The sequence below is a fragment of the Streptomyces sp. NPDC014882 genome, from assembly GCF_043081325.1.
Taxonomy (GTDB): Bacteria; Actinomycetota; Actinomycetes; order Streptomycetales; family Streptomycetaceae; genus Streptomyces.
The window spans coordinates 344,484-398,833 of record NZ_JBIBWL010000001.1; the positions used below are offsets into that span (position 1 = coordinate 344,484).

63 protein-coding genes (1 of these 63 only partly in view) are annotated in these 54,350 nt (G+C 71.8%); 47 read left to right on the forward strand and 16 right to left on the reverse strand.

Annotated elements, in window-relative coordinates:
* From rpsC to truA, 24 genes are all read left to right on the forward strand, one after another.
* On the forward strand, nt 1-333 hold the end of the coding sequence (gene rpsC, locus ACF09K_RS01495; RefSeq protein WP_366059592.1) for a 30S ribosomal protein S3. It extends 501 nt beyond the left edge of the window; only the last 333 of its 834 coding nucleotides appear in the window; its start codon lies off the left edge, out of view; the stop codon is at nt 331-333.
* A gap of 5 nt (nt 334-338) precedes the next feature.
* Nucleotides 339-758, forward strand: coding sequence for a 50S ribosomal protein L16 (gene rplP / locus ACF09K_RS01500; RefSeq protein WP_004927269.1), 420 nt, complete (start codon nt 339-341; stop codon nt 756-758).
* The gene (gene rpmC / locus ACF09K_RS01505; protein WP_003998824.1) at nt 758-982 is read left to right on the forward strand and encodes a 50S ribosomal protein L29; all 225 of its coding nucleotides are present in this window, start codon (nt 758-760) and stop codon (nt 980-982) included. The genes rplP and rpmC overlap by 1 nt, the downstream gene beginning before the upstream one ends.
* Nucleotides 982-1,269 (forward strand): 30S ribosomal protein S17, encoded by a 288-nt coding sequence (gene rpsQ, locus ACF09K_RS01510; RefSeq protein ID WP_009327090.1) that lies wholly within the window; start codon nt 982-984, stop codon nt 1,267-1,269. The genes rpmC and rpsQ overlap by 1 nt, the downstream gene beginning before the upstream one ends.
* A gap of 135 nt (nt 1,270-1,404) precedes the next feature.
* Entirely contained in the window at nt 1,405-1,773 is a 369-nt protein-coding gene (gene rplN, locus ACF09K_RS01515) for a 50S ribosomal protein L14 (protein WP_003998823.1), read from the forward strand.
* A 2-nt stretch (nt 1,774-1,775) separates the two neighbouring features.
* Nucleotides 1,776-2,099: a 50S ribosomal protein L24 gene (gene rplX / locus ACF09K_RS01520; protein WP_033272457.1), complete on the forward strand. Its 324-nt coding sequence runs from the start codon at nt 1,776-1,778 to the stop codon at nt 2,097-2,099.
* Nucleotides 2,099-2,656, forward strand: a complete 558-nt coding sequence (gene rplE / locus ACF09K_RS01525; RefSeq protein WP_030788262.1) for a 50S ribosomal protein L5 — start codon at nt 2,099-2,101, stop codon at nt 2,654-2,656. The genes rplX and rplE overlap by 1 nt, the downstream gene beginning before the upstream one ends.
* A gap of 5 nt (nt 2,657-2,661) precedes the next feature.
* A complete protein-coding gene (locus tag ACF09K_RS01530; RefSeq protein ID WP_003948630.1) occupies nt 2,662-2,847 on the forward strand; it encodes a type Z 30S ribosomal protein S14 in 186 nt (61 codons plus the stop codon).
* Between the two features lie 210 nt (nt 2,848-3,057).
* Nucleotides 3,058-3,456: a 30S ribosomal protein S8 gene (gene rpsH, locus ACF09K_RS01535; RefSeq protein WP_073491923.1), complete on the forward strand. Its 399-nt coding sequence runs from the start codon at nt 3,058-3,060 to the stop codon at nt 3,454-3,456.
* Between the two features lie 24 nt (nt 3,457-3,480).
* Nucleotides 3,481-4,020 (forward strand): 50S ribosomal protein L6, encoded by a 540-nt coding sequence (rplF, locus tag ACF09K_RS01540; protein WP_099969705.1) that lies wholly within the window; start codon nt 3,481-3,483, stop codon nt 4,018-4,020.
* Nucleotides 4,021-4,023: 3 nt separating this feature from the next.
* Nucleotides 4,024-4,407 carry a 50S ribosomal protein L18 gene (gene rplR / locus ACF09K_RS01545; protein WP_073491925.1) on the forward strand — a complete coding sequence of 128 codons (384 nt, stop codon included), beginning with the start codon at nt 4,024-4,026 and terminating at the stop codon, nt 4,405-4,407.
* 43 nt (nt 4,408-4,450) lie between these two features.
* Nucleotides 4,451-5,059, forward strand: coding sequence for a 30S ribosomal protein S5 (gene rpsE / locus ACF09K_RS01550; RefSeq protein ID WP_013001409.1), 609 nt, complete (start codon nt 4,451-4,453; stop codon nt 5,057-5,059).
* Nucleotides 5,059-5,241 carry a 50S ribosomal protein L30 gene (gene rpmD / locus ACF09K_RS01555; RefSeq protein WP_030788246.1) on the forward strand — a complete coding sequence of 61 codons (183 nt, stop codon included), beginning with the start codon at nt 5,059-5,061 and terminating at the stop codon, nt 5,239-5,241. Before rpsE ends, rpmD begins: the two co-directional genes overlap by 1 nt.
* Before the next feature lie 2 nt (nt 5,242-5,243).
* On the forward strand, nt 5,244-5,699 hold the full coding sequence (rplO, locus tag ACF09K_RS01560) for a 50S ribosomal protein L15 (RefSeq protein WP_003974249.1): 456 nt from the start codon (nt 5,244-5,246) through the stop codon (nt 5,697-5,699).
* 245 nt (nt 5,700-5,944) lie between these two features.
* On the forward strand, nt 5,945-7,258 hold the full coding sequence (secY, locus tag ACF09K_RS01565; RefSeq protein WP_392240443.1) for a preprotein translocase subunit SecY: 1,314 nt from the start codon (nt 5,945-5,947) through the stop codon (nt 7,256-7,258).
* A complete protein-coding gene (locus ACF09K_RS01570; protein ID WP_392240444.1) occupies nt 7,258-7,920 on the forward strand; it encodes an adenylate kinase in 663 nt (220 codons plus the stop codon). The genes secY and ACF09K_RS01570 overlap by 1 nt, the downstream gene beginning before the upstream one ends.
* A 103-nt stretch (nt 7,921-8,023) precedes the next feature.
* Nucleotides 8,024-8,860 (forward strand): type I methionyl aminopeptidase, encoded by an 837-nt coding sequence (gene map, locus ACF09K_RS01575; protein WP_392240445.1) that lies wholly within the window; start codon nt 8,024-8,026, stop codon nt 8,858-8,860.
* A gap of 281 nt (nt 8,861-9,141) precedes the next feature.
* On the forward strand, nt 9,142-9,363 hold the full coding sequence (infA, locus tag ACF09K_RS01580; RefSeq protein WP_004927214.1) for a translation initiation factor IF-1: 222 nt from the start codon (nt 9,142-9,144) through the stop codon (nt 9,361-9,363).
* Nucleotides 9,364-9,431: 68 nt separating this feature from the next.
* Nucleotides 9,432-9,545 (forward strand): 50S ribosomal protein L36, encoded by a 114-nt coding sequence (gene rpmJ / locus ACF09K_RS01585; RefSeq protein WP_003998809.1) that lies wholly within the window; start codon nt 9,432-9,434, stop codon nt 9,543-9,545.
* A gap of 214 nt (nt 9,546-9,759) precedes the next feature.
* Nucleotides 9,760-10,140 (forward strand): 30S ribosomal protein S13, encoded by a 381-nt coding sequence (rpsM, locus tag ACF09K_RS01590; RefSeq protein WP_020132619.1) that lies wholly within the window; start codon nt 9,760-9,762, stop codon nt 10,138-10,140.
* A gap of 64 nt (nt 10,141-10,204) precedes the next feature.
* Nucleotides 10,205-10,609: a 30S ribosomal protein S11 gene (gene rpsK, locus ACF09K_RS01595; RefSeq protein WP_010354218.1), complete on the forward strand. Its 405-nt coding sequence runs from the start codon at nt 10,205-10,207 to the stop codon at nt 10,607-10,609.
* Between the two features lie 122 nt (nt 10,610-10,731).
* Complete coding sequence (locus ACF09K_RS01600; RefSeq protein WP_003966937.1) at nt 10,732-11,754, forward strand: DNA-directed RNA polymerase subunit alpha; 1,023 nt, start codon at nt 10,732-10,734, stop codon at nt 11,752-11,754.
* A gap of 196 nt (nt 11,755-11,950) precedes the next feature.
* Nucleotides 11,951-12,475 (forward strand): 50S ribosomal protein L17, encoded by a 525-nt coding sequence (gene rplQ, locus ACF09K_RS01605; protein WP_392240446.1) that lies wholly within the window; start codon nt 11,951-11,953, stop codon nt 12,473-12,475.
* Between the two features lie 72 nt (nt 12,476-12,547).
* Nucleotides 12,548-13,402, forward strand: a complete 855-nt coding sequence (truA, locus tag ACF09K_RS01610) for a tRNA pseudouridine(38-40) synthase TruA (RefSeq protein WP_392240447.1) — start codon at nt 12,548-12,550, stop codon at nt 13,400-13,402.
* A gap of 19 nt (nt 13,403-13,421) precedes the next feature.
* On the opposite strand, the gene ACF09K_RS01615 is transcribed toward truA, so the two are convergent.
* The gene (locus tag ACF09K_RS01615) at nt 13,422-14,300 is read right to left on the reverse strand and encodes a hypothetical protein (protein ID WP_392240448.1); all 879 of its coding nucleotides are present in this window, start codon (nt 14,298-14,300) and stop codon (nt 13,422-13,424) included.
* Between the two features lie 74 nt (nt 14,301-14,374).
* Between ACF09K_RS01615 and ACF09K_RS01620 the strand changes: the two genes are divergently transcribed.
* The 4 genes from ACF09K_RS01620 to glmM all read left to right on the forward strand — a co-directional run bounded on the left by ACF09K_RS01620 (nt 14,375) and on the right by glmM (nt 18,439).
* Nucleotides 14,375-15,586 carry a glycosyltransferase 87 family protein gene (locus tag ACF09K_RS01620; protein ID WP_392240449.1) on the forward strand — a complete coding sequence of 404 codons (1,212 nt, stop codon included), beginning with the start codon at nt 14,375-14,377 and terminating at the stop codon, nt 15,584-15,586.
* A gap of 243 nt (nt 15,587-15,829) precedes the next feature.
* The gene (rplM, locus tag ACF09K_RS01625; protein ID WP_363089041.1) at nt 15,830-16,273 is read left to right on the forward strand and encodes a 50S ribosomal protein L13; all 444 of its coding nucleotides are present in this window, start codon (nt 15,830-15,832) and stop codon (nt 16,271-16,273) included.
* 44 nt (nt 16,274-16,317) lie between these two features.
* Nucleotides 16,318-16,830, forward strand: coding sequence for a 30S ribosomal protein S9 (rpsI, locus tag ACF09K_RS01630; RefSeq protein ID WP_392240450.1), 513 nt, complete (start codon nt 16,318-16,320; stop codon nt 16,828-16,830).
* Nucleotides 16,831-17,080: 250 nt separating this feature from the next.
* The gene (glmM, locus tag ACF09K_RS01635; RefSeq protein ID WP_392240451.1) at nt 17,081-18,439 is read left to right on the forward strand and encodes a phosphoglucosamine mutase; all 1,359 of its coding nucleotides are present in this window, start codon (nt 17,081-17,083) and stop codon (nt 18,437-18,439) included.
* A 209-nt stretch (nt 18,440-18,648) separates the two neighbouring features.
* Here glmM and ACF09K_RS01640 read toward each other — a convergent pair whose 3' ends face one another.
* Nucleotides 18,649-19,608 (reverse strand): DUF389 domain-containing protein, encoded by a 960-nt coding sequence (locus tag ACF09K_RS01640; protein WP_392240452.1) that lies wholly within the window; start codon nt 19,606-19,608, stop codon nt 18,649-18,651.
* A gap of 49 nt (nt 19,609-19,657) precedes the next feature.
* Nucleotides 19,658-20,647 carry a type I pantothenate kinase gene (gene coaA, locus ACF09K_RS01645; RefSeq protein ID WP_392240453.1) on the reverse strand — a complete coding sequence of 330 codons (990 nt, stop codon included), beginning with the start codon at nt 20,645-20,647 and terminating at the stop codon, nt 19,658-19,660.
* 231 nt (nt 20,648-20,878) lie between these two features.
* Here coaA and glmS point away from each other — a divergent pair, with 231 nt between their 5' ends.
* Nucleotides 20,879-22,726, forward strand: a complete 1,848-nt coding sequence (gene glmS / locus ACF09K_RS01650) for a glutamine--fructose-6-phosphate transaminase (isomerizing) (protein WP_392240454.1) — start codon at nt 20,879-20,881, stop codon at nt 22,724-22,726.
* A 117-nt stretch (nt 22,727-22,843) separates the two neighbouring features.
* Here the strand turns inward: glmS and ACF09K_RS01655 are convergent, their stop codons facing one another.
* Complete coding sequence (locus ACF09K_RS01655; protein WP_392240455.1) at nt 22,844-24,619, reverse strand: M16 family metallopeptidase; 1,776 nt, start codon at nt 24,617-24,619, stop codon at nt 22,844-22,846.
* 14 nt (nt 24,620-24,633) lie between these two features.
* On the reverse strand, nt 24,634-25,593 hold the full coding sequence (locus ACF09K_RS01660) for a hypothetical protein (protein WP_392240456.1): 960 nt from the start codon (nt 25,591-25,593) through the stop codon (nt 24,634-24,636).
* A 223-nt stretch (nt 25,594-25,816) separates the two neighbouring features.
* Between ACF09K_RS01660 and ACF09K_RS01665 the strand changes: the two genes are divergently transcribed.
* From ACF09K_RS01665 to ACF09K_RS01690, 6 genes are all read left to right on the forward strand, one after another.
* Nucleotides 25,817-26,188 carry a holo-ACP synthase gene (locus ACF09K_RS01665; protein ID WP_392240457.1) on the forward strand — a complete coding sequence of 124 codons (372 nt, stop codon included), beginning with the start codon at nt 25,817-25,819 and terminating at the stop codon, nt 26,186-26,188.
* Between the two features lie 148 nt (nt 26,189-26,336).
* Entirely contained in the window at nt 26,337-27,773 is a 1,437-nt protein-coding gene (locus ACF09K_RS01670) for an NAD(P)H-hydrate dehydratase (protein ID WP_392240458.1), read from the forward strand.
* 258 nt (nt 27,774-28,031) lie between these two features.
* On the forward strand, nt 28,032-29,210 hold the full coding sequence (gene alr, locus ACF09K_RS01675) for an alanine racemase (protein ID WP_392240459.1): 1,179 nt from the start codon (nt 28,032-28,034) through the stop codon (nt 29,208-29,210).
* Between the two features lie 183 nt (nt 29,211-29,393).
* Nucleotides 29,394-30,647, forward strand: coding sequence for an alpha/beta fold hydrolase (locus ACF09K_RS01680; RefSeq protein ID WP_392240460.1), 1,254 nt, complete (start codon nt 29,394-29,396; stop codon nt 30,645-30,647).
* Complete coding sequence (gene tsaE, locus ACF09K_RS01685; RefSeq protein WP_392240461.1) at nt 30,613-31,125, forward strand: tRNA (adenosine(37)-N6)-threonylcarbamoyltransferase complex ATPase subunit type 1 TsaE; 513 nt, start codon at nt 30,613-30,615, stop codon at nt 31,123-31,125. Before ACF09K_RS01680 ends, tsaE begins: the two co-directional genes overlap by 35 nt.
* 388 nt (nt 31,126-31,513) lie before the next feature.
* On the forward strand, nt 31,514-31,696 hold the full coding sequence (locus ACF09K_RS01690; protein WP_392240462.1) for a hypothetical protein: 183 nt from the start codon (nt 31,514-31,516) through the stop codon (nt 31,694-31,696).
* A gap of 253 nt (nt 31,697-31,949) precedes the next feature.
* Here the strand turns inward: ACF09K_RS01690 and ACF09K_RS01695 are convergent, their stop codons facing one another.
* Nucleotides 31,950-32,495 carry a hypothetical protein gene (locus ACF09K_RS01695; protein ID WP_392240463.1) on the reverse strand — a complete coding sequence of 182 codons (546 nt, stop codon included), beginning with the start codon at nt 32,493-32,495 and terminating at the stop codon, nt 31,950-31,952.
* 118 nt (nt 32,496-32,613) lie between these two features.
* Between ACF09K_RS01695 and tsaB the strand changes: the two genes are divergently transcribed.
* From tsaB to ACF09K_RS01715, 4 genes are read left to right on the forward strand one after another with little or no spacing between them, the layout of a single operon-like run.
* Complete coding sequence (tsaB, locus tag ACF09K_RS01700; protein WP_363089055.1) at nt 32,614-33,267, forward strand: tRNA (adenosine(37)-N6)-threonylcarbamoyltransferase complex dimerization subunit type 1 TsaB; 654 nt, start codon at nt 32,614-32,616, stop codon at nt 33,265-33,267.
* The gene (rimI, locus tag ACF09K_RS01705; RefSeq protein WP_392240464.1) at nt 33,264-33,794 is read left to right on the forward strand and encodes a ribosomal protein S18-alanine N-acetyltransferase; all 531 of its coding nucleotides are present in this window, start codon (nt 33,264-33,266) and stop codon (nt 33,792-33,794) included. The genes tsaB and rimI overlap by 4 nt, the downstream gene beginning before the upstream one ends.
* The gene (gene tsaD / locus ACF09K_RS01710) at nt 33,787-34,884 is read left to right on the forward strand and encodes a tRNA (adenosine(37)-N6)-threonylcarbamoyltransferase complex transferase subunit TsaD (protein ID WP_392240465.1); all 1,098 of its coding nucleotides are present in this window, start codon (nt 33,787-33,789) and stop codon (nt 34,882-34,884) included. The genes rimI and tsaD overlap by 8 nt, the downstream gene beginning before the upstream one ends.
* Nucleotides 34,881-35,138, forward strand: a complete 258-nt coding sequence (locus ACF09K_RS01715) for a hypothetical protein (RefSeq protein ID WP_392240466.1) — start codon at nt 34,881-34,883, stop codon at nt 35,136-35,138. The genes tsaD and ACF09K_RS01715 overlap by 4 nt, the downstream gene beginning before the upstream one ends.
* Nucleotides 35,139-35,159: 21 nt before the next feature.
* Here the strand turns inward: ACF09K_RS01715 and ACF09K_RS01720 are convergent, their stop codons facing one another.
* Nucleotides 35,160-37,484, reverse strand: a complete 2,325-nt coding sequence (locus ACF09K_RS01720) for a glycoside hydrolase family 3 N-terminal domain-containing protein (RefSeq protein WP_392240467.1) — start codon at nt 37,482-37,484, stop codon at nt 35,160-35,162.
* Between the two features lie 140 nt (nt 37,485-37,624).
* Between ACF09K_RS01720 and ACF09K_RS01725 the strand changes: the two genes are divergently transcribed.
* The 3 genes from ACF09K_RS01725 to ACF09K_RS01735 all read left to right on the forward strand — a co-directional run bounded on the left by ACF09K_RS01725 (nt 37,625) and on the right by ACF09K_RS01735 (nt 40,747).
* Nucleotides 37,625-38,698: a LacI family DNA-binding transcriptional regulator gene (locus ACF09K_RS01725; protein ID WP_392240468.1), complete on the forward strand. Its 1,074-nt coding sequence runs from the start codon at nt 37,625-37,627 to the stop codon at nt 38,696-38,698.
* 263 nt (nt 38,699-38,961) lie between these two features.
* On the forward strand, nt 38,962-39,318 hold the full coding sequence (locus ACF09K_RS01730) for a YciI family protein (protein ID WP_392240469.1): 357 nt from the start codon (nt 38,962-38,964) through the stop codon (nt 39,316-39,318).
* Between the two features lie 160 nt (nt 39,319-39,478).
* Complete coding sequence (locus ACF09K_RS01735; protein WP_392240470.1) at nt 39,479-40,747, forward strand: RNA polymerase sigma factor; 1,269 nt, start codon at nt 39,479-39,481, stop codon at nt 40,745-40,747.
* Here the strand turns inward: ACF09K_RS01735 and ACF09K_RS01740 are convergent.
* A complete protein-coding gene (locus ACF09K_RS01740; protein WP_392240471.1) occupies nt 40,735-41,913 on the reverse strand; it encodes a methyltransferase domain-containing protein in 1,179 nt (392 codons plus the stop codon). The genes ACF09K_RS01735 and ACF09K_RS01740 overlap by 13 nt on opposite strands.
* Before the next feature lie 129 nt (nt 41,914-42,042).
* Here ACF09K_RS01740 and ACF09K_RS01745 point away from each other — a divergent pair, with 129 nt between their 5' ends.
* From ACF09K_RS01745 to groL, 4 genes are all read left to right on the forward strand, one after another.
* A complete protein-coding gene (locus ACF09K_RS01745) occupies nt 42,043-42,948 on the forward strand; it encodes a polysaccharide deacetylase family protein (RefSeq protein ID WP_392240472.1) in 906 nt (301 codons plus the stop codon).
* A complete protein-coding gene (locus ACF09K_RS01750; protein WP_392240473.1) occupies nt 42,945-43,889 on the forward strand; it encodes a polysaccharide deacetylase family protein in 945 nt (314 codons plus the stop codon). Before ACF09K_RS01745 ends, ACF09K_RS01750 begins: the two co-directional genes overlap by 4 nt.
* Nucleotides 43,890-44,189: 300 nt before the next feature.
* Complete coding sequence (gene groES / locus ACF09K_RS01755) at nt 44,190-44,498, forward strand: co-chaperone GroES (protein WP_020132158.1); 309 nt, start codon at nt 44,190-44,192, stop codon at nt 44,496-44,498.
* Between the two features lie 112 nt (nt 44,499-44,610).
* Nucleotides 44,611-46,236, forward strand: coding sequence for a chaperonin GroEL (groL, locus tag ACF09K_RS01760; protein ID WP_363089067.1), 1,626 nt, complete (start codon nt 44,611-44,613; stop codon nt 46,234-46,236).
* 215 nt (nt 46,237-46,451) lie between these two features.
* Here the strand turns inward: groL and ACF09K_RS01765 are convergent, their stop codons facing one another.
* The 4 genes from ACF09K_RS01765 to ACF09K_RS01780 all read right to left on the reverse strand — a co-directional run bounded on the left by ACF09K_RS01765 (nt 46,452) and on the right by ACF09K_RS01780 (nt 50,680).
* Nucleotides 46,452-47,072 carry a hypothetical protein gene (locus tag ACF09K_RS01765; RefSeq protein WP_392240474.1) on the reverse strand — a complete coding sequence of 207 codons (621 nt, stop codon included), beginning with the start codon at nt 47,070-47,072 and terminating at the stop codon, nt 46,452-46,454.
* A gap of 487 nt (nt 47,073-47,559) precedes the next feature.
* Nucleotides 47,560-48,552 carry a hypothetical protein gene (locus ACF09K_RS01770; RefSeq protein WP_392240475.1) on the reverse strand — a complete coding sequence of 331 codons (993 nt, stop codon included), beginning with the start codon at nt 48,550-48,552 and terminating at the stop codon, nt 47,560-47,562.
* Between the two features lie 220 nt (nt 48,553-48,772).
* Nucleotides 48,773-49,201, reverse strand: a complete 429-nt coding sequence (locus ACF09K_RS01775; protein ID WP_392240476.1) for a hypothetical protein — start codon at nt 49,199-49,201, stop codon at nt 48,773-48,775.
* Nucleotides 49,202-49,516: 315 nt separating this feature from the next.
* Nucleotides 49,517-50,680: a hypothetical protein gene (locus ACF09K_RS01780; RefSeq protein WP_392240477.1), complete on the reverse strand. Its 1,164-nt coding sequence runs from the start codon at nt 50,678-50,680 to the stop codon at nt 49,517-49,519.
* A 680-nt stretch (nt 50,681-51,360) separates the two neighbouring features.
* Here ACF09K_RS01780 and ACF09K_RS01785 point away from each other — a divergent pair.
* Nucleotides 51,361-51,561: a DUF397 domain-containing protein gene (locus ACF09K_RS01785; protein ID WP_392240478.1), complete on the forward strand. Its 201-nt coding sequence runs from the start codon at nt 51,361-51,363 to the stop codon at nt 51,559-51,561.
* 267 nt (nt 51,562-51,828) lie between these two features.
* Here the strand turns inward: ACF09K_RS01785 and ACF09K_RS01790 are convergent, their stop codons facing one another.
* The 4 genes from ACF09K_RS01790 to ACF09K_RS01805 all read right to left on the reverse strand — a co-directional run bounded on the left by ACF09K_RS01790 (nt 51,829) and on the right by ACF09K_RS01805 (nt 54,208).
* The gene (locus ACF09K_RS01790) at nt 51,829-52,272 is read right to left on the reverse strand and encodes a hypothetical protein (protein ID WP_392240479.1); all 444 of its coding nucleotides are present in this window, start codon (nt 52,270-52,272) and stop codon (nt 51,829-51,831) included.
* Between the two features lie 44 nt (nt 52,273-52,316).
* On the reverse strand, nt 52,317-53,177 hold the full coding sequence (locus ACF09K_RS01795) for a helix-turn-helix domain-containing protein (protein ID WP_392240480.1): 861 nt from the start codon (nt 53,175-53,177) through the stop codon (nt 52,317-52,319).
* A 254-nt stretch (nt 53,178-53,431) separates the two neighbouring features.
* On the reverse strand, nt 53,432-53,854 hold the full coding sequence (locus ACF09K_RS01800; RefSeq protein ID WP_392240481.1) for a hypothetical protein: 423 nt from the start codon (nt 53,852-53,854) through the stop codon (nt 53,432-53,434).
* Between the two features lie 15 nt (nt 53,855-53,869).
* The gene (locus ACF09K_RS01805) at nt 53,870-54,208 is read right to left on the reverse strand and encodes a PadR family transcriptional regulator (RefSeq protein ID WP_392240482.1); all 339 of its coding nucleotides are present in this window, start codon (nt 54,206-54,208) and stop codon (nt 53,870-53,872) included.
* Nucleotides 54,209-54,350 lie beyond the last annotated feature (142 nt).

Consider the following 54,350-nt stretch of genomic DNA (forward strand, 5'->3'; position numbering starts at 1 on the left):
CGCGAGGGCCGTGTGCCCCTGCACACGCTCCGCGCGAACGTGGACTACGGCTTCTTCGAGGCCAAGACGACCTTCGGCCGCATCGGCGTGAAGGTCTGGATCTACAAGGGCGACGTCAAGAACATCGCCGAGGTCCGTGCCGAGAACGCCGCTGCCCGCGCCGGCAACCGCCCGGCCCGTGGCGGCGGCGGCGCCGACCGCCCGGCCCGTGGTGGCCGCGGTGGCGGTGGCGAGCGGCGCGGTCGCAAGCCGCAGCAGGCTGCCGGTGCCGAGGCCCCCAAGGCCGAGGCCCCCGCCGCCGCTCCGGCTGAGAGCACCGGAACGGAGGCCTGACCGACATGCTGATCCCCCGTAGGGTCAAGCACCGCAAGCAGCACCACCCGAAGCGCCGCGGTCAGGCCAAGGGTGGTACGACGGTCGCGTTCGGCGAGTACGGCATCCAGGCCCTCACGCCGGCGTACGTGACCAACCGCCAGATCGAGGCGGCTCGTATCGCGATGACCCGCCACATCAAGCGTGGCGGCAAGGTCTGGATCAACATCTACCCGGACCGCCCGCTCACGAAGAAGCCCGCCGAGACCCGCATGGGTTCCGGTAAGGGTTCGCCCGAGTGGTGGATCGCGAACGTGCACCCGGGTCGGGTCATGTTCGAGCTGTCCTACCCCAACGAGAAGATCGCCCGTGAGGCCCTCACTCGCGCAGCCCACAAGCTGCCGATGAAGTGCCGGATCGTCAAGCGCGAGGCAGGTGAAGCGTGATGTCGGCCGGTACCAAGGCGTCCGAGCTGCGCGAACTGGGTGACGAGGAGCTTCTCGCGAAGCTCCGCGAAGCCAAGGAAGAGCTGTTCAACCTCCGCTTCCAGGCGGCGACCGGTCAGCTCGAGAACCACGGTCGGCTGAAGGCCGTCCGCAAGGACATCGCGCGGATCTACACCCTGATGCGTGAGCGCGAGCTGGGCATCGAGACGGTGGAGAGCGCCTGATGAGTGAGAACAACGTGACTGAGCAGACTGCAGAGGCCCGCGGCTTCCGCAAGACCCGTGAGGGTCTCGTCGTCAGCGACAAGATGGACAAGACCGTCGTCGTCGCCGTCGAGGACCGCGTCAAGCACGCGCTGTACGGCAAGGTCATCCGCCGTACCAACAAGCTCAAGGCCCACGACGAGCAGAACGCCGCGGGCGTCGGCGACCGCGTCCTCCTCATGGAGACGCGTCCGCTGTCCGCGACGAAGCGCTGGCGCGTCGTCGAGATCCTCGAGAAGGCCAAGTAGGCAGTTCCCGCAAGGGAACTCCCACCAGTACGCCTGCGGGCAACCCCGCAGGACGGTTCCGCCAGGCTCGGCAGGGGCCCCACCTCGTGACGAGGCGGCCCCTGTCGGGAACCGGCAGACAAACAGGAGATAGACGTGATCCAGCAGGAGTCGCGACTGCGTGTCGCCGACAACACTGGTGCGAAGGAGATCCTTTGCATCCGTGTGCTCGGTGGCTCCGGTCGCCGCTACGCGGGCATCGGTGACGTCATCGTCGCCACCGTCAAGGACGCGATCCCCGGTGGCAACGTGAAGAAGGGTGACGTCGTCAAGGCGGTCATCGTTCGCACCGTCAAGGAGCGCCGCCGTCCGGACGGCTCGTACATCCGCTTCGACGAGAACGCCGCCGTCATTCTGAAGAACGACGGCGACCCTCGCGGCACCCGTATCTTCGGCCCGGTCGGCCGTGAGCTGCGCGAGAAGAAGTTCATGAAGATCATCTCGCTCGCGCCGGAGGTGCTGTAAGCATGAAGATCAAGAAGGGCGACCTGGTCCAGGTCATCACCGGTAAGGACAAGGGCAAGCAGGGCAAGGTCATCGCGGCCTTCCCCCGCGAGGACCGCGTCCTGGTCGAGGGTGTCAACCGGGTCAAGAAGCACACCAAGGCCGGCCCGACCGCCAGCGGTTCCCAGGCCGGCGGCATCGTGACCACCGAGGCCCCGATCCACGTGTCCAACGTTCAGCTGGTCGTGGAGAAGGACGGCAACAAGGTCGTCACGCGTGTCGGTTACCGCTTCGACGACGAGGGCAACAAGATCCGCGTTGCCAAGCGGACGGGTGAGGACATCTGATGGCTACCACCACCACTCCGCGTCTGAAGACGAAGTACCGCGAGGAGATCGCGGGCAAGCTGCGTGAGGAGTTCTCCTACGAGAACGTCATGCAGATCCCCGGCCTCGTCAAGATCGTGGTCAACATGGGTGTGGGCGACGCCGCCCGCGACTCCAAGCTGATCGAGGGCGCCATCCGCGACCTCACCACGATCACCGGTCAGAAGCCGGCCGTCACCAAGGCCCGCAAGTCCATCGCGCAGTTCAAGCTGCGCGAGGGTCAGCCGATCGGTGCCCACGTCACGCTCCGTGGCGACCGCATGTGGGAGTTCCTGGACCGCACCCTGTCGCTGGCGCTCCCGCGCATCCGCGACTTCCGCGGCCTGTCCCCCAAGCAGTTCGACGGCCGTGGCAACTACACCTTCGGTCTCACGGAGCAGGTCATGTTCCACGAGATCGACCAGGACAAGATCGACCGCGTCCGGGGTATGGACATCACCGTGGTCACCACGGCGACCAACGACGCTGAGGGCCGCGCGCTCCTTCGTCACCTCGGCTTCCCCTTCAAGGAGGCGTGAGCGAGATGGCGAAGAAGGCTCTGATTGCCAAGGCTGCTCGTAAGCCCAAGTTCGGAGTACGCGGCTACACGCGCTGCCAGCGCTGCGGCCGTCCGCACTCCGTGTACCGCAAGTTCGGCCTCTGCCGCGTGTGCCTTCGTGAGATGGCTCACCGTGGCGAGCTGCCGGGCGTGACCAAGAGCTCCTGGTAATCCCGGTACTTCGGGATTCCTGAGCTCTCGGTAAGTAAAGGGCAGTGTCAGGTGCCCACCCCTCCATGCCGTAGGCTGGGAGGGTTGGGCGCCTGACGCCCGTACGACTTACTACGCCGTAGGTCCACCGCGCCGCACCCGTCCCGTCTCGGATCGGGGAGAGGGATGGCGCACCAGGAAACCCCGGCGAGAGAGGCCACAGGCCAACTCATGACCATGACTGATCCGATCGCAGACATGCTGACGCGTCTGCGGAACGCGAACTCGGCGTACCACGACTCCGTGACGATGCCGGCATCGAAGATCAAGTCTCACATCGCGGAGATCCTCCAGCAGGAGGGCTTCATCACGGGCTGGAAGATCGAGGACGCCGAGGTGGGCAAGAACCTCACCCTCGAGCTGAAGTTCGGTCCCAACCGTGAGCGCTCCATCGCGGGCATCAAGCGGATCTCCAAGCCCGGTCTCCGGGTGTACGCGAAGTCCACCTCCCTGCCCAAGGTGCTGGGCGGCCTCGGCGTGGCGATCATCTCCACGTCGCACGGTCTCCTCACCGACAAGCAGGCCGGCAAGAAGGGCGTAGGCGGGGAAGTCCTCGCCTACGTCTGGTAGCGGAAGGGAACGGAGGAAACAGCTATGTCGCGCATTGGCAAGCTCCCCATCACGGTTCCCGCCGGCGTGGACGTCACCATCGACGGCCAGACGGTTTCGGTCAAGGGTCCCAAGGGCTCGCTGACCCACACCGTCGTCGCGCCGATCGAGATCGCCAAGGGTGAGGACGGCGTTCTGAACGTCACCCGCCCCAACGATGAGCGTCAGAGCAAGGCCCTGCACGGCCTGTCCCGCACGCTGGTGGCGAACATGATCACCGGCGTGACCCAGGGTTACGTGAAGAAGCTCGAGATCAGTGGTGTCGGTTACCGCGTGACCGCGAAGGGTTCGAACCTCGAGTTCGCGCTCGGTTACAGCCACCCGATCACCGTCGAGGCGCCCGAGGGAATCACCTTCAAGGTGGAGACCCCGACCCGCTTCCAGGTCGAGGGCATCGACAAGCAGAAGGTCGGCGAGGTTGCGGCCAACATCCGCAAGCTGCGCAAGCCCGACCCGTACAAGGCCAAGGGTGTCAAGTACGAGGGCGAAGTCATCCGCCGCAAGGTCGGAAAGGCGGGTAAGTAAGCCATGGCATACGGGCAGAAGATCCTGAAGGGCGACGCCTACAAGCGCGCCGCGATCAAGCGCCGTCACATCCGGATCCGCAAGCGGATCGCCGGTACGTCGGAGCGCCCCCGTCTGGTCGTAACCCGCTCGAACCGCCACATCGTGGCCCAGGTGATCGACGACCTCAAGGGTCACACCCTTGCGTCGGCGTCCACCCTGGACACCTCGATCCGCGGTGCCGAGGGCGACAAGTCGGCGCAGGCCAAGCAGGTCGGCGCCCTGGTCGCCGAGCGTGCCAAGGCCGCCGGTGTCGAGGCCGTCGTTTTCGACCGTGGTGGTAACCAGTACGCCGGGCGCATTGCCGCTCTGGCGGACGCAGCCCGCGAGGCCGGACTCAAGTTCTGAGTCCTGGTTCCGTAGCTAGCGGAGACAGAGAGAGGTAATTCCAATGGCTGGACCCCAGCGCCGCGGTGGCGGTGCCGGTGGCGGCGAGCGGCGGGACCGGAAGGGCCGTGACGGCGGCGCAGCTGCCGCCGAGAAGACCGCGTACGTTGAGCGCGTCGTCGCGATCAACCGCGTCGCCAAGGTAGTGAAGGGTGGTCGTCGCTTCAGCTTCACCGCGCTGGTCGTGGTGGGCGACGGTGACGGCACCGTGGGTGTCGGTTACGGCAAGGCCAAGGAGGTGCCGGCCGCCATCGCCAAGGGTGTGGAGGAGGCCAAGAAGCACTTCTTCAAGGTCCCCCGTATCCAGGGCACCATCCCGCACCCCATCACGGGTGAGAAGGCGGCGGGCGTCGTCCTGCTCAAGCCGGCGTCCCCCGGTACCGGCGTCATCGCCGGTGGCCCGGTGCGTGCCGTGCTCGAGTGCGCCGGCGTTCACGACATCCTGTCGAAGTCGCTCGGTTCGTCGAACGCGATCAACATCGTGCACGCGACCGTGGAGGCCCTGAAGGGCCTGCAGCGTCCCGAGGAGATCGCGGCCCGCCGTGGTCTGCCCCTCGAGGACGTCGCTCCCGCGGCCCTGCTGCGTGCGCGTGCCGGGGCTGGTGCTGCGTAATGGCTCAGCTCAAGATCACGCAGACGAAGTCGTACATCGGCAGCAAGCAGAACCACCGTGACACCCTGCGTTCGCTCGGGCTCAAGCGCCTGAACGACGTGGTCGTCAAGGAGGACCGCCCCGAGTTCCGCGGAATGGTGCACACCGTCCGCCACCTCGTGACGGTCGAGGAGGTCGACTGATCATGGCGGAGAACAACCCGCTCAAGATCCACAACCTCCGTCCCGCCCCGGGCGCCAAGACCGCCAAGACCCGTGTGGGTCGTGGTGAGGCGTCGAAGGGTAAGACGGCCGGTCGTGGTACCAAGGGCACGAAGGCCCGTTACCAGGTTCCGGAGCGCTTCGAGGGTGGGCAGATGCCCCTCCACATGCGTCTCCCGAAGCTCAAGGGCTTCAAGAACCCGTTCAAGACCGAGTTCCAGGTCGTGAACCTCGACAAGCTGGCGGCGCTGTACCCGGAGGGTGGCGAGGTCACCGTCGAGGGGCTCGTCGCCAAGGGTGCCGTTCGCAAGAACAGCCTCGTCAAGGTGCTCGGCCAGGGCGAGATCTCCGTGGCGCTGCAGGTGACGGTCGACGCCGTCTCCGGCTCCGCCAAGGAGAAGATCACCGCCGCCGGCGGTACCGTCACCGAGCTCGTCTGATTCCATCAGGCGTCTCGATGACCTGAGCGATCCCGACCGGGGATACCCCACAAATGGGGTATCCCCGGTTGGTCGTTCCTAGGGTGGCAGTGTCGCCGGTAAGGTGGCCTGCACTGCCCTCTTTCACAAGGTGCCTCCGATAGGGCACCTTGGGCGGCAGTCGACCGTTACACATGTCGTCGTTCTTATTGGAACCTCAACACCGTCACCCTTGACGCAGACGCGCGGGGGTCGCAGGAGGCACCGTGCTCACCGCGTTCGCCCGGGCGTTCAAGACGCCCGACCTGCGCAAGAAGCTGCTCTTCACGCTCGGCATCATCGTGGTCTACCGGGTCGGCACCCATGTCCCGATCCCGGGTGTCGACTACAAGAGCGTCCAGACCTGTGTGGACGAGGCATCCGGCAACCAGGGCCTCTTCGGTCTGGTCAACATGTTCAGCGGCGGCGCGCTGCTGCAGATCACGATCTTCGCCCTGGGCATCATGCCGTACATCACGGCGAGCATCATCCTTCAGCTGCTGACCGTGGTGATCCCCCGCCTGGAAGCGCTCAAGAAGGAGGGCCAGGCCGGTACGGCGAAGATCACGCAGTACACCCGGTACCTCACCGTCGCGCTCGCCATCCTCCAGGGCACCGGCCTGGTGGCCACCGCCCGCAGCGGCGCGCTCTTCTCGGGCTGCTCGGTGGCCGGCCAGATCGTGCCGGACCGCGCGATCTTCACCACCATCACGATGGTCATCTGCATGACCGCCGGTACGGCCATGGTCATGTGGCTCGGTGAGCTGATCACCGACCGCGGCATCGGCAACGGCATGTCGATCCTGATGTTCATCTCGATCGCCGCCACCTTCCCCTCCGCGCTGTGGGCCATCAAGAAGCAGGGCACGCTGGCCGACGGCTGGATCGAGTTCGGCACGGTCATCCTCGTCGGCCTGGTCATGGTCGGCCTGGTGGTCTTCGTCGAGCAGGCCCAGCGCCGCATCCCCGTGCAGTACGCGAAGCGCATGATCGGCCGCCGCTCCTACGGCGGCACGTCGACGTACATCCCGCTGAAGGTGAACCAGGCCGGTGTGATCCCGGTCATCTTCGCCTCGTCGCTGCTCTACATCCCGGCGCTGATCGTGCAGTTCTCCAACTCGCAGGCGGGCTGGGCGACCTGGATCACGCAGAACCTGGCGGACACGGCGGCGCCCGCGCACATCACCCTCTACTTCTTCCTGATCGTCTTCTTCGCCTTCTTCTACGTGGCCATCTCCTTCAACCCCGAGGAAGTCGCCGACAACATGAAGAAGTATGGTGGCTTCATCCCGGGCATCCGGGCTGGCCGACCGACCGCTGAGTACCTGAGCTACGTACTCAACCGGATCACCTGGCCGGGTTCGCTGTATCTGGGGCTGATCGCTCTCGTGCCGACGATGGCGTTGGCTGGTTTCGGGGCAAACCAGAACTTCCCGTTCGGTGGCACCAGCATCCTGATCATCGTGGGTGTGGGCCTCGAGACGGTGAAGCAGATCGAGAGCCAGCTTCAGCAGCGCAATTACGAAGGGTTCCTCCGCTGATGCGTATCGTCCTCGTCGGGCCGCCGGGCGCCGGTAAGGGAACGCAGGCCACTCGTCTAGCCGAGAAGCTGCGCGTACCTCACATCTCCACGGGCGACCTGTTCCGCGCCAACATCAGCCAGCAGACGGAGCTCGGGAAGCTCGCGAAGTCCTACATGGACGCCGGCAACCTCGTCCCCGACGAGGTCACCATCGCCATGGCGAAGGACCGCATGGAGCAGCCGGACGCCGAGCGCGGCTTCCTGCTCGACGGCTTCCCGCGCAACGTCTCGCAGGCCGAGGCGCTGGACGAGCTCCTCACCACCGAGGCCATCAAGCTGGACGCGGTACTGGACCTGGAGGCCCCCGAGGAGGAGGTCGTCAAGCGGATCGCCGGCCGGCGCATCTGCCGCAACGACTCCTCGCACGTCTTCCACGTGACGTACAAGAAGCCCTCGAAGGACGGCGTCTGCGACGTCTGCGGCGGCGAGCTGTACCAGCGCGACGACGACTCCGAGGACACCGTCCGCACGCGGCTCGAGGTCTACCACACGCAGACCGAGCCGATCATCGACTACTACAAGGCACAGGGCCTGGTGGTGACGATCGAGGCCATGGGCCCGGTCGACGAGGTCACCGGCCGTGCGCTGGCGGCGCTGAAGCGCGAGGACGACGGCCGGTAGGTTCCGTCCGGGTACGGCCGTGGAGTCCTCCGGGACGCCACGGCCGTACTGTTGTGTACGTATGTCATCGACCGACCTGAGTGACGGAGAGCGCAGGCCCCCCATGGTGCAGATCAAGAGCCCCGAGCAGATCGCCACGATGCGCGCGGCGGGCCTGGTCGTCGCCGCCGTCCACGCGGCGACGCGGGAAGCGGCGGTGCCGGGGGCGACCACGAAGGACCTCGACGAGGTCGCCCGCAAGGTCCTCGCCGAGCACGGCGCGAAGTCGAACTTCCTCGGCTACGGCGGTTTCCCCGCGACCATCTGCACCTCGGTGAACGACGTCGTCGTCCACGGCATCCCCTCCGACGAGGTCGTCCTCAAGGACGGGGACATCATCTCCATCGACTGCGGGGCCATCGTCGACGGCTGGCACGGCGACGCCGCCTACACCGCCTTCGTCGGCTCCGGCCACGCCCCGGAGCTGATCGAGCTCTCGCGGGTCACCGAGGAGTCGATGTGGGCCGGCATCGCGGCGATGAAGCAGGGCAACCGGCTGGTGGACGTGTCGCGGGCCATCGAGACCTACATCCGCCGCCAGCCGAAGCCGGGCGGCGGACGCTACGGGATCATCGAGGACTACGGCGGCCACGGCATCGGCACCGAGATGCACATGGACCCGCACCTGCTGAACTACGTCGACCGCAAGCGGGGCAAGGGGCCCAAGCTGGTTCCCGGTTTCTGCCTGGCCATCGAGCCGATGGTGTCGCTCGGGACGCCGCGGACCGAGGTCCTCGCGGACGACTGGACCGTCATCACCACGGACGGGACCTGGTCGTCGCACTGGGAGCACTCGGTGGCGCTGACCGAGCAGGGGCCGCTGGTGCTGACCGCCGTGGACGGCGGCAAGGCGAAGCTCGCCGAGCACGGGGTCGTGGCCGCGCCCGACCCGCTGGGCTGAGGGTGCCGGGCGGGGGCTCGAGGTGTCTCGCCCCCGCCGCCCCTTCTCCTCCCGCCCCTTCCCGTCCCCTCCCGTCCTGCTCTCCCCGGCGGCCCGGCCGTCCCGGTCCCGGTGCCGGAGAGCGCTTAAGGACCTCCTCGGATGGGCAGACTTCCCCGATTCGTGTTTCCGGGTGCGCTGACGTAGACTGACTCGTCGGCTCTTGTGCACCCGCATGTCTGTATGCGCCCGTAAGGGAAAGCCCGGGAGTCGATCAAGGTAGTCGATTCGAAGGGCGAAGCGTGGCCAAGAAGCAAGGTGCCATCGAGATCGAGGGCACTGTCGTCGAGTCTCTTCCGAACGCCATGTTCAGGGTCGAGCTCCAGAACGGCCACCAGGTCCTGGCGCACATCAGCGGCAAGATGCGCATGCACTACATCCGCATCCTCCCTGACGACCGGGTCGTGGTGGAGCTGTCTCCGTACGACCTGACGCGCGGCCGGATCGTCTACCGGTACAAGTAGATCTTGCCCAGGCCCCGTGCGTTCCCGCGCGGGGTGGCCGGCAACTGACCCGGAGAACCTCACATCCCATGAAGGTCAAGCCGAGCGTCAAGAAGATCTGCGACAAGTGCAGGGTGATCCGCCGTCACGGTCGGGTCATGGTCATCTGCGAGAACCCGCGCCACAAGCAGCGCCAGGGCTGATCGCACACAGATCGCACCCTCTGCATCACGCAGAATCTTCGCGCGACGCGAGCTGAATTGTTCATACGCAGAACCCAGACCTGTGGTCTGACACCCCCGGTTCGGAGGCCGGGGACCCAGTCCGTACCAAATCTTCCCGGGACTCCCGGAGAAGAGGACGGCGGCTGGGAGACGGTTCTGCGGAAGACCTCCGAAGATCACCAGGAGCCATTGAATGGCACGCGTTTCCGGTGTTGACATCCCGCGCGAAAAGCGCGTGGAGGTCGCCCTCACCTACGTGTTCGGCATCGGCCGGACCCTGTCCCAGGAGACGCTGGCTGCGACCGGCGTCGACCCCAACACCCGCGTTCGCGACCTCTCCGAGGAGCAGCTCGTCGCGATCCGCGAGTACGTGGACGCCAACATCAAGACCGAGGGTGACCTCCGTCGCGAGATCCAGGCCGACATCCGCCGCAAGGTCGAGATCGGTTGCTACCAGGGTCTCCGTCACCGTCGTGGTCTGCCCGTCCGCGGTCAGCGCACCAGCACGAACGCCCGTACCCGCAAGGGCCCGCGTCGCGCCATCGCCGGCAAGAAGAAGCCGGGCAAGAAGTAGTCCTCAGCGGACGCTCACCAGCGGTCTTCGCTGTAGGACCGACCACCTCCCGTAGGAGTAATAGATGCCCCCCAAGGGTCGTCAGGGCGCTGCCAAGAAGGTGCGCCGCAAGGAAAAGAAGAACGTCGCGCACGGCCAGGCGCACATCAAGAGCACGTTCAACAACACGATCGTGTCCATCACGGACCCGGCCGGAAACGTGATCTCGTGGGCCTCCGCCGGCCACGTCGGCTTCAAGGGCTCGCGCAAGTCCACGCCGTTCGCCGCGCAGATGGCCGCCGAGTCGGCCGCCCGTCGCGCGCAGGAGCACGGCATGCGCAAGGTCGACGTCTTCGTCAAGGGCCCGGGCGCCGGTCGTGAGACCGCCATCCGTTCCCTGCAGGCCACGGGCCTCGAGGTCGGCTCCATCCAGGACGTCACCCCGACCCCGCACAACGGCTGCCGTCCGCCCAAGCGCCGCCGCGTCTGACGCACGGGCGTTTGCCGGACTGAGGTTCTCGGGCGGTACGGCTCCTTCGAGCCGTGTCGCCCGTACCCTTGTCTCACATCAGGGCGTCAAATAGCGGGCGCCCCTGACAGAAGGAACGCATCATGCTGATTGCTCAGCGTCCCTCGTTGACCGAAGAGGTCGTCGACGAGTTCCGCTCCCGGTTCGTGATCGAGCCGCTGGAGCCGGGCTTCGGCTACACCCTCGGCAACTCCCTCCGCCGGACCCTCCTGTCCTCGATCCCGGGTGCGGCGGTCACGTCCATCCGCATCGACGGCGTGCTGCACGAGTTCACCACCGTGCCGGGCGTCAAGGAGGACGTCACCGACCTGATCCTCAACATCAAGCAGCTGGTCGTCTCCTCGGAGCACGACGAGCCGGTCGTGATGTACCTGCGCAAGCAGGGCCCGGGTCTGGTCACCGCCGCCGACATCGCGCCCCCGGCCGGTGTCGAGGTGCACAACCCCGACCTCGTCCTCGCCACGCTCAACGGCAAGGGCAAGCTGGAGATGGAGCTGACCGTCGAGCGCGGTCGCGGCTACGTCTCCGCCGTGCAGAACAAGCAGGTGGGCCAGGAGATCGGCCGTATCCCGGTCGACTCGATCTACAGCCCCGTGCTCAAGGTCACCTACAAGGTCGAGGCGACGCGTGTCGAGCAGCGCACCGACTTCGACAAGCTGATCGTCGACGTCGAGACCAAGCAGGCGATGCGTCCGCGTGACGCCATGGCCTCCGCGGGCAAGACGCTGGTCGAGCTGTTCGGTCTCGCCCGCGAGCTGAACATCGACGCCGAGGGCATCGACATGGGCCCGTCCCCCACGGACGCCGCCCTCGCCGCCGATCTCGCCCTGCCGATCGAGGAGCTGGAGCTCACCGTTCGGTCGTACAACTGCCTCAAGCGTGAGGGCATCCACTCCGTGGGTGAACTCGTCGCCCGCTCCGAGGCCGACCTGCTCGACATCCGCAACTTCGGTGCGAAGTCGATCGACGAGGTCAAGGCGAAGCTGGCCGGCATGGGCCTGGCCCTCAAGGACAGCCCGCCCGGATTCGACCCGACCGCCGCGGCGGACGCCTTCGGCGCCGATGACGACGCGGACGCCGGGTTCGTGGAGACCGAGCAGTACTGAGCGCTCCGCGGGGAGGCCGTGGTGCGACTGCGGCCGGCTGTGGCTGGTCGCGCCCGCGCGACGGAGTCGCATGTCGACAACGCCCCGCGCCCCTTCCAGGCCCCTTCGGGGACCTGGATCTCCGACGGGCGACCGCCCGCTCGGATACTGACCCCGGTACCTGATACGGCCGGGGCAGACACTGAGGAGAAAGACCATGCCGAAGCCCACCAAGGGTGCCCGTCTGGGCGGCAGCGCCGCGCACGAGAAGATGCTCCTCGCGAACCTCGCGAAGCAGCTCTTCGAGCACGGCCGCATCACCACCACCGAGGCGAAGGCCCGCCGTCTGCGGCCGTACGCCGAGCGTCTGGTCACCAAGGCGAAGAAGGGCGACCTTCACAACCGCCGCCAGGTGCTCCAGGTCATCTCGGACAAGGGCATCGTGCACACGCTCTTCACCGAGATCGGTCCGCGCTACGAGAACCGCCCGGGTGGCTACACCCGTATCACCAAGATCGGTAACCGCCGTGGCGACAACGCGCCCATGGCCGTCATCGAGCTGGTCGAGGCGCTGACCGTGGCGCAGCAGGCGACCGGTGAGGCCGAGGCCGCGACGAAGCGCGCGGTCAAGGAAGACGCCCTGAAGAAGGACGAGGCCGCCGAGGCCAAGTCCGACGAGGTCGTCGAGGACGCCGCCGAGGCCAAGGCCGAGGACGCGTCCGAGGAGTCCAAGGACGCCTGAGGCTCTGCCTTGCGTCGAGCGGGTCCGCCCTTCGGGGCGGGCCCGCTCTCGCGTTGTTGAGAGGATCCAGGAGTGAGTGACGAAGTACAGCCCGGGTTCGTACGGGTGCGGCTGGACCTGTCCTACGACGGGACGCAGTTCTCCGGCTGGGCCAAGCAGGCCGGCGGGCGGCGGACCGTGCAGGGCGAGATCGAGGACGCCCTGCGGACCGTCACGCGGTCCGGGGAGACGTACGAGCTGACCGTGGCCGGACGCACGGACGCCGGTGTGCACGCGCGGGGGCAGGTCGCGCACGTCGACCTGCCGCGCGAGGTCTGGGCGGAGCACCACGCCAAGCTGCTCAAGCGGCTCGCCGGACGGCTCCCCAGGGACGTCCGGGTGTGGGCGCTGCGGGAGGCGCCCGCCGGTTTCAACGCCCGGTTCTCGGCCGTCTGGCGGCGGTACGCCTACCGGGTCACCGACAACCCCGGCGGGGTGGACCCGCTGCTGCGCGGTCACGTCCTGTGGCACGACTGGCCGCTCGACGTCGACGCCATGAACGAGGCCGCCGGGCGGCTGCTCGGGGAGCACGACTTCGCCGCCTACTGCAAGCGTCGGGAGGGGGCCACCACGATCCGCACGCTCCAGGAGCTGAGCCTGGTGCGCGACGGGGACGGGATCGTCACGGCGACCGTGCGGGCCGACGCCTTCTGCCACAACATGGTGCGCTCGCTGATCGGGGCGCTGCTGTTCGTGGGGGACGGGCACCGGGGCCCGGAGTGGCCGGGGAAGGTGCTGGCCGCGGGCGTACGGGACTCGGCGGTGCACGTCGTGCGGCCGCACGGGCTGACGCTGGAGGAGGTCGGCTATCCGGCCGACGAGCTGCTGGCCGCCCGCAGCAGGGAGGCGCGCAACCGGCGGACGCTGCCCGGGGCCGGGTGCTGCTGACCCGCCCCCGGGGAGGGGGTCACCGGTCCGCCGCCGCCGACGCCTGGGTCTCGCCGCGGCGGCGGATCTGCTGGAACGCGAACTCCGCGAGGTTGTCCCCGGCGGCGAAGACCTGGGTGTCCTTCGTCGTCACGTCCTTGCCGTCGGTGAAGCCCGCGATCGTGAAGTAGGCGTACCGGCCGTAGGAGTTGGTCGTCGAGCGGCAGACGGCGCCGGCGCAGAAGGACGTGGCGCCGGTGCCGGGCAGCGCCTTGACGATGCTGCTCTTGTCCGCCTGGCCCTTGGCCTTGAGGGCCTGGGCCTCGGTGTCGAAGACGGCCACGCCGACCGTGACCGCGACGCCGTCCTTGACGTAGGTCACGCGCATCAGGCGGGTGCAGCCGTTGGCGGTCAGCACCTTGGGCAGGGTGCCCGCGGCGGCGGTGACGCAGTTGGTGGTGTCGGCCTTGCCGGCCTTCTGGTAGACGGTCGAACCCATCGTCAGCTGCCTGCCCGGGAACATGATGTCCGGGCCGTTGGGGGCGCCGTCCTTGGCCTTGCTGGAGACGAACTCCTTCGGGTCCAGCGGCGGCGGGGCGCTGGTCGGTGCGAAGGACGGCGTCGCGGACGCGCTCGGCAGGTCGGCGGTGGCGGGCAGCGAGGAGGCCGGCTTCCCGGACGCCTCGTCACCGCCGTTCGCCGACACCACGGCCATGGCCACGGCGGTGCCGACGCCGAGCGTCGCGAGCACGCCCCCGCCTATCAGCAGCAGCCGGCGGCGCTTGTTGCGCGACTCCGACGCCTCGGCGAGCGCGGCCCAGTCCGGCGAAGGGTCCGTGGCACCGCTGGTCCACGGCTGCTGGGAGTTCGGTTTCCAGGGATCCCACTGGGACGGAGGTCCCCCCTGCCCATAGCTCATGCGCCGCATCTTAGACGGGGCGAGAGGTGTGCTGTTCCGCCCCAACGGGCTCCACTGCCCCTAGCGTTCGGGGAATGAGCGACGACAAAGGCGACATCTCGGGGTGGTTGGTGCGACGTTCCCCCTGGCCGCCGTGGCTGGGGCTGGTGGCGGTGCTCGGCGCGCTGGTGGGGCATGTGGCGCGGGCCACCCCGGACGGCGGCATGGACAACGCGATCGTCGTCCGGGCGGCGCGCGCCTGGCTGGAGGGGCGGTCCCCGTACGACGACCCGCACTTCCTGTACCTGCCGGGGGCGGTGCTGGCCGCCGTGCCGCAGGCGGTGCTGCCGCCGGAGGTGCTGCGGGTGCTGGTGCCGCTGGTGGTCACGGCCTGCCTGGTGGGCGGCTGGGGGTGCGCGCTGCGGCTGCACCGGGTGCCGCTGGACAGCCGGCTCGCGGTGTTCGGGCTGACCGTGCTCGCGGCCGGCTTCGCGCCCTTCGGGCACCTGGTGCGGCTGGGCAACTGGACGGCGACGGCGGTCCTGGCCCTGCCGCTGGGGCTGCTGCTGGCGAGCCGGGGCCGGTGGACGGCGGCGGGCGCGGTGCTCGGTACGGCCCTGGTGCTGAAGCCGCTGCTGGCCCCGCTGGCGCTGCTGCTGCTGTTCGCGGGCCGCCGGCGGGCGCTCGCCGTCATGGTGGCGGTCCCGGTGCTGGCCTCCGGCGCGAGCGCCCTGCTGCTGCCCGACCCGGCCGGGTTCCTCACCCGGACCCTGCCCTTCCTGCTGCACGGCCAGGACGCGTTCGTGCGGCTCTACGAGGCCTCCCCGGGGGCTGTGCTGCCGCGGCTGGGGGTGCCCGGGCCCGCCGCCCGGGCGCTCGCGCTGGCCGCCTGCGCGGCGGGACTGGTCGCGGCCCACCGGCGCTGGAGGCGTGCCGATCCCGGTCCGCTGCGCCTCTCCGAGACCGCGGCGGGGCTGATGCTCTCGGTGTTCCTGGTCTCACGGCCGTCGTACGACCACTACCTGCTCGTCGTCGTGCCGCTGCTGCTGGCCGGGCTGCCGTACGCGGGTTCGGTGGCGCGCGGGCCGTGGTTCTGGCTGGCGATGGTCCCGCAGCTACCGGGTCTGACCTGGCCTTATCTGGAGACGGTGCAGCGCCGGGCCTTCCGGGACGCGGTGACGCTGGGTGTCCTGGCCGTGACGGTGGCCCACCGGTGCGGCCGGCCTCCGCGGGCGAGGCCGTCCGGGCGGACGGGCGCGGGCCCGCGGGCGACGGTCCCCGGCGGCGATCACCTTTACACTGGATGAGGAGAAGCAGCGATCCCGGCGGCCAAAGGCCTCGTTTTGACCCGGCCGAGCCACCGCGGGTATCCTGCATCTTCGTTGTGTATTGGCTTGCTCATTCTCACGGGACGGGCCCTTACACCGGTCCACCGGGCCGATGACCAGCGACCTGCACGCGGTATGCGTCACCGCAGTGCGGTCAGGGCTGTCGTGATCGTCTTCGGTGACCTTGTCAGGACCACTCACTCGAAGCGAAGGCTACGAACCGTGCGTACGTACAGCCCCAAGCCCGGCGATGTGACGCGCCAGTGGCACGTCATCGACGCTCAGGACATCGTCCTGGGTCGTCTCGCCAGCACCGCCGCCTCCATCCTGCGCGGCAAGCACAAGCCGATCTACGCCCCTCACGTCGACACCGGTGACTTCGTCATCATCATCAACGCCGACAAGGTGCACCTGTCCGGCAACAAGCGGACCCAGAAGATGGCGTACCGCCACTCCGGCTACCCGGGTGGTCTGCGCTCCGTCCGTTACGACGAGCTGCTGGACAAGAACCCCGAGAAGGCCATCGAGAAGGCCGTCAAGGGCATGCTCCCGAAGAACACGCTGGGCCGTCAGATGCTCTCGAAGCTGAAGGTCTACAGGGGTGACCAGCACCCGCACGGCGCGCAGCAGCCGCAGCCGTTCGAGATCACCCAGGTCGCGCAGTAACACCGGCCAGACCAAACCGAGCCAAGAGAATCTGAGGAATCACCGTGGCCGAGACCACTGCCGAGCAGCCGCTCGAAGAGCTTGACATCGACAGCTACACCACCGAGTCCGAGGTGCCCGTCGAGGGCGAGTACACCTCCGAGTCGATGGCCTCCCGCTTCGGCGACCCGCAGCCGGCCGCCGGCCTGGGCCGTCGCAAGAACGCCATCGCCCGCGTCCGGATCGTCCCGGGCTCCGGCAAGTGGAAGATCAACGGTCGCACCCTCGAGGACTACCTCCCGAACAAGGTGCACCAGCAGGAAGTCAACGAGCCGTTCAAGGTCCTCGAGCTCGAGGGTCGCTACGACGTCATCGCCCGCATCTCCGGTGGCGGTGTCTCCGGTCAGGCCGGTGCGCTCCGTCTCGGTGTCGCCCGCGCGCTGAACGAGGCCGACGTCGACAACAACCGCGGCCCGCTGAAGAAGGCCGGCTTCCTCACGCGTGACGACCGCGCGGTCGAGCGCAAGAAGGCCGGTCTCAAGAAGGCCCGCAAGGCCCCGCAGTACAGCAAGCGCTAAGCTTCGCTGCCTGCTCGTACGGGCTGTGGGCCGATCGGCCCGCCCCTCCGTACTCCGAACGCCCCGGCGGCACGCCACAGTGCCGTCGGGGCGTTCGTTTTCCCGTAGCTGTGGGCGTATAACGGCACAAGGTGCTCAAAGGCTTGTGTGATCGGATGTTCATGGCATTTCATGCCTGGACGCGGGAGCCGCCGCTGACCCCTCGACGCGCCGCACGGCTTTCGAAACTGACGCTTCCTCAGGAGGACAAGTGGGACGACTCTTCGGCACGGACGGCGTGCGCGGTGTCGCCAACGTGGATCTCACGGCCGAGATGGCGCTGGGCCTCTCCGTCGCGGCGGCGCACGTGCTGGCCGAGGCGGGCACCTTCGCGGGCCACCGGCCGGTGGCGGTCGTCGGACGGGATCCGCGTGCCTCCGGGGAGTTCCTCGAAGCGGCCGTCGTGGCCGGTCTGGCCAGCGCGGGCGTCGACGTCCTGCGGGTCGGCGTGCTGCCGACGCCCGCGGTCGCCTACCTGACCGGCTCGCTCGGCGCCGACCTCGGCGTGATGCTCTCCGCCAGCCACAACGCCATGCCCGACAACGGCATCAAGTTCTTCGCCCGCGGCGGCCACAAGCTCGCCGACGAGCTGGAGGACAGGATCGAGACGGTCTACGACGAGCACCGCACCGGCGCTCCCTGGGAGCGTCCGACCGGCGCCGGCGTCGGCCGGGTGCGCTCGTACGACGAGGGGTTCGACCGGTACGTCGCCCACCTGATCGCCGTACTGCCGAACCGGCTCGACGGGCTGAGGATCGTCCTGGACGAGGCGCACGGAGCCGCCGCCCGGGTCTCGCCCGAGGCCTTCACGCGGGCCGGGGCCGAGGTCGTGACGATCGGCGCCGAGCCGGACGGCCTCAACATCAACGACGGCTGCGGCTCCACCCACCTGGACAAGCTGAAGGCCGCCGTCGTCGAGCACGGCGCCGCCCTCGGCATCGCGCACGACGGTGACGCCGACCGCTGCCTGGCCGTGGACCACACCGGCGAGGAGATCGACGGGGACCAGATCCTCGCCGTGCTCGCGCTCGCGATGCGGGAACGGGGTGCCCTGCGCTCGGACACCGTCGTCGCGACCGTGATGTCCAACCTGGGCTTCAAGATGGCGATGGAACGCGAGGGCATCTCGCTCGTGCAGGCCGCCGTGGGCGACCGGTACGTGCTGGAGGAGATGAAGCAGCACGGGTACGCGCTCGGCGGCGAGCAGTCCGGGCACGTGATCATCCTCGACCACGCGACCACCGGCGACGGCACGCTGACCGGGCTGATGCTGGCGGCGCGCGTCGCCGAGAGCGGACGGACGCTCCGGGAGCTGGCGTCCGTCATGGAGCGGCTGCCGCAGGTGCTGGTCAACGTGCCCGACGTGGACCGGTCCCGGGTCGGCAGCTCGGCCGACCTCGCGGCCGCGGTCGGCGAGGCGGAGCGGGAGCTGGGCGCCACCGGGCGGGTGCTGCTGCGGCCCTCCGGCACCGAGCCGCTGGTGCGGGTCATGGTGGAGGCGGCGGACATCGACCAGGCACGGTCCGTCGCGGGCCGGCTGGCCGACGCGGTGAAGTCGGCGCTCGGCTAGGGCGTGTTTCGAAAGTCCCTCCCCCAGAGGGGGTGCCCCCAGCCCGGCGACGCCTGGCACGCACTCCCCCGGAGGGGGCACCCCCAGCCGCGTTGTCGGGATCACCCCGATACAACCAGTATCGGGGCGACCCTCCGCCTTGCGATTGCACGCACCAGACGCCGCCGGGCCTGCCCTTCGGGCAGACGACGCCACTTTCGAAACACGCCCTAGGCCTTCTCCCGTCGCGGGCGGGGCGTCGTCCGGCGCCTCCTCGCGAGTGACCAGAGCCACTTCTGCAGCAGCAGGGTCAGGGTTCCCGCCAGGACGATGGCCAGCAGGTTCAGCAGGAGTTGTTCCGAGGAGCGCAGGGTCTGGACGGTGTCGCCGTAGGTCAGGGCCACGGCCGCGTTGGCGGCGGCCGGGACGGTGGTGACCGAGATGGCGACGCCGACCAGGGCGCCCGACTTCGCCGAGGTGAGGGAGAGGGTGCCGGCGGCGCCGGCGAGGACCGCCACCACGAAGGAGAACCAGTCCGGGGCGTAGACGAACCCGGTGTTCGGACGGTCGCCCTCCAACTGGTCCTTGGTGAACAGGCCCACGGCGTCCATGAAGAGGCTGAAGCCCGCCGTCACCGCCATCGCCGCGGCGAAGCCCACCAGCAGGGCGACCAGGGAACGCACGGCCAGGCGCGGCGCGCGCTGCACGACCGCCGTGCAGATGCCGGCCAGGGGGCCGAACTCCGGGCCGACCGCCATCGCGCCCACGATCAGGATCGCGTTGTCGAGCACCACGCCGCAGGCCGCGATCATCGTCGCCAGGGTGATGAAGGCGACGTAGGTGACCGAGAGGGTCGACTCCTCGTGCGTCGCCTCGGTCAGGTGCTCCCACAGGACCGCGTCGGCGGCCTCGCCCGGGGCGTCGGCCTCGGCCTGCTCGGCGCGCCGGGACAGCGACAGGTCGATGTTCTCGGCGGCGATCGAGCCGGTCTCCTCCAGGCCCAGCCCCTGGAGCGCGGTGAGGAGCTCGTCGCCCGCCTCGCGCGCCACGTCGCACAGGACGACGTCGCCCCGCGGGTCGCGGGCGGCGCCCGGCATCACCACCAGGTGGGTGGCGCCGACCGTGTTCTCGATCAGGCGGACCGCGTCGTCGGTGCGGTCGGGCGGGGTGATCAGGCGCAGGTGCAGCATGGCGCCCTTTCTAACAGGCCCGGACGGGCCCCGGGGTGGCGGGCCCGGATCAGAGCTTGCGCAGGCTCAGCCGCTGCACCTTGTGGTCGGGGCCCTTGCGCAGGACGAGGGCCGCGCGGCCGCGGGTGGGGGCGATGTTCTCCACCAGGTTGGGCTTGTTGACGGTGCGCCACATCGTGCGGGCGTAGTCGAGGGCCTCGTCCTCGGAGACCTGGGTGTACTTGCGGAAGTACGAGTGGGGGTCCTGGAAGGCGGTCGCGCGCAGCTTGCGGAAGCGGTCGAGGTACCAGCGCTCGATGTCCTCGACGCGGGCGTCGACGTACACGCTGAAGTCGAAGTAGTCGGCGAGGCCGACGCGGGTGCGGCCGTCCTGGCCGGGGAGCGCGGGCTGCAGGACGTTCAGGCCCTCGACGATGAGGATGTCGGGGCGGCGGACGGTCAGGCGCCGGTCGGGCACGATGTCGTAGATCAGGTGGGAGTAGACGGGGGCGGTGACCTCGCCCTTCCCGGCCTTGACGTCGGCGACGAACCGGGTGAGGGCGCGGCGGTCGTACGACTCGGGGAAACCCTTCCGCGACATCAGGCCGCGGGACTCCAGCTCCCGGGTGGGCAGCAGGAAGCCGTCGGTGGTGACCAGCTCGACGCGGGGGTGTTCCGGCCAGCGTGAGAGGAGGGCCTGCAGGAGGCGGGCGACGGTGGACTTGCCCACCGCCACCGAGCCGGCGACCCCTATGACGAACGGGGTGCCGGACTGGGAGCCCTGCTCGCCGAGGAAGGTGTTCAGGGCCGAGCGCAGGCCGTCGGTGGCGCCCACGTACAGGTTCAGCAGCCGGGACAGCGGGAGGTAGATGTCACGGACCTCGTCGAGGTCGATGACGTCGCCGAGGCCGCGCAGCTGCTCGACCTCCTCGGCCGTGAGGGGCTGCGGCGTCTTGTCGCGCAGCGCGCTCCACTCGGAACGGGTGAGGTCGACGTAGGGAGTCGCCTCCGGCCGGTGCCGGTGGGCGCTCCGCGGTGTCGAGGAGGCCGGAGAGATCACAGTCCATTGTTAACGGAGTTCGAACAGGATGGCGGGTGGGATCCGTCACCCCGGCCACCGTCACCCCGGCCGCCGTCACGCCGGCCGCCGTCACGCCGGCCGCCGTCACCCCGGCCGTCGGCCGCCGGCGGGCGTGGGGTGCCGCCGAGCCGTGCGTACCCCCGTGGGAATTTCCGAATTCGGGCACGCGGAGGCCCTTTCGGGGCGCCGTCCCGCCGTACGCTGCCGGTCATGTGTGGAATCGTGGGATACGTGGGGTCTCAGTCGGCGCTCGAGGTCGTCATGGCCGGGCTGAAGCGGCTGGAGTACCGGGGATACGACTCGGCGGGCGTCGCCGTGCTGGCGGACGGAGGGCTTGCCGCCGCCAAGAAGGCGGGCAAACTCGTCAACCTGGAGAAGGAGTTGGGGGCCCGGCCGCTGCCCGCCGGGACGACCGGCCTCGGGCACACGCGGTGGGCCACGCACGGCGGCCCCACCGACGCCAACGCCCATCCGCACCTCGACAACGCCGGACGCGTCTGCGTCGTGCACAACGGGATCATCGAGAACTTCGCCGCGCTGCGCGCCGAGTCGGCCGAGCGCGGGCACGAACTGCTCTCCGAGACCGACACGGAGGCCGTGGCCCATCTGCTCGCCGACGAGTACTCGGCGACCGGTGACCTCGCGGAGGCCATGCGGCTGGTGTGCCGGCGTCTGGAGGGGGCGTTCACGCTCGTCGCGGTGCACGCCGACGAGCCCGACGTGGTGGTCGGGGCGCGCCGCAACTCGCCGCTGGTGGTGGGCGTCGGGGACGGCGAGGCCTTCCTCGCCTCGGACGTCGCCGCGTTCATCGCCCACACGCGCTCGGCGATCGAGCTGGGGCAGGACCAGGTGGTCGAGCTGCGCCGGGACGGGGTGACGGTCACCGGCTTCGACGGCCGTCCGGCCGAGGTGCGCTCGTACCACGTCGACTGGGACGCGTCGGCCGCGGAGAAGGGGGGCCACGACTACTTCATGCTCAAGGAGATCGCCGAGCAGCCCAAGGCCGTCGCCGACACCCTGCTCGGCCGGATCGACGTCTCGGGCGCGCTGACCCTCGACGAGGTGCGGATCCCCGCCGCGGAGCTGCGCGAGGTCGACAAGGTCGTCATCGTCGCCTGCGGTACGGCGTTCCACGCGGGGCTGATCGCCAAGTACGCCATCGAGCACTGGACGCGGATCCCCTGCGAGGTGGAGCTGGCCAGCGAGTTCCGCTACCGGGACCCCATCCTGGGCGCGCGTTCGCTCGTGATCGCGATCTCGCAGTCCGGCGAGACCATGGACACCCTGATGGCGCTGCGGCACGCCCGCGAGCAGGGCTCCAAGGTGCTGGCGATCTGCAACACCAACGGGTCGACCATCCCGCGCGAGTCGGACGCGGTGCTGTACACCCATGCCGGGCCCGAGGTGGCCGTCGCCTCCACCAAGGCGTTCCTGACCCAGCTGGTGGCCTGCTACCTCGTCGCCCTGTACCTGGGCCAGGTGCGGGGCACCCAGTGGGGGGACGAGATCCGGGCCGTCGTGCGGGACCTGGCGCGGATCTCCGGCGAGGTCGAGCGGGTGCTGGAGACCATGGAGCCGGTGCGGGAGCTGGCCCGCTCGCTCGCCGGCAAGGACACCGTGCTGTTCCTCGGGCGGCACGTGGGCTACCCGGTGGCGCTGGAGGGCGCGCTGAAGCTGAAGGAGCTGGCGTACATGCACGCCGAGGGCTTCGCGGCCGGCGAGCTGAAGCACGGGCCGATCGCGCTCATCGAGGAGGACCTGCCGGTCGTCGTCGTGGTGCCGTCCCCGCGGGGGCGGTCGGTGCTGCACGACAAGATCGTCTCCAACATCCAGGAGATCCGGGCGCGGGGCGCGCGGACGATCGTGATCGCGGAGGAGGGGGACGAGGCGGTCGTGCCGTACGCCGACCACCTCGTACGGATCCCCGTGACGCCGACGCTGCTGCAGCCGCTGGTGGCGACGGTGCCCTTGCAGGTGTTCGCCTGCGAGCTGGCCACGGCGCGGGGGAACGAGGTGGACCAGCCCCGCAACCTGGCGAAGTCGGTCACGGTGGAGTAGGCGCGGCCGCCGGCCGTCTCCGTCGTGACGGCCGTCGCCGTCGCGGTCGCCGCCCCCTCCGCCGGGCGCCGTCGCGGGCGCCGGCGGAGGGGGCGTGCGCGGGGGTGTCCCCGTCGGTCAGCCGCGGGCCTGCTTGCGGCGCGTGTTCGCCGTGCCGGTCCAGCGGAGCAGGGCCAGCTCCAGGGCGATGATCCCGAGCGTGCCCCCGATGGGCGGTACGCGGCCCTCGTCGATCCGGTCGACGATCAGGTACACCCCGAGTGCGGCCCAGGCCACGGCCAGCACGGCCAGCAGGACGACGAGGGCCGCCCAGCCCCAGCCGCCCGTCCGGCCCCGGCCGCCCGTCCCGCCGCCCGCCCGGCTGCGTCCGGCGGCGGGCTCCGGGGTCCGCTCGCGCGGCCGTGGGATCTCCTCGGGGGCGCGGGCCGGCATCGGGACGACGCACGCGGCGGGGACCGCCGCGTCCAGGGCCGCGACGCGTTCGGCGGTGACGCCCGCGAAGAGGGTCGGTTCGACGGTGACCGCGAAGCCGTCGAGACCGGTGAGCGCGCGGGCGCCGTCCGGCCGGACGGTCATCGCGGCACAGGCGTCGTAGCGGACCGTGACCGGGCCCTTCGGGGTCTCCAGGGTCACACCCTCGGCGCCGATGACCAGCGCGACCCGGTCGTCCTCCAGGGACGGGTGCCGGGTGCCGGTGACGGCGGCCGGGGAGAACTGGGGGGCCAGGGTGAAGCCGGCCCAGTCCACGCCCCGGCCGGGCACCTGGAGCAGGGCGGAGTCCCACGTCCGACGGGCCACCTCGTGCAGGTCGGCGACCGTGACCGCGTCCAGTTCGGCCCGGTGCTGCTCGGGGGAGAGGAGCGGATGCCCGAGCAGCAGGTTCAGCGCGTACGACGGGAGGACGGCGGCGCCGAGGTCGGGGGTGTCGTACACCTTGAGGAGCCTGCCGCGCGCGGAGTCCAGTTCGGACTGCTCGATGCGGCCCGCGCGCAGCCGGGCGAGGGTGTCGACGAAGCCGCCGACGACCGCGTCCTGCTTGTGCGGCAGGGCGTCCGCGTGGGCGGTGAGGGTGGCGGAGGCGGCGTCGCGCGGGGAGTAGTCGGCCTCCGCCGCGTAGGAGTAGCCGCCCTCCTGGCGCAGGTCGTGGAAGAGGGCCCGGCCGAGGACCTCCGCGAAGACGGCGGCCGCGGCGGAGCGGGGCAGCACCGAGGTGAGGACGACGTGGCCGTCGTCGCCGTGGATGTAGGCCGGGGTGACGGGCAGCGCGCTGGTCGCGGCCGGGACCGGCGAGCGGGTCCCCGCGGGCAGGCCGAGGTCGAGGCCCTCCGGCACGTGGTCGCCGGTGATCCACAGCACCGCGTTGTCCCGGGTGAAACGGGTCTCGGCCCAGTTCCGCACCTGGTCCGCGGTGAGGCCCCAGGTGCCCAGTTCGTCGTAGCTGGACAGGCCGTGGCCCTGGGCGCCGTAACGCCACAGCGCGAGCGGGGAGTGGGGGCCGCCGCCACGGCTCGCCGCCTCCGTGCGCAGGATCTCCTTCTCGGTCTCCAGCCGGTCCATCGGCAGGTCCCGCAGGCCCGCGCACACGCTGTTGAGGTGGGCGACGACCTCCGCCTCGCTGCCGGTGACGTGGAAGAGGGTGTACGTGTTCGCCGTCGTGCCGTTGTGGTGCAGGTCGGACAGACCGAGGCGGTGCAGGGCGAGGTGCTCGACGAGGTGCGTGATCCCGGCGGTGGCCAGGGTCTCGTCGGCGCGGCCCACCCGGAAGAACAGTCCGGCGCTGACCTCGTTGCCGGCGCCGGCGGTGTACAGGGTGGGGACGCCCTGGACGGTGGTGTGGGAGATTGGACCGTCGAGAGCGGTGAGGCCGCTCGGGTCGTGCAGGTCGGTGGTCATGTGCCGGTGCCCCCTCAGGCCTGTGCCGCGAGCGTGCGGAACTTCAGGAACGACGCCTTCGGGTCGCTCGTGTACTCCCACGGGAACTCCGTGGCCCGGTCGCCGAGGAAGGCGAAGTGCCGTGCCGCGTCGGCGTGGTGGCCGCCGACCGAGAAGGCGAACGCGAAGGCGCTGTGCGCGCCGACCGAGTACCAGTCGGGGCGGTGACCGGGGTGCAGGACCGAGACCTGCGCGGCGAAGCGCAGATCGTCGCGGACCGGCACGCCGCGCAGGTAGGCCGCGCCGTCCGGGCCGCCCAGGTCCAGCCAGTGCTCGATGTGGGCGAGGGCCACCACGGCGCCGGAGAGCGAGCCGTCCGGCGCCGCGGTCGCGCACTCGCGGGCGAAGGCGTGCGCCGCCTCCCAGGTGCCGCCCCACTTCGGGCAGAGCTGCTGGAGCAGCTGCGTCTGCGCGCGGTAGTGGTGCGGGTGGTGGGCGGACAGCCGGTCGTAGCGGCGGCGCGCCTCGGCCTGTCCCAGCTGGAGGCCGCGCGCGGTGGTCAGCCGCACCGTCCAGGCGGGGGCGTACGCCGGCTGCTGCGCGCACACCTCGATCAGCAGCTGCTCCGCCCGGCGCAGCCAGGAGTGGAACTGCTCGAACTGGTCGCGTGAGACGTCCTGCGCGCGGGCGCCGCTGCGGATGTCCCAGCCGATGTGGACGTACCGTTCCGCGAGCAGGGTGCGCGGCAGCGGATCGGCGGGGAGTTCGGCGACGGCCCGCTCCAGGAAGGTCTCCACGCCGGGGGTCCCGGCGAGGACGGACGAGGCCATCGAGATCTTCTCCGCCGAGTCCAGCCCCTGGACGAAGGCCCGGACGGCGGGCCAGTCACCGGCCTGTGCGGCCGTGCGCAGCGGGACCAGCCCGGGTGTGTTGTCGTACGGGTCGAAGGTCGGTCCCGGAGAGCCCGTGGATCCGCCCCTGCTGATACTGCTCATGCCCCCGCCCCCTGGCGTTGCCGTCCGCGCGCGCCGACCGGCCCCCGGGGCGCGGGCGGTGAAGTGATGGTGTGTCGTGTGCCGACCGGTCTGTGATCGGTCCGCGGTCGGTCCGTGTGCGAGTGGTGCGACCGCGTGATCAGGTCGCCGCAGGCTAGCAGCCGGCTCCGACAACCGCGTGGGCGGCCGGGACGGGCGCTCCGCCCGCCGTAGGGTGCTCGGCATGAGCATCATCGGGGTCGGTATCGACGTGGCCGAGATCGACCGGTTCGCGGCGTCGCTGGAACGCACGCCCGCGCTGGCCCGACGCCTCTTCCTGGAGAGCGAGTTGCTGCTGCCGGGCGGGGAACGGCGGGGCGTCGCCTCGCTCGCGGCCCGGTTCGCGGCGAAGGAGGCCCTCGCCAAGGCGCTGGGCGCTCCCGCGGGTCTGCTGTGGACGGACGCGGAGGTGTACGTGGAGGACAGCGGGCAGCCGCGGCTGCGGGTGCGCGGGAGCGTCGCCGCCCGCGCCGCCGAACTGGGCGTGCAGGCCTGGCACGTGTCGTTGAGTCATGACGCCGGTGTCGCCTCGGCGGTGGTGATCGCGGAGGGGTGACCGGGGCGGGGTGACCGGGGCGGGTGACCGCGACCAGGCGATTGCGACCGGGCGATCGCGATCAGGCGGTCGCGGCAGGGCGGTCGCGGCGTGGCGGGAGGACCGGGCGGTCCGCCCGCGGTGGACGGCCCGGTGTTTGACTGGGCGCATGCGTACTGCCTATCGCGTGGACACGGTCCGGGCCGCCGAGCGGGACCTGATGGCACGGCTCCCGGAGGGAGCCCTGATGCAGCGGGCCGCCGCCGGGCTCGCCGCCGCCTGCGCCGATCTGCTGGGGCGGGTGTACGGACGCCGCGTCGTCCTGCTCGTCGGCAGCGGCGACAACGGGGGTGACGCCCTGTACGCCGGGGCCCGGCTGGCCCGGCGCGGCGCGGGCGTGACGGCCGTACCGCTCGCCCCCGGGCGCGCGCACGCCGGCGGACTGGCCGCGTTGCTGCGGGCCGGCGGGCGGACCGTGGCGCCCGGGGACGCCGACGGGCCGATCCGGCGGGCCGACCTCGTCCTCGACGGCGTCGTCGGCATCGGCGGGCGCGGCGGACTGCGCGAGGACGCGGCCCGGCTCGCCGCGCTGGCCGAGGGGTCCCGGGCCGCCGTCGTCGCCGTCGACCTGCCCAGCGGGGTCGAGGCCGACACCGGCGAGGTGCGGGGCGCCGCCGTGCGGGCCGACCTCACCGTGACGTTCGGGACGCACAAGCCGGCCCTGCTGGTCGATCCGGCGCGCGGGCACGCCGGATCGGTGCGGCTCGTCGACATCGGCCTCGACCTGCCCGGCGAGCCGGACCTGGAGGCCCTCCAGCACGCCGACGCGGCCCGGCTGCTGCCGGTGCCGGGCGCCGAGAGCGACAAGTACCGGCGCGGGGTGGTCGGGATCGCCGCCGGGTCCGCGCGCTATCCGGGCGCGGCCGTCCTGGCGGTCGCCGGCGCGCTGCGGGGCGGGGCGGGCGCCGTGCGGTACGTCGGGCCCGCCGGGCAGGCCGTGCTCGCGCGCCACCCCGAGACGCTGGTGTCCGACCGGGGGCCCGCGCGGGCCGGGCGGGTGCAGGCGTGGGTCGTCGGGCCCGGTGCCGGGGACGACGCCGCCACCGTGGCGGAGGTGCTCGCCTCCGACGTGCCGGTGCTGATCGACGCCGACGGGTTGCGGCTCGCCGACGCGGACGCGGTGCGCGGGCGTACGGCGCCGACGCTGATGACCCCGCACGCCGGGGAGGCGGCGGCGCTGCTGGGGGTGGCGCGGGAGGAGGTCGAGGCGGGACGGCTGGCCGCCGCGCGGGAGCTGGCGGGGCGCTACGGGGCGGCCGTGCTGCTGAAGGGGGCCACGACGCTGGTCGTGGGGGAGGGCGGCGGGGGCCCGGTGCGGGTGAACCCGACGGGGACGCCGTGGCTGGCCACGGCCGGCAGCGGGGACGTGCTGTCGGGGATGGCGGGGTCGCTGCTGGCCGCGGGGCTGTCGGCGGTGGACGCCGGCAGCGCGGGGGCGTACCTGCACGGGCTGGCCGGGCGGTTCGCGGCGGCGGGGGCGCCGGTGGGGGCGTACGAGGTGGCGGAGGCACTGCCGAGGGCCTGGCGCGATGTCGTACGGGACTGAGCGCGGTGCCGTACGGGAGTGAGCGTGGTGCCGTACGGGACTGAGCGCGGTGTCGTACGGGCGGCGGGCACGGTGTCGTACGGGCGCGAGCGGAGATCGTGGAGGCCGTAGGGGAGGGGGCGGGGGAGTGTCCCCGCCCGCGCGGCCCCGGCCCCGGACTCCCCCCGGAGGCGCCCGGCCCGGCGGGAACGCCCCGTGGCGCCCGCCGTCCGGCCCGGCTCTCCGTCCGCGTCCGGGGGCTCTGAGAGACTGGGCTCGATGAGTGAGACTGCACAGCCGGCCGCCGCCCCGTCGCGCGCCCGCGCCGAGATCGATCTGGCCGCGCTGCGGGCCAACGTGCGCGCCCTGCGCGCGAAGGCGCCCGGCGCGGCGTTCATGGCCGTGGTCAAGGCCGACGGGTACGGCCACGGCGCGGTCCCCTGCGCCCGCGCCGCCGTCGAGGCGGGCGCCACCTGGATCGGCACCGCCACCCCGGAGGAGGCCCTCGCGCTGCGCGCCGGGGCGGGCCTGCCGGCGGACGTCCGGATCATGTGCTGGCTGTGGACCCCGGGCGGACCCTGGCGGGAGGCCGTCGAGGCGGACCTGGACGTGTCCGTGAGCGGCCTGTGGGCGCTGCGCGAGGCCGTCGAGGGGGCGCGGCTCGCCGGGCGGGCCGCCCGCGTGCAGCTCAAGGCCGACACGGGCCTCGGGCGCAACGGCTGCCAGCCCGCCGACTGGCCCGAACTGGTCGCCGAGGCGCTGCGCGCCGAGCGCGCGGGCCTCGTCCGGATCACCGGCCTGTGGTCGCACTTCGCCTGCGCCGACGAACCCGGCCACCCCTCCGTCGCCGCCCAGCTCGCCCGCTTCCGCGAGATGCTGGCGTACGCCGAGGAGCACGGCGTACGGCCCGAGGTGCGGCACATCGCCAACTCGCCGGCCGTGCTGACCCTCCCCGAGGCCCACTTCGACCTGATCCGGCCGGGCATCGCCATGTACGGCGTCTCCCCGGGCCCCGCGCTGGGCTCCGCCGCCGACCTGGGACTGCGCCCGGTGATGACGCTGTCGGCCTCGCTGGCCCTGGTCAAGCACGTGCCCGGCGGCCACGGCGTCAGTTACGGCCACCACTACACGACCCCCGGCGAGACCACCCTCGGCCTGGTCCCCCTCGGCTACGCCGACGGCGTCCCGCGGCACGCCTCCGGCACCGGCCCCGTCCTCGTCGGCGGCAAGTGGCGCACGGTCGCCGGGCGGATCGCGATGGACCAGTTCGTCGTCGACCTGGGCGGTGACGAGCCCGCCCCCGGCGAGGAGGCGGTGCTCTTCGGCCCGGGCGACCGGGGCGAGCCCACCGCCGAGGACTGGGCGCAGGCCGCGGGCACCATCGCGTACGAGATCGTCACGCGCATCGGGGCACGCGTCCCGCGCGTCCACACCGGCGAGACGGAGCGGACCCCGTGAGCGCGTTCTCCTGAACGCGCCCGCGCCCCCGTACATACGCATGCGATTCGTGTGCATGCGATTCATGTGAACGAGGAACCAAACGGGTGTCCGCGCGCCGGGCGCCCCGGCAACCGGCGGCGCCCGGCGGCGGTCGGCGGCACCCGGCGACATCCTGCGGCATCCGGCGAAGAGGAGCGGTACGTGAGCGAGAGCAGCGCGGAGGCGTTGACGAGTGCCGCCTCGGCGGTCGTCGACGCCGCCTCCGCCACGGGGGCCGGCGGCTGGCGCCGGGCGACCGGCGTCGCGGGGGCCGCGATAGGCGTGATCGCCGCGGGCGCCGCGGCCGGAGTCGCCCTGGAGCGGATGACCGTCGGGCGGGGCATGCGGGCCAGGGCCCGCCTCGCCCTGGACTCGACGGGCCCGTACGGCGCCCTCCGCGGCACCCCCGGCAAGGCCGTCGCCGACGACGGCACCGAGCTGTACTACGAGGTCGACGACGTCGAGCCGCAGGGCGGACCGGCGAACCGCCGGCGCAGGCTGTTCGGCCGCAAGGCCCCGCTCCCCGTCACCGTCGTCTTCAGCCACGGCTACTGCCTCACCCAGGACTCCTGGCACTTCCAGCGGGAGGCACTGCGGGGCGTCGTGCGGACCGTGCACTGGGACCAGCGCAGCCACGGCCGGTCCGCGCGCGGCGCGGCCCAGCTGCGGGACGGCGAGCCGCTCACCATCGAGCAGCTGGGGCGCGACCTGAAGGCCGTCATCGACGCGGCCGTGCCGGAGGGGCCGATCGTGCTCGTCGGGCACTCGATGGGCGGCATGACCGTCATGGCGCTGGCCGCGCAGTTCCCCGAGCTGATCCTCGAGCGGGTCGTCGCCACCGCCTTCGTCGGTACGTCGTCCGGGCGGCTCGGCGAGGTGAACTTCGGCCTGCCGGTCGCCGGGGTGAACGCCGTGCGGCGGGTGCTGCCGGGCGTGCTGAAGGCGCTGGGCCAGCAGGCCGCGCTGGTGGAGAAGGGGCGGCGGGCCACCGCCGACCTGTTCGCCGGGATCATCAAGCGGTACTCGTTCGCCTCGCGGGACGTGGACCCGGCCGTCGCCCGGTTCGCCGAGCGGATGATCGAGGGCACGCCGATCGACGTGGTCGCCGAGTTCTACCCGGCCTTCACCGACCACGACAAGACCGAGGCGCTCGCCTGCTTCTCGGACATGCCGGTCCTGGTGCTGGCCGGCATCGGGGACCTGGTGACGCCGAGCGAGCACAGCGAGGCCATCGCCGACCTGCTGCCGGACGCCGAACTGGTGCTCGTGCCCGACGCCGGCCACCTCGTGATGCTGGAGCATCCGGAGGTCGTCACCGACCGGCTCGCCGACCTGCTCACCCGCGCGGGCGCCGTACCGGCAGGCGTTACCGTGGGTGGCTATGGAAGCACCAGCAGCGGCACGCAACCCGGCTGAGACCGAGCTGACCGTCACCTCCCCCGAGCAGATGCGGGACCTGGGCCGGCGCCTGGCCGGACTGCTGCGCGCGGGCGATCTCGTGATGCTCAGCGGGGAGCTGGGCGCGGGCAAGACGACTCTGACGCGCGGCCTCGGCGAGGGACTCGGCGTGCGGGGCGCGGTCACCTCGCCCACCTTCGTGATCGCCCGGGTCCACCCGTCCCTGAGGAGCGGTCCGCCGCTCGTCCACGTCGACGCGTACCGCCTGGGCGGCGGGCTCGACGAGATGGAGGACCTGGACCTCGACGTCTCCCTGCCCGAGTCCGTGATCGTCGTGGAGTGGGGCGAGGGCAAGGTCGAGGAGCTGACCGAGGAACGGCTCCAGGTGCGCATCCACCGGGCCGTGGGCGACACGACGGACGAGGTGCGGCGCGTGACGGTCACCGGTCTGGGCCACCGGTGGGCGTCGGCGGACCTGAGCGCGCTGGCGGCCTGAGCGGGGCGGCAGGCTGAGCGGGCTGGCGGGCTGAGCGGGGCGGTGGCTTGAGCGGGGCAGTGGCCTGAGCGGGGCGGTGGCCTGAGCGGGGCGGTGTCCCCGGCCGATCGGCGGATCCAAGGGGTCACCGCCCCGTCTGCCGGTCGGCCGACGGGGCCGCGCCCGCGGGCGGCCTTCCCGCCCGTGCCCGCCCGTGCCCGCCCGTGCCCGCCCGTGCGCGCACGGGCGGGCACGCGTCGCGGCCCGGCCGCGCCCCCGACGAGGTCGGCGGAGGTTCCGACAGGGTGTCGGCAAAATGTTGCGTTCCGCGTGCCGGGCGTGGTCACATGGTGTCCCGACCTTGGTTAGGTCTACCTAACCAGGTCCGCCCGGTCCCCAGGAGGCGTCCATGCCGACCACCGAGCCCCAGGTCCCGCGGCGGCCGTCCGCCCTCGCCGGAGTGTCCATGCGCGACCTGCTGGCGTCCTGCGCCGCGGCGGAGGCCGTCTCCCGGCCGCCGCGCGAGCCCGGGCCCGCCCGCCCGGACGAGCGGCCCGCCCGCACCGGTGACCGGCACCGCGAAGCCGCCTGACCGCCCGCCCCGGACGGCACACCCGGGAGCCGTCCGGCCGGCCACCTCGCGGACCCGGGATCCGGCACGCGCGTCCGCGGCTGCTGGCTTCCCCTGCGCCGGGCTGCGCCCGCGCGGGGGCGCCCCCATCGCGTCGACGCCCTCCTCCGCCCTGCGGCCGGACGCACCGGACCCCGCCCACCCGGGCCGCGAGGCGCCGCCGGTCTCCTCCGACGTGATCCGCCGGTGTCAACAACGCTCGTGATCGATACACCTAGCGGACGACGACGACGCGCCGGCCGATCGTCGCGAACTTCCAGAGGGCGTTCCCGTCCGCCCGTGAGGCGCGGATGCCGCCCGTCCTGCGGGCCGGGTCGGGGGCCGGGGTCGAGCCGTCGACGGCCGCGCTGAAGCCGATGGACACGCCCTTGACGCTGGTGAAGCGCACCACGTGCTCGATGGGGGTGCCGTCGGTGCCGGTGACGGCGCCCGAGCGGGAGGTGACGGCGTAGGTGCCGGGGAGCGGGTCGACGCTGCCGGGGGTGACCTGGAAGGTGCGCCCGGCCCTGCCGTCCGAGGCCGTCAGCCACACCCGGTCGTCGGCCACCGAGTACACCACCCGCGCGCCCGTGCCGGAGCCGGCCGGCAGCGCGGTGGGGTTCCTGGTGTCGCGCGGTGCCTCCGTCGTGGCGGCCGCGCTCGGCCGCGGCGCGGCGAGACCGGCCGGCACGCTCGCCGAGGCCCGGTAGGCGAGGAACCCGACGGTCGTGACGGCCGCCGCGGTGAGCACGGCCACGAAAGTCGAGCTGCTGCCTGCCACCGCGACCACCTCTTCGTTGCACGCCGGTGTACGTCCGTGTCTCGCCGCGACGTTAGCAGCCGGTGGCCTCCGCGCCCGGGCGGCCGTGCCCGGGCCCCGCGAGCCGTACGCTGTTTGCGTGCTCTTGCTCGCTCTGGATACCGCCACCCCCGCCGTCACCGTCGCCCTGCACGACGGGACGGACGTCCTCGCCTCCGCCGGCCAGGTGGACGCGCGCCGGCACGGTGAGCTGCTGCTGCCGGCCGTCGACCGTCTCCTCGCCGCCACCGGGCACCGGCTCGACGCCGTCACCGGGATCGTCGTCGGCACCGGCCCCGGCCCCTACACCGGGCTGCGCGTCGGCCTGATGACCGCCGACACCTTCGGGCTCGCGCTCGGCGTGCCCGTGCACGGCCTGTGCACCCTCGACGGCCTCGCGTACGCCACCGACCTCGAAGGCCCCTTCGTCGTGGCGACCGACGCCCGCCGCAAGGAGGTCTACTGGGCGCGCTACGCCGACTCCCGCACCCGCCTCACCGGGCCCGCCGTCGACCGGCCGGCCGACATCGCCGAGCAGGTGGCGGGGCTGCCCGCGGTCGGCGCGGGCGCGCTGCTCTACCCGGACACCTTCCCCGCGGCGCACGAGCCGGAGCACGTGTCCGCCGCCGCGCTCGCCTGCCTGGCCGCCGAGAAGCTGGCCGCGGGCGAGGAGCTCCCGGCGCCCCGGCCGCTCTACCTGCGCCGGCCCGACGCCCAGGTCCCCAAGAACTACAAGGTGGTCACCCCCAAGTGACCGAACCCGTAACCCCCGCGCTGCGCGAGATGCGCTGGTGGGACATCGATCCCGTCCTGGAACTCGAGAAGGCCCTCTTCCCCGAGGACGCCTGGTCGCGCGGCATGTTCTGGTCCGAGCTGGCGCACTCCCGCGGCCCCGAGGCGACCCGCCGGTACGTGGTCGCCGAGCACGGCGACCGCATCGTCGGCTACGCCGGCCTCGCCTCCTCCGGAGACCTGGCCGACGTCCAGACCATCGCCGTCGCCCGGGACCACTGGGGCACCGGACTGGGCGGCCGGCTGCTGACCGAGCTGCTGCGGGCCGCGACCGCCTTCGAGTGCGCCGAGGTCATGCTGGAGTGCCGCGTCGACAACGTCCCCGCGCAGAAGCTGTACCAGCGCTTCGGCTTCCAGCCCATCGGCTTCCGGCGCGGCTACTACCAGCCGGGGAACGTGGACGCCCTGGTCATGCGCCTGACCATGGCCTCCGACAGCGGCCCCGCCACGGAAACGACCTCAGTACAAGGAACCGGGATCAATGACTGACGAACCGCTCGTCCTCGGCATCGAGACCTCCTGTGACGAGACCGGCGTCGGCATCGTCCGCGGCACCACCCTGCTGGCGGACGCCGTCGCCTCCAGCGTCGACGAGCACGCCCGCTTCGGCGGGGTGGTGCCGGAGGTGGCGAGCCGGGCGCACCTGGAGGCGATGGTCCCGACCATCGACCGGGCGCTGAAGGAGGCCGGCGTGTCCGCGCGGGACCTCGACGGCATCGCCGTGACGGCGGGCCCGGGCCTGGCGGGCGCGCTGCTGGTCGGCGTGTCGGCGGCGAAGGCGTACGCGTACGCCCTCGGCAAGCCGCTGTACGGCGTGAACCACCTCGCCTCGCACATCTGCGTGGACCAGCTGGAGCACGGCCCGCTGCCGGAGCCGACGATGGCGCTGCTGGTGAGCGGCGGCCACTCCTCGCTGCTGCTCTCCTCCGACATCACCTCCGACGTCCGCCCGATGGGCGCGACGATCGACGACGCGGCGGGCGAGGCCTTCGACAAGATCGCCCGCGTGCTGGACCTGGGTTTCCCCGGCGGCCCGGTCATCGACCGGTACGCGCGTGAGGGCGACCCGTCCGCGATCGCCTTCCCGCGCGGTCTGACCGGGCCGCGCGACCCGGCGTACGACTTCTCCTTCTCCGGCCTCAAGACGGCGGTCGCCCGCTGGATCGAGGCGAGGCGGGCCGCCGGCGAGGAGGTGCCGGTGCGGGACGTGGCGGCCTCCTTCCAGGAGGCGGTGGTGGACGTGCTGACCCGCAAGGCCGTCCGCGCCTGCCGCGACGAGGGCGTCGACCACCTGATGATCGGCGGCGGCGTCGCGGCCAACTCCCGGCTGCGCGTCCTGGCCCAGGAGCGCTGCGAGGCGGCCGGCATCCGGCTGCGGGTGCCCCGGCCCAAGCTGTGCACGGACAACGGCGCGATGGTCGCGGCGCTCGGCGCGGAGATGGTGGCCCGGGGCCGGTCCGCCTCCGACTGGGACCTGTCGGCGGACTCCTCCCTGCCGGTGACCGACCCGCACGTGCCGGGCCGGGGCCACGACCACGACCACGTGCACGCGGTCGGTGAGGACAACCTGTACTCATGACCGTCGCGCTGATGTGGGAGGCCCGGGCCGCGGACGGCCGGGGCGCGGAACTGCTGGCGTGGGTGCGGGAGCAGCGGCTCCCGCACCCTCCCGTGCGCCGCGAGACCTTCCGCGCCCCGCAGGACCGGGTCCTCGTCATCACGTGGTGGGACGCGGAGCCCGACGCGGACCTCCCCGAACTGCCGGACCCCGACGGGGCGCTGGTCACGCGGGCCGTGCACCGGTGGCGGTTCGAGGCGGTGGACCCGGACTGAGCCGGGCCCCCGCCCGGGTCCCTACTCCTGTCCCGACACCCGCGTCTCGCAGCGCAGCCGCCGGTCCGGCCCCGTTTCCCGCACCGGTCCGGTGAGGGTGAGCCGCGCCGTGTGCCGCACGTCCGCGCTGGACGTGCCCAGCCGCAGCTCCAGGTCGCCCGGCTCCACCACGCGCCGCCCGGCACGGTCGGTGAAGGCCGACAGGTCGGTGTGGAAGCGGAAGGTCACGCGCGCCGACCCGCCCGCGGGCAGTTCCAGCCGCTGGTAGCCGACCAGCCGTACGTCGGGGCGGGTCACGCCGGCCACCGGGTCGTGCAGGTAGAGCTGCACGACGTCGGCGCCCGCCCGGTCGCCGGTGTTGCGGACGGTCAGGGAGAGGTCGTACGAGCCGTCCGTGCCGAGGTCGGCCGCCGGTCCGTCGACGTCCTCCCAGGCGAACGCCGTGTACGAGCGGCCGTGCCCGAAGGGGTACAGCGGGGTCGGGTCCAGGTTGCTGACCTCCCCGGCCAGGCCCAGGGGCGGCTGGAGGTAGGTCCACGGCTGGCCGCCCGTCACCCGGGGCACGCTCACGGGCAGCCGGCCCGAGGGGTTGACGCGGCCCGACAGCACCCCCGCGACCGCCGGGCCGCCCTCCTCGCCGGGGAAGAAGGCCTGGACGACGGCGCCCAGGCGGCCGTGCCAGCGGCCGAGCGCGTAGGGGCGGCCGGTGAGCAGCACCAGTACCACCGGCACGCCGGTGGCGACCAGCGCGTCCAGCAACGCGCCCTGCACGCCGGGCAGTCGCAGGTCCGCCACGTCGCAGCCCTCGCCCGAGGTGCCCCGGCCGAACAGGCCCGCCCGGTCGCCCAGCACCGCCACGCACACGTCCGCCTCCGCGGCCCTGGCCACGGCCTCCTCGATGCCCGTGGTGTCCGGGTCGGACACCGGGCAGCCCTCGGCGAACGTCACCTTGGCGTCGGGGAGTTCGGCGCGCAGCGACTCCAGCAGCGTGGGGATCTCGATGCCGAGCTCGGTCCCGGGGTGGTGGGGGAGGACGTGGGAGGGGAAGGAGTAGCAGCCGAGCATCGCCAGGGCGTCCGCCGCCCGCGGGCCGACGACCGCGATCCGGGTGTCGGGGGCGAGGGGGAGCAGACCGTCCGGGTTGTCCAGCAGGACCACGGACTCCTCGGCCAGCCGGCGCGCCACCGCGCGGTTGGCCGCCGGGTCGAGGTCGACCCGCTCCGGGACCTCGTGCTGCCAGTCCTCGTCCAGGAGGCCCAGTTCGCACTTCTGGAGCAGGACCCGGCGCGCGGACCGGTCGATCAGGTCCTCGGGGACCTCGCCCGCGCGGACGGCCGCGATCAGCGCGTCGCCGTAGTACTTCACCGTCGGCAGCTCGACGTCGATCCCGGCCTCCAGCGCCAGCCGGGCGGCCTGCACGGGCGTGCCCGCCACCCGGTGCAGGGTCTGGAGGAACCCGATGCCGAAGTAGTCGGCGACCACGGTGCCCGTGAAGCCCCATTCCTCGCGCAGGAGCCGGGTGAGCAGCTCCGGGTCGGCGGAGGCCGGCACGCCGTCGCGTTCGGTGTAGGCGGCCATGACGGAGCGGGCGCCGCCCTCGCGCAGCGCCATCTCGAACGGCGGCAGGGTGACGTCCGCGAACTCGCGGGTGCCCGCCCGCACCGGGGCCAGGTTGCGGGCGCCGGCCGAGGAGGCGTACCCGGCGAAGTGCTTGAGGGTGGCGACGACCCCCGCCGACTCCAGGCCGCGCACGTAGGCCGCGCCGACCGTGCCGACCAGGTACGGGTCCTCGCCGATGGTCTCCTCGACCCGGCCCCAGCGCGGATCGCGTACGACGTCCAGGACCGGGGCGAGGCCCTGGTGGACGCCGACCGCGCGCAGGTCGCGGCCGATGTGCCGGGCCATCTCCTCGACCAGCGGCGGGTCGAAGGCGGCGCCCCAGGCGAGCGGGACCGGGTAGGCGGTGGCGCGCCAGGCGGTGAAGCCGGCCAGGCACTCCTCGTGCGCCACCGCGGGGATGCCGAAGCGGCTCGCGGCGGCGATCCGGCGCTGGGCGCCGGCCAGTGCGCGGGCGCCGAGCGCCGGGTCCACGGGGGCCGTGCCGAAGGGGCGGGTCAGCTGGCCGAGACCCCTGGTGATCAGCTCGTCCCAGCCGCCGGCGGAGTCGACGGGGGAGTCCGCTGTCATGTCGTGCTGGTGCGGGGCGACTCCGTCGCCGTCCGTCGCGGCGCCGACCCACACGCCGTACAGCTGGGCGGTCTTCTCCTCGAGGGTCATCCGGGAGAGGAGGTCGTCGACGCGGACGGCCGCGGGCAGGTCGGGGTCACGCCAGGGGGCGGTGGTCATGAAGCTCCTGTCAGAGGTCGGTGAGCCACCAGAGCGGGAATCAACGGGGCGAATGTTTCGAGCTTTACTCCGAATGTTCCGGGAACCTATGGCGTCCCCATGGGTTCGTCAAGAGGGAGTGCGGGGATACGATCGCCGCCATGACACCCTCGGAGCCCACGGAGACGCGGACGGAAGACCGGCCCACACGGCGGCCCGCGGCACGGACCGCCACCCTCGCGGAGATCGCGCGCGAGGCCGGCGTCTCGGCGCCGACTGTTTCGAAGGTCCTCAACGGCCGCGCCGACGTCGCCCCCGCCACCCGGACCCGCGTCGAGGAACTGCTGCGCGCCTACGGCTACCGGCGCCGCCGGGCCGAGGCGACCCGCTCGCCCCTGATCGACCTGGTCTTCCACGAGCTGGAGAGCGCCTGGGCGATGGAGGTCATCCGGGGCGTGGAGAACGTGGCCCGGGACGCCGGGCTGAGCGTGGTGCTCAGCGAGAGCGCCGGCCGGCTCACCCCCGGACGGAGCTGGGCCGACCAGGTCGCCGCGCGCCGGCCGCACGGCGTGGTGCTCGTGCTGTCCGGGCTCGACGTGTCCCAGCGGGCGCTGCTCACCAGCCGGTCCATCCCGTTCGTGGTGATGGACCCGGCGGGCGATCCCGGCGCCGACGTGCCGTCCATCGGCGCCACCAACTGGCAGGGCGGCCTCGCCGCCACCCGGCACCTGGTCGAACTGGGCCACCGGCGGATCGGGGCGATCAGCGGGCCCCCGCAGATGATGTGCAGCCGGGCCCGGATCGACGGCTACCGCGCGGCCCTGGAGACGGTCGGGCTGCCGGTCGACCCGGAGATGGTCAGGACCGGCGACTTCCACCACGAGGCCGGCTACCGGCTCGGCCGCGAGCTGCTCGCCCGCCCCGACCGGCCCACCGCCGTGTTCGCGGGCAACGACCTGCAGGCGCTCGGTCTCTACGAGGCCGCCCGCGAACTCGGGCTGCGCATCCCCGAGGACGTCAGCGTGGTCGGCTTCGACGACCTGCCGGTGGCCCGCTGGGTCGGCCCGCCGCTGACGACCGTGCGGCAGCCGCTGACGGAGATGGCCGAGGCGGCCGCCCGGCTGGTGCTGGAGCTGGGGCGCTCCGGGGACGCGCCCGCGGCGACCCGGGTCGAGCTGGCGACCTCCTTGGTGGTGCGGGCGAGCACGGGGGCGCCGCCGCTGGCCGGAAGGTGACGTGATGACGGGGTGACGTGATGACGGGGTGACGGGCGGCGAGGCCCCTCCGCACTTCTCCGAAGCCAATCGGTTGCACCGTCGAAACTTTCGGAGGCGCTCGCCGTGAGACCCTCCCGCCCCGCCCTCCGTCCTCACCCCTGACCCCGCCCCGGAAAAAAATCCCGAGGTTTTTCGCCGGGGGTGTCGATCCGGCCGTTCCCCGTTCGACGCATGGGTGAGAGGCCGGGAGGAGCCCGGCCCGCACCACCCGAGGAGTCACCATGCCCCGCTACCTGTCCCTGGTGAAGATCGACGAGTCGACCAGGCCGGCCGAGGGCCCGAGCCCCGAGATGATGCAGCGGATGGGCGAGCTGATCGAGGAGATCACCAAGGCCGGCGTCATGCTCGACACGGCGGGCCTGCTGCCCTCCGAGCAGGGCGTCCGCGTCCACCTGAACGGCGGCGAGATCTCCGTCACCGACGGCCCCTTCACCGAGACCAAGGAGGTCGTCGGCGGCTACGCGCTCATGCAGTGCAAGGACATGGCCGAGGCGCTCGAATGGTCCAAGCGCTTCCTGAAGGTCCACGGCGACGAGTGGAACCTGACCCTGGAGGTCCGGGAGATCGCGGAGGGCTGAGGCCGCGCGGCGGGCCGGAGGGGGAGGGCTGCGCGGCGGGCCGGAGGGGGAGGGCCGCGCGCGGGAGACCGCAGGGGAGGGCCGGGGCGAGGCAGGGGTGACGCCCGGGAGGGCCGGGGTCGTTTCCCCACGGCCCCCGGAAGGTGTTCGATGGTGGGTTGTGGACCAGCAGCCCGCCGTCGGCCCCCACAGCGCCGCGGCCGCCCTCGAGACCGTCTTCCGCCTGGAGTCGCCCCGCGTCGTCGCCGCCGTCGCCCGGATCGTCCGGGACGTCGGCATCGCCGAGGAACTCACGCAGGACGCCCTGGTGGCCGCGCTGGAACGCTGGCCCCGCGAGGGCGTCCCCGACAACCCCGGTGCCTGGCTCACCGCCACCGCCCGGCACCGCGCCGTCGACCTGGTCCGCCGCCGGGAGACGTACGCCCGCAAACTCGCCGAGATCGGCCGGGACCTGGAGACCACGGCGCCCGCGCCCGAGCCCTCCGGTCCCGAGGACATCGACGACGACCTCCTGCGCCTCGTCTTCACCACCTGCCACCCCGTGCTGTCCGCCGAGTCCCGCACCGCGCTCACCCTGCGGCTGCTCGGCGGACTCACCACGGCCGAGATCGCGCGTGCCTTCCTCGTGCCCGAGCCGACGGTCGCCCAGCGGATCGTCCGCGCCAAACGCACCCTGGCCAGGAAGAACGTCGCCTTCGAGGTGCCGTACGGACCCGATCGCGAGGCCCGGCTCGGCTCCGTCCTCGACGTCATCTACCTGATCTTCAACGAGGGCTACGCGGCCACCGCCGGCGACGACTGGCTGCGTCCGGGGCTGTGCGAGGACGCCCTGCGGCTGGCCCGCCTGCTGGCCGCCCTGATGCCGAAGGAGCCCGAGGTGCACGGCCTGGCCGCGCTGCTGGAGTTCCAGTGCTCGCGCACGGCCGCCCGCACCGCCCCCGACGGCACACCGGTGCTGCTGGCGGACCAGGACCGCCGCCGCTGGAACCGCATGCTCGTCGCCCGCGGCATCACCGCCCTCGGCCGTGCCGAGGCCACGTCCGGCGGCACGCCCGGCCCGTACGTCCTCCAGGCCGCGATCGCCGCCTGCCACGCGCACGCGTACTCCTACGAGGAGACCGACTGGCGTGCCATCGCCGCCCTCTACGGCCTCCTCGCGGCCCGTGCCCCGTCCCCGGTGGTCGAGCTCAACCGCGCCGTCGCCGTGTCGATGGCCGAGGGCCCGGAAGCGGCCCTGCGGATCGTCGACGCCCTCGCCGCCGAACCGGCCCTGCGCGACTACCACCTGCTCCCCAGCGTCCGCGGCGACCTGCTCCGGCGCCTGGGCCGCACGGCGGAGGCGGGCGCGGAGTTCGCGCGGGCCGCGCGGCTGACCGGCAACGAACGGGAACGGGAGCTGCTGCTGCGCCGCGCCGCTCAGGCCGGGTGAGCGACGAGCGCCGGGTGGCCGACGAGCATCGTCGGCGCCCCCGCCACCCGGGTCAGGAACACGGTCGCCGCGTTCGGCCCCTGCGGCTTGACCTTCCTGCGCAGTTCCTCCGGCTCCACGGCCGAGCCGCGCTTCTTCACGGTGAGGATCCCCACCCCCCGCTCCCGCAGCAGCGCCTTCAGCTTCTTGACGTTGAAGGGCAGCCGGTCGGTGATCTCGTAGGCGGTGGCGTACGGCGTCGGCCGCAGCGTGTCCGCGGTGACGTAGGCGATGGTCTCGTCGACCAGACCGCCGTCCAGGTCCCGGGCGACCTCGGCCACCAGGTGGGCCCGGATGACGGCGCCGTCCGGCTCGTACAGGTAGCGCCCCACCGGCCGCACCCGCGGGTCGGGCAGACCGGCGCCGAGCAGGGTGCGCGGGCCGGGCAGGAGGGTGGCGCGCACCGCGCCCGGCTCGGTGCCGAACCACAGCACGGCCTCCTTCACGTCCCCGCCGTCGGAGATCCACTCGGCCTCGGCCCCGGCGGGCACGATCTCGTGCGGGATGCCGGGGGCCACCTTCAGCGCGCCGTGCGGAGCCCTCAGGGCCGCCCCGACCGCCCACGACAGCGGCGGCGAGTAGGCCTCCGGGTCGAAGATCCGTCCCCGGCCGCCCCGCCGCGCCGGGTCGACGAACACGGCGTCGTACCCGCCCGTGTCGACCTCCGTGACGTCCGCCTCGCGCACCTCGACCAGGGCGGCGAGCCCCAGCGCCTCGGCGTTGGCCCGCGCCACCGCCGCCGTCAGCGGGTCGCGGTCCACGGCCAGCACCCTGATGCCCGCGCGGGCGAGCGCGATCGCGTCGCCGCCGATCCCGCAGCACAGGTCGGCGACCGAGGCCACGCCGAGCGCCTTCATCCGCTCGGCGCGGTGGGCGGCCACACTCGCGCGCGTCGACTGCTCGACCCCGTTCGGGGTGAAGAACATCCGTTCCGCGTCCTCCGCCCCGAACTTGGCCGCCGCGCGCTGCCGCAACCGGGCCTGTCCGAGCGCCGCCGAGACCAGCTCGGCGGGGTGTTCGCGGCGCAGCCGGGTGGCGACGGCCAGTTCGTCGGCCGGGGCGGTGCCGCGCACGGCGTCGAGGAGGGCGCGGCCCTCGGGGGTGAGGAGCGGGGCGAGGTCGTTCACCGGGTCATTGTGGGCCAGTCGGTGGATGGTGCGCCTCCGGCGGCGGTGTCGGGCGGGATCGCCCGGACGTGACTGCGAGGATCCGGCGCCATGGGACCAGGATCAGTCGTACAAAATGACAAAAAGAGGATGCGGCGGACGGGGGCCGGAACCGGCGTCGCGGTCCTCGCCGTGGCCGCCCTCGCCTCCGGCTGCGCCCCCGGCGCCACGGACACCGGCGGCACCGGGAGCCGTCCCGCCCCCGGCCAGCAGCCGCTCCAGGGGCAGCCCGCCCGCGCCCTGCACGCCTACGCGGCCAAGCTGCGCGCCGAGTACGCCGCCCGGACCGCCGCCGCCGCACGCTGGCGGCTCGAGAAGGTCCCCCTGGCACCCCCCGCGCCGCCCGTGAAGAAACCGGCGATCACCACCCGGCAGGGCTTCGAGGTCGACGACCACGAGGAACTGGACCTCCCGCCGGTCTTCACCACCGTCCCCACCAAGGACAAGGTCGTCTTCCTCACCATCGACGACGGCGCCGAGAAGGACCCGGCGTTCCTGCGCATGATGAGCGACCTGAAGATCCCCTACACGGCCTTCCTCAGCGACTACCTCGTCAAGGAGGACTACGGCTACTTCAAGAAGATGCAGGACGCGGGGGTGACCCTGAACAACCACACCCTCAACCACCCCTACCTGCCCGCCCTCTCCTACGGCGACCAGAAGCGCGAGATCTGCGGCATGCAGGACGTCATCGAGAAGCACTACGGCAGACGCCCCGCACTCTTCCGCCCGCCCTTCGGCAACTACGACCGCGACACCCTGCGCGCCGCGAAGGCCTGCGGCGTGAGGTACGCGCCGCTGTGGAGCGAGGAGGTCTTCGTCGACCACTGGGACTACCGCGAGTGGGACCGCGACCTCCACCCCGGCGACATCGTCCTCACCCACTTCCGCGGCCGCGCCGACTGGAAGGGCACCATGCCCGACATGATCCGCCGCTTCCTGGACCTGGTCACCGAGAAGGGGTACGCGGTGGCCCGGCTGGAGGACTACCTGTGAGAGGGCGGACCGCGCCGCTCACGTCGGTCGTGGTCCTCGCGGTGACGCTGACCGGCTGCGCCGGCCCGGCCGGCCCGGCCGACCCGGCCGGACACCCGGGCCGCGCGGCGACGGAGCGCGCACGGTCCACGGGGCCGACCGCGGGACCGGCGACGGGACCGGTGACGGGACCGACCGCGGGACCGGACGCCGGCCGGGGCGCGCGTCCGCGTGCGTCGGCCGGGCGGGCCGCACCTCCGCACGACGCGCCGGCCGCGGAGCCGCCGTACCGCCGCTGGGGTCTGGACGCCCCCCTCGCCCCCGCTCCCGCCCGCACACCGGCGGCGGGCCCCCTCGCGGGCGGCCCGGCCCGCCCCGCGCTCCCGCCGGTCGTCGACCGGATCCCGACCCGCGACAAGGTCGTCTTCCTCACCTACGACGACGGCGCCGAACGCGACCCCCGCTTCGTCACCATGGTCCGCGAACTGCGCCTCCCGGTCAGCATGTTCCTCACCGACAGCGTGGTGGGCCCGGGCTACGCGCACTTCGCCCGGCTGCGGTCGGTCGGCGCCGGCCTCCAGAACCACACCCTCGACCACGCCGCCCTGCGCGGCCTGCCCTACGCGGGCCAGCGCGCCGAGATCTGCGGCCAGCAGAACAAGCTCAAGGCCCGCTTCGGCCTGCGCCCCCGCCTGTTCCGGCCGCCCTACGGCGCGTACGACGCGGTGACCCTGCGCGCGGCCGCCGACTGCGGGATCGCGGCCGTCGTCCTCTGGCGGGCCGCCATGGGGCCCGCCGGCCTCACCTACACCCACGGCTCGCACCGCCTGCGCCCCGGGGACGTCGTCGCCGTCGACCCCGACGAGACCGGTGGCCCGAGCCTGCGGGAACGCACGACGAGGCTGCTGCGGCGGATCCAGGAGCAGGGCCTGACGGTGGGCCGCCTGGAGGACTACCTCTGAGACCGCCCCCTCGCCGCGCGGGCGCCGGACGACGGGCCCCGCCCCGTCCGCCCCGCCCGGACTCCTGTTCGATCGACCCGCCTGCACGCCCCCGTCCGACCCGGATCCCGGCACGCGCGACGCACGGCGCTGGCACTCCGCTTGACCGAGTGCTAATCGCGGTCATAGTCTCAGCCCTGGCACTCCCCACTGGAGAGTGCCAATAGCGACGGGCAGGTCCGGCACCCGCGACGACGGATCCACCTGGTCGCCACCTCAGACAGTTAACCCCGTGAGATCTCCGAAGGGGGAGGTCGGATCGTGACGACCACCAGCTCCAAGGTTGCCATCAAGCCGCTCGAGGACCGCATCGTGGTCCAGCCGCTCGACGCCGAGCAGACCACGGCCTCTGGCCTGGTCATCCCGGACACCGCGAAGGAGAAGCCCCAGGAGGGCGCCGTCCTCGCCGTGGGCCCGGGTCGCTTCGAGAACGGCGAGCGCCTGCCGCTCGACGTCAAGGTCGGCGACGTCGTCCTGTACAGCAAGTACGGCGGCACCGAGGTGAAGTACAACGGCGAGGAGTACCTCGTCCTCTCGGCCCGCGACGTGCTCGCGATCATCGAGAAGTAATTCACCCAGTTCTGCAGTGAACTGCGCCCCTGGCCCCCGCGTCTTTGTGAAGCCGGGTGCTGGGGGCGCGGTTCGTTTCTCCCACGCTTTCCGAGAGGGCTGAACCGCTCCCATGGCGAAGATCCTGAAGTTCGACGAGGACGCCCGTCGCGCCCTCGAGCGCGGCGTCAACAAGCTTGCCGACACGGTCAAGGTGACGATCGGCCCCAAGGGCCGCAACGTCGTCATCGACAAGAAGTTCGGCGCCCCCACCATCACCAACGACGGTGTCACGATCGCCCGCGAGGTCGAGCTCGACGACCCGTACGAGAACCTCGGCGCGCAGCTGGTGAAGGAGGTGGCGACCAAGACCAACGACATCGCGGGTGACGGCACCACCACCGCCACCGTGCTCGCCCAGGCGCTGGTCCGCGAGGGCCTGCGGAACGTCGCCGCCGGCGCGTCGCCCGCCCTCCTCAAGAAGGGCATCGACGCCGCGGTCAAGGCCGTCTCCGACGAGCTGCTCGCCACGGCCCGCCCGATCGACGAGAAGTCCGACATCGCCGCCGTGGCCGCGCTGTCCGCCCAGGACCAGCAGGTCGGCGAGCTCATCGCCGAGGCCATGGACAAGGTCGGCAAGGACGGTGTCATCACCGTCGAGGAGTCCAACACCTTCGGCCTGGAGCTGGACTTCACCGAGGGCATGGCCTTCGACAAGGGCTACCTGTCGCCGTACTTCGTGACGGACCAGGAGCGCATGGAGGCCGTCCTCGAGGACCCCTACATCCTCATCAACCAGGGCAAGATCTCCTCCATCGCCGACCTGCTGCCGCTGCTGGAGAAGGTCATCCAGACCAACTCCTCCCGCCCGCTGCTGATCATCGCCGAGGACCTGGAGGGCGAGGCGCTCTCCACCCTGGTCGTGAACAAGATCCGCGGCACCTTCAACGCCGTCGCGGTGAAGGCCCCCGGCTTCGGCGACCGCCGCAAGGCGATGCTCCAGGACCTCGCCGTCCTGACCGGCGCCACGGTCATCTCCGAGGAGGTCGGCCTCAAGCTCGACCAGGTCGGCGTCGACGTGCTCGGCTCCGCCCGCCGCGTCACCGTCACCAAGGACGACACCACGGTCGTCGACGGTGCCGGCAACACCGAGGAAGTCCACGGCCGCGTCGCCCAGATCAAGGCCGAGATCGCGAACACGGACTCCGACTGGGACCGCGAGAAGCTCCAGGAGCGCCTCGCGAAGCTGGCCGGCGGCGTGTGCGTGATCAAGGTCGGCGCCGCCACCGAGGTGGAGCTGAAGGAGAAGAAGCACCGTCTGGAGGACGCCATCTCCGCGACCCGCGCCGCGGTCGAGGAGGGCATCGTCTCCGGTGGTGGCTCCGCGCTCGTCCACGCCGTGAAGGTCCTCGAGGGCAACCTCGGCAAGACCGGCGACGAGGCCACCGGTGTCGCCGTCGTCCGCCGCGCCGCCGTCGAGCCGCTGCGCTGGATCGCCGAGAACGCCGGCCTGGAGGGCTACGTCATCACCTCCAAGGTCGCCGAGCTGGACAAGGGCCAGGGCTTCAACGCCGCGACCGGCGAGTACGGCGACCTGGTCAAGGCCGGCGTCATCGACCCGGTCAAGGTCACCCGCTCCGCCCTGGAGAACGCCGCCTCCATCGCCTCCCTCCTCCTGACGACCGAGACCCTGGTCGTCGAGAAGAAGGAAGAAGAGGAGCCCGCCGCCGCCGGACACGGCCACGGCCACTCCCACTGACGCACGTCAGCCACCGAGGCCCGGCCCCCGCGAGGGGTGCCGGGCCTCGGCGTTTCCGCGCCGACCGTCACCCGCCGCGCGATCCGTCGCGCCACCCGTCGTGCCGCACCAGGAACCGGGCGGGTTCCACGAGTGCCGCCCCGGCACGGGAGCGTGTCCGGCGGGTCCTCACGGATCCGCCGGACACGGGTGGAGCGTGCGGCGCGTTCCTGCCCCTACCGGGCCCCCGCCTTCACCGGCGGGTGGGCGGAGGGCGGTGTGGCCTTCGGCTCGGGAGTGGTCTCGGGCTCGGAGGGCCGGTTCTCCTGGAGCCGGGTGGACGAGGCGAACTCGTAGCCCGACCAGACGGTGCCGCCGCGCCAGACGGAACCGTCCCAGACGTAGGCCGAGGCGACCGTTCCGTAGTAGCCCGGACCGCAGGACTGCCAACCGCCCCAGTTGTACACCTGCTCAGGTCCCCAGGGCCCGGGGAACTCGCCCCCCGCCTGACCCGTGGCGCCGTACTTCCAGGGGCTGGTGCGGCACACCGCCCAGTCGGTGCCGTTCCACCGGTAGACGGTGGCCCGCGCGGCGGCCCAGCCGTCGGGCTTGGCCAGACCGGTCCCGCAGCCCTGCGTCAGGGCGTAGGTGTCCGCGTAGGCGAGGTTCCCGGAGAACGCGCCGGGGCGGCTGTGGTCGATTCCCGCGGTTCCCTGGACGCACAGGCCGGCACCGTTGTACACGGTCACCCTGGTGGCCCAGGTCCACGCGTTCGCCGATTGGGTCCAGACCGCGGCCGTCATCAGCGCGACGAGCGCGCACAGCGAGGCTTTCAGAGTCAGGCGGAGTGTCGTCATGGTGTCTCCGTTCCTCGATTCGCCTGCGAACCGGGACCCGTGGGCCGTTCGCGGGCCCCACCCGTCGGCGGAGGCCGCCGGTGCCGCGAACGGACCGGTGTGGTCCGTCGGACGGCACGATCCGGTACGGCGGCGGTGATCGGAGCAGGTCGGAACAGCGCCGACCGGCGGATGCGCTGCGGATGTGCTGCGGATGGGGGAGAAGGCCGGCGTACTCACGGCCCCACGGGATGAGATGTGTTGTCGGGACTGCGAACCAGATGGCCCCGAGAGGTGAGTCCCGGTCGGCTCACCGCACTCCACCATAGGTGATGCGGGCATCCCACGCCTGTCGGCGGCAGCCGCCCCGTCGGCGCCTTCCCGGCCCTGCCCGGCAGCCGCCGGAGCCCGGCGGTGGACCGGGCGCCCGTTCCACGTTCGAGGACCGTGCGGGAGTGGGCACGGCGGGCCCTCGGGCACGCGGGTGTCCCGTCCCGCACACCGCGGGTCAGGGGCGGGGACGGGACACCGGGTTCCGCACGGGAGACGGGGAGTCGCGGCAGCCGCGGCACAGCGTCTCGTCGCCGGCCGGCCGGAACAGCGTCGCCTGGACGTGGTCGCCCTCGCACTCCCGGAGGGCGGTCAGCCGGGCGGACAGGCGGTCGGGGCGGGGCTGTTCGGCGGTCGGAGGAGGGGGGCGGGGCTCGGGCCCGGAGGGGTGGACGCGTTGCCCGGTCCGGACACGGGTGGGACGTCGCGGAGCAGGTAGCGCAGGAGGCCGCCGGGGCGGTGGACCGGGATGCCGTCGTCGGGGAGGTTGCGCAGGATGTGGGTGCGGGACGGCGGCGGGAGCGTGCCCGGCGGCGAGCCAGCGGGCGGTGAGGTCCGTCAGTTCGGCGTGCATCGAGCGGGGGACGGTGCACAGGACCGGGTCGAGGTCGCGGTAGGAGGAGACGAGGGCGCGGGCGGCTTCGGCCGGTCCGGGGACGTCGGGGGGCTCGGCGGCCTCCGGCGCGGGGGTGTCCCGCTCGGCGGGACGGTGGGAGGTGTTTCCCCCGGGGTCTTTCCTTGGATGACCGTCGGCGGGCGGAGGAGTCGGAGCACCGACCGCCGGAATACGGGGACTCGGAGCGACCTGCGGCGACACGGGTGCGGGGGACGCCTGTACGGGCATCCGGGCGAGGAGCTTGGCGGCCTCGGCGGGGTTCAACGGCACGTTGGAGACGAGCTGTTGGGTGACCCAGTGACCACCGGGACCTTGCAGCCTCCGCTCGTGCACGAAGCCCTCGTCCTTGAGCTGCCGTTTGGCGCGGGTGAAGGCGGTCGCGCCGATGCCGGCGCGTTCGGCGGTGCGCGACAGGGACTCGCGCGCCCCCTCGGGGAGGGAGAGCTGCCAGGTCAGGAGTCGAACCGCGTCCGACGACAACCGGGGATGCCGGATGAGGCCGTGGGAGAACTGCGTGAAGGCGCGCGGGGGCGCGATATGGTGCCGGTAAATCATGGTGGAACTCGACTTTCCACTGGTGGTTCAGGCCCTCGCGAACGGTTGGCGCCGTTGCGGGGGCCGCATTTGTGCCGACGGTACCGCACGGAAAGTGCGCGCACGAACGCGTTGCGTGAAGAAAGCTTTCGCGGGCCATTCACCCAGTCGTGCACGATCTCGCCGTCCGCGCCCCGCCGCCAGAGCGCGAGCAGCGCGGTGGCGGCCTCGTAGGACGGCGTCACCTCGTACAGCGGGTTGTGGGCGCGATCGAACAGCCCCTCCACCGTCCGGTGGGACTTGGCCAGCGTGGTGAACGACTCCTCCAGCCAGTCCCGGTCGTTCCTCGACGGGTTCTCCCGGAAGTACGCGTCTGCCGGTCCTGCGCTTCCGCGAGCCGCTCGCCCGGCCCTGACGGCCACGCGCCGGGGACCAGCCCGTTGTCCTCGCTGAACCGCACGAACACGCAGGCCGGCCTCCACTCGGCGGCGATCTGCACGACCCGCTTGTCACGCCAGGTCTCGTACATGGCCGCCGTAAGTTCCGCCGCGACGGCCTTCTCGTACTCGGCCCGCAGTGCGTCCCGGAACTCCGGCTCGGCCTCGGTCGGCTCCCGGAGGTCGTCCTCCGGGAGATGCGCCTGCGCCTGGAGGTCCTTCAGCAGCCGCACCTGGTCCAGCGAGTCCCCCGCCCCTGCGTCCCCTCAGTCGTCACGGTCGCAGCCGCACCTCACATCCCACTGTCCGGCCCCGCGGTTACCGCGGATACGCTCATTTCCCGGCGCTCCCAAGGCCCGCCGTCCCATCCTGCCCGTCCTGCCGCAGACGTCGTCCGACCGGGAAGCCGTGGGTTCCGGCCCCCTCGGCGGGCGGTTTGGCGGTGCCGCCCGGACCGACGACGGCGAGGCTCTCCCCCTGGCGCGTGCGGGGGTCCGCCCACGGCCCCCGGAATCGGTGCCTTTCCGTCGGCCGGCCCACCCGTGCCGCTACATCCCTCGCTCGTGTTCACGGACGTAGGTGTAGCCGCGGGGCAGCTCGTGAGGTCCTGCCAGGCCGGCTCGCACGTGATCCTCCCGGTAGGCGGCCTGCGCTTCCGGGCTGGCGTCCTTGCCGAGGTGCCCGATGCGCATCAGGTGTCCCGCCACCCGGTGCGCGCTCATTACATGACCCGCGGCTGCGTCCTGCCGCAGATCCTCGCGTTCCGCGTCCCGGAGCGTCGGCGCGTAGCAGAGCAGCGGAACCGGCGTCTCCCCACGCCGTGCGGGGTAGTGCAGTGCGACCGCGGCGTCGACGCTGCCCTGCTCCCACGTGAGCACTCGGCGGGAGAGGAGCCGCTCGATCGCCCCGTCGATCTTCTTCCTCGCCGGCCGTTCCGGCTCCGCGCGCTCGACGGTGTTTCGGATCAACGCCTCCTGCGGAAGCAGCGCCCGGCCCTTCTCGTCGAGGTACCCCAGCTCGCGCAGCGCGGTCAGCACGAGTTCCTCGACCCGGTCCACGCGTGCGTCGAAGGCCGCGAGCTCACGGGTCATGATCCTCGGGTCGTAGGCGTACCGCACCACCGTGCCACCGAAGACGACGGGCTCGTCCAGCGGGGTGTAGGCGAAGCGCAGCGTCCTCCACGTGTCCCACCGCACCGACACCCGCGTACCGGGAAGGACGAAGGGCTGCCACACCAGCCCGGTCAGGAGCGCATGGTCCCCCTCCACCCGGAGTCTGACGCCCTTCTGCTCGTCGAGCACCCGAATACGGTGACGGCCGCGCAGGAAGGTCAGGTCCACCGGCTCCTGAGGGGCTGCCCGGCCGGCCATCTCGTCCGGCACGGGGCAGGTGCCGTGCAGCAGGTGTTCGGCACGCACGGAGAACTTCCACTCGACAGTGAGGCCGGTGTCGACCACCGAGTGGGGAAGCCCGCTGTCGAGTTCCTCCACGACGACCCGCGCGAGATCGTCCGCCCGAAGGGCCGGAGCCTCCCGGTCCATGTCCTCCGACGGGGACCCGGAGGCCTCCTGCTGCTGCTCGTACCTCGTGGGCGACGCCTGAAGGCGTCCGTAGCAGCCGTTGCAGAGGAGGGCGTTACCCCGTACGGCGACAGAACGCGCCGTCTTCGCCTGGACGCAGCGCGAGCAGGTGAAAGATGCGACCGCCTCCAACCGGACGAGTTGTACGCCATCACGAGGCGGATGGGTCTTCGCGACCCTCTTGCCGAGAAGTACTTCCCCGACGTTCATGACAGCCTCCGGATGCGCCGACCCTTCACAAAAAGAAGATCAGCGTAAGGATCTCGACCGGGCCGGACAAGGTACGGCGAATTCGGGACCGGCCGCTGAGCGGTGGGGGCGGGCGGAACCTGGTCGCGGAACATCGGGCCCGGTCCCACACCCTGCCGTACACCGATCGCCTCGCCGACGACAGGCACGTCCTCCTCCGACCGCACGGCCGCCCCGATGCACGAGGTCTGTCCATGCTCGCGCGGGTCGGGCCGTGGACACATCCGTCAGGACCGGGGCCGCATGACCGGCGGAGGGGGCCGGGAAGCAGCCTGGTCCGGGACACCCCTGCGGCGCTACGGCGCCAGCGATACGGCAGCGGCGGCCGGCGCGGACCGCAGGCGGTGGCATGTCGGCGAACATGCCATGACGGGGCCGGATCTCGTATGGCGAGCGGGTGAAGCGTCCCCTACCCTGGAGAGGTTGTAGCTCTTCGTAGCCCCTTGGACACTCATTGCGAAGATTCGTCCGGTGGATATCGGTACTCGCCTGCAGCGGTGTACAACCGTCCACTACGCTCGAGGGGCCACATTGAAGCAGCTCGGGGATCTGGGGGGACCACGGTGGTTCATGAGGGGGGACCCTTATGGCGCAGGAGCAGCGCTTGCGGCAACGAGACGGAGTGCGTGGAGATAGCCGTGCAAGCGGGGCACGTTCGTGTGCGCGACTCCAAAACGCCCGTCACGGCCGTGGTGCGCTTTGCCGCCGTCACCTGGGCAGGCTTTCTCCAGGCTTTGTCACAGGGGGAGCTGAAAGACTCATGACCTTCTTACAGGCCGTCGGCAGAAGGTGTGGGACCATTATGGACACCGAAGGTTCGACAGCGCGGCGTCGAAGGCGCGGGGTCCGTTCCCGGGCCTCCGGTGCGGGTGGTGTCGCGGTCTTCCTGCTCGCTGTCGGAACGGTGTCGACCACGGCCGCCGCCGCGGCGTCACTCCTGGTGGACAGCGTGCTGGCCAAAAGGCTGATGTGGGCGGTCGTCCTCGTGGCCATCTCGATGAGCGCGGGGCTGTGGCGCGGAACTCAGTCCTTTACGGCATCCCCACCGAGTTCTGATCGTCTTCCGTACGCCCCGCGTGCGGGCTCTCCTCGGTGATACCGGCCTTGCGCCGCTGCAGTGCTCCAGCGATCCACCAGGCGACGGCGGCCACGCATATGGCGATCGCCAGGCCGAGCGCCAGTGTGAGGATGACACCCCACGGGAGTTGCAGCTCTCCGTCAAGGGCCTGGCTCACGAGCATCAGGCAGCTCGGTATGAAGAAGAACATCGCCACCATCACGGCGCAGCCCACGAGGGTGGCTCCGTCGGACCCCTGCCGTTCGTGGGGGTCCTCCGCCTCGGCGCCGTTCCCCGCCGGCTCGGTCTCCTGGAAGGTGTGGCCTTCGGGCTTGTCGCCGGTGTGACCGGTCCGGTCCGTCCTCTGTCCGTAAGTACGCGTCAGCTCGCGCAGGCGCTGCCACGCTGACCTGGCCACTCGATCCTCCCCCTGGTTCCACCACCGGCGGTTTGTACTACGGCTCAGCCCACGCCGAGGTCCTGCTTGATGCGGTCGATCATGTCGAGCGAATCGGACTCGTCGAGCGCCAGTCGTGTGAGGTCCTGGTAGCACCTCTGGTACTGCTCGAGCAGGTTCTCGTCCTCGCTGCCCGTCATGCTGCCGGTGGCGTATTCCAGGTAGAGCAGATCGTCGTCGTCGGTGAAACCGAGTACGACGAAGCTGCCGAAGGTGCTGTAGTGGGCTCCGGCCGTGAAAGGCAGCACCCGGATGGTCACGTCGCTCCGGGCGCCGAAGTCCGTCAACTGCTGGAGCTGCTCCGCCAGGACCTCCTTTCCGCCGATCTCCCGGCGTACCGCCGCCTCGTCGAGGACGAACACCGAACTGAGCCGTCCTGAGCCCTCGAACATCCGGGACTGCCGTTCCATCCTGAGATCGACCACGCGCCTGATCCGGTCGGCGTCGACGCCGCGGGGCGCGAGGAGCGCCTCCGCGTAGGCGCGGGTCTGCAGATGGCCGGGCACCACGATGGGGTGGTACGTGTGCAGGCGGGCCGCCGCGGTCTCGTACCCCAGGTACTGCGCGAACTGTGGGGTGAGCACGTCGTGGTAGCTGGACCACCAACTGTGGCCCTTGCTGCCCCGCGCGGCTTCCTCCAGCTCCGCCACCACCGAACGATCGGTGATCCCGTAGACATGTGCCAGTGCGCGCAGATCGCTGACCGAGATGCTGACCGAGCCGGTCTCGACTCGGATCAGTTTGGACTGGGACCACTCCACTTGCTCGGCGGCCTCACGCTGGGTGAGACCGGCTTCCTCCCGCGCCTTGCGCAGCGCGATGCGCAACTTGCGCCGATTGAGACTGGGATCAACAGAGGGTGTCATCGCCGCTCCTTCCGTGGTGCACGTACCCCGGACTCCATCGGACATGCCCGGACAGCATGTGGCAGTCTGCTCTGTCTATTATGCCAAGCGCAATCAGCTACTGGCTAAATGACATGAGCATGCAATTATGGAGCGGGTGGGGTGGAGTCGTCGCCGGGCCCTTCGGCCGGTGTGGCGGTGACCGGAAAGGGCAGGGCCCCCACGTCGTGGTGGGGGCCCTGCCCTGCACGGCCGTTCTGCCGTCCTCCTCGATGTCAGTCGATCCGCCGCTTGGGGTCCCTCCATGTCTCCCATCGGATCGTGCACACCCCCAGGAGGAGGCGTAGGTGGTGGAATCTCGGCACGCGCCCGATCTGCTGCCGCAGCGTGTTTCGGTGCTCCATCATCTCTTCCAGGCGCCATTCGTCACCCTTGGGCAGGAGTGCCCCGATGAGGCGCATCCTGGCGCCGGTCCTGTTCTCCCTTCGGCCGGGAGTTGCGGTGCGGCGCAACATCGAAAGGCCGATGAGCAGCCTGCCCACGCGGGTGAAGAAGGCGCTCAGGGGTGAGGGCAATGAGCCGATCAGCTTGTCCGCCGTGTCCGACGCCGTTTTCCCTCGGCGTTTCAGGAGCAGCATCAGCAGCACGAGCAGTGTCGCCGAAACCGACAGGACGACGACGGCTAGAGCGGTGATCATGGATGTGGAGTCCGATCAGTCCGTGACGGGATGGGCCGCGGTGGTGCTCACTGTCGAGGTGTTGCTGCTGTAGGCGCGGGCCAGGGCCAGTCGGGCCTGCTCGGCGCCGTCTTTGGTGAAGGTGTAGTAGCGGCGCCGGGGGCGTGGGGGATCGGCGGCGGCGTGCTGGTCGGGGTCCTCCCAGGAGCTCTCCAGTATTCCCGCTCGCTCCAACCGGGCCAGGATGGGATGGATGGTTCCACTCCGCAGTCCCACCGCCTGGCCGACTGTCAGCCCGTACTGTGGCTGGGTCGGGTTCTGGAGCAGCTCCTTGAGGACCTGCTGGGTCTGCATGGTCATTCGGAGTCCACTCATACCGCTAACTCTACCTAACTCGTCTAATAGCTAGATAGAGTGCACTCCCTTTCCGGGGAGTTAGGTCTACTTAGGTTGTTCTCTACTTAGGTAGCGATGTAGTGTCCGGTCCAGAACACGATGAGAGGACCGTGACATGGCT

Bases quoted from the DNA above. Each gene is read 5' to 3' on its own strand.
- rpsQ (WP_009327090.1), top strand. From the start codon at position 982: ATGAGTGAGAACAACGTGACTGAGCAGACTGCAGAGGCCCGCGGCTTC.
- alr (WP_392240459.1), top strand. From the start codon at position 28,032: ATGAGTGAGACTGCACAGCCGGCCGCCGCCCCGTCGCGCGCCCGCGCC.
- ACF09K_RS01720 (WP_392240467.1), bottom strand. From the start codon at position 37,484: ATGACCACCGCCCCCTGGCGTGACCCCGACCTGCCCGCGGCCGTCCGC.
- rplE (WP_030788262.1), top strand. From the start codon at position 2,099: ATGGCTACCACCACCACTCCGCGTCTGAAGACGAAGTACCGCGAGGAG.
- ACF09K_RS01800 (WP_392240481.1), bottom strand. From the start codon at position 53,854: ATGATCACCGCTCTAGCCGTCGTCGTCCTGTCGGTTTCGGCGACACTG.
- ACF09K_RS01620 (WP_392240449.1), top strand. From the start codon at position 14,375: ATGAGCGACGACAAAGGCGACATCTCGGGGTGGTTGGTGCGACGTTCC.
- rpsE (WP_013001409.1), top strand. From the start codon at position 4,451: ATGGCTGGACCCCAGCGCCGCGGTGGCGGTGCCGGTGGCGGCGAGCGG.
- ACF09K_RS01640 (WP_392240452.1), bottom strand. From the start codon at position 19,608: ATGCTGCACCTGCGCCTGATCACCCCGCCCGACCGCACCGACGACGCG.
- ACF09K_RS01805 (WP_392240482.1), bottom strand. From the start codon at position 54,208: ATGAGTGGACTCCGAATGACCATGCAGACCCAGCAGGTCCTCAAGGAG.
- ACF09K_RS01655 (WP_392240455.1), bottom strand. From the start codon at position 24,619: ATGACCACCGACCTGCACGACCCGAGCGGCCTCACCGCTCTCGACGGT.
- ACF09K_RS01770 (WP_392240475.1), bottom strand. From the start codon at position 48,552: ATGATTTACCGGCACCATATCGCGCCCCCGCGCGCCTTCACGCAGTTC.
- rpmD (WP_030788246.1), top strand. From the start codon at position 5,059: ATGGCTCAGCTCAAGATCACGCAGACGAAGTCGTACATCGGCAGCAAG.
- ACF09K_RS01615 (WP_392240448.1), bottom strand. From the start codon at position 14,300: ATGAGCTATGGGCAGGGGGGACCTCCGTCCCAGTGGGATCCCTGGAAA.
- ACF09K_RS01730 (WP_392240469.1), top strand. From the start codon at position 38,962: ATGCCCCGCTACCTGTCCCTGGTGAAGATCGACGAGTCGACCAGGCCG.
- ACF09K_RS01570 (WP_392240444.1), top strand. From the start codon at position 7,258: ATGCGTATCGTCCTCGTCGGGCCGCCGGGCGCCGGTAAGGGAACGCAG.
- ACF09K_RS01670 (WP_392240458.1), top strand. From the start codon at position 26,337: ATGCGTACTGCCTATCGCGTGGACACGGTCCGGGCCGCCGAGCGGGAC.
- rplP (WP_004927269.1), top strand. From the start codon at position 339: ATGCTGATCCCCCGTAGGGTCAAGCACCGCAAGCAGCACCACCCGAAG.
- ACF09K_RS01745 (WP_392240472.1), top strand. From the start codon at position 42,043: ATGCGGCGGACGGGGGCCGGAACCGGCGTCGCGGTCCTCGCCGTGGCC.
- rplX (WP_033272457.1), top strand. From the start codon at position 1,776: ATGAAGATCAAGAAGGGCGACCTGGTCCAGGTCATCACCGGTAAGGAC.
- glmS (WP_392240454.1), top strand. From the start codon at position 20,879: ATGTGTGGAATCGTGGGATACGTGGGGTCTCAGTCGGCGCTCGAGGTC.
- rpmJ (WP_003998809.1), top strand. From the start codon at position 9,432: ATGAAGGTCAAGCCGAGCGTCAAGAAGATCTGCGACAAGTGCAGGGTG.
- rpsK (WP_010354218.1), top strand. From the start codon at position 10,205: ATGCCCCCCAAGGGTCGTCAGGGCGCTGCCAAGAAGGTGCGCCGCAAG.
- ACF09K_RS01600 (WP_003966937.1), top strand. From the start codon at position 10,732: ATGCTGATTGCTCAGCGTCCCTCGTTGACCGAAGAGGTCGTCGACGAG.
- tsaE (WP_392240461.1), top strand. From the start codon at position 30,613: ATGGAAGCACCAGCAGCGGCACGCAACCCGGCTGAGACCGAGCTGACC.
- rplR (WP_073491925.1), top strand. From the start codon at position 4,024: ATGGCATACGGGCAGAAGATCCTGAAGGGCGACGCCTACAAGCGCGCC.
- ACF09K_RS01715 (WP_392240466.1), top strand. From the start codon at position 34,881: ATGACCGTCGCGCTGATGTGGGAGGCCCGGGCCGCGGACGGCCGGGGC.
- tsaD (WP_392240465.1), top strand. From the start codon at position 33,787: ATGACTGACGAACCGCTCGTCCTCGGCATCGAGACCTCCTGTGACGAG.
- map (WP_392240445.1), top strand. From the start codon at position 8,024: ATGGTGCAGATCAAGAGCCCCGAGCAGATCGCCACGATGCGCGCGGCG.
- ACF09K_RS01725 (WP_392240468.1), top strand. From the start codon at position 37,625: ATGACACCCTCGGAGCCCACGGAGACGCGGACGGAAGACCGGCCCACA.
- ACF09K_RS01660 (WP_392240456.1), bottom strand. From the start codon at position 25,593: ATGAGCAGTATCAGCAGGGGCGGATCCACGGGCTCTCCGGGACCGACC.
- rplQ (WP_392240446.1), top strand. From the start codon at position 11,951: ATGCCGAAGCCCACCAAGGGTGCCCGTCTGGGCGGCAGCGCCGCGCAC.
- ACF09K_RS01690 (WP_392240462.1), top strand. From the start codon at position 31,514: ATGCCGACCACCGAGCCCCAGGTCCCGCGGCGGCCGTCCGCCCTCGCC.
- rplF (WP_099969705.1), top strand. From the start codon at position 3,481: ATGTCGCGCATTGGCAAGCTCCCCATCACGGTTCCCGCCGGCGTGGAC.
- ACF09K_RS01530 (WP_003948630.1), top strand. From the start codon at position 2,662: ATGGCGAAGAAGGCTCTGATTGCCAAGGCTGCTCGTAAGCCCAAGTTC.
- rpsM (WP_020132619.1), top strand. From the start codon at position 9,760: ATGGCACGCGTTTCCGGTGTTGACATCCCGCGCGAAAAGCGCGTGGAG.
- ACF09K_RS01665 (WP_392240457.1), top strand. From the start codon at position 25,817: ATGAGCATCATCGGGGTCGGTATCGACGTGGCCGAGATCGACCGGTTC.
- rpsH (WP_073491923.1), top strand. From the start codon at position 3,058: ATGACCATGACTGATCCGATCGCAGACATGCTGACGCGTCTGCGGAAC.
- rpmC (WP_003998824.1), top strand. From the start codon at position 758: ATGTCGGCCGGTACCAAGGCGTCCGAGCTGCGCGAACTGGGTGACGAG.
- groL (WP_363089067.1), top strand. From the start codon at position 44,611: ATGGCGAAGATCCTGAAGTTCGACGAGGACGCCCGTCGCGCCCTCGAG.
- rplO (WP_003974249.1), top strand. From the start codon at position 5,244: ATGGCGGAGAACAACCCGCTCAAGATCCACAACCTCCGTCCCGCCCCG.
- ACF09K_RS01765 (WP_392240474.1), bottom strand. From the start codon at position 47,072: ATGACGACACTCCGCCTGACTCTGAAAGCCTCGCTGTGCGCGCTCGTC.
- ACF09K_RS01795 (WP_392240480.1), bottom strand. From the start codon at position 53,177: ATGACACCCTCTGTTGATCCCAGTCTCAATCGGCGCAAGTTGCGCATC.